The sequence below is a fragment of the Acinetobacter sichuanensis genome (assembly GCF_003024515.2).
GTDB classification, from domain to species: domain Bacteria; phylum Pseudomonadota; class Gammaproteobacteria; order Pseudomonadales; family Moraxellaceae; genus Acinetobacter; species Acinetobacter sichuanensis.
Genome location: NZ_PYIX02000004.1, coordinates 115,343 through 173,013 on the forward strand (window position 1 = coordinate 115,343; position 57,671 = coordinate 173,013).

General features: G+C 37.1%; 48 protein-coding genes, 1 pseudogene and 1 riboswitch (1 of these 50 cut by a window edge). Of the genes and pseudogenes, 23 read left to right on the plus strand and 26 right to left on the minus strand.

The annotated features are described in order from the left end of the window. Window positions 1-123: 123 nt before the first annotated feature. Window positions 124-624: an RcnB family protein gene (locus tag C9E89_RS04435; RefSeq protein WP_228198977.1), complete on the plus strand. Its 501-nt coding sequence runs from the start codon at window positions 124-126 to the stop codon at window positions 622-624. Window positions 625-724: 100 nt separating this feature from the next. On the opposite strand, the gene C9E89_RS04440 is transcribed toward C9E89_RS04435, so the two are convergent. Next, complete coding sequence (locus tag C9E89_RS04440; RefSeq protein WP_107008066.1) at window positions 725-1,219, minus strand: phosphate-starvation-inducible protein PsiE; 495 nt, start codon at window positions 1,217-1,219, stop codon at window positions 725-727. Between the two features lie 397 nt (window positions 1,220-1,616). On the opposite strand from C9E89_RS04440, the gene C9E89_RS04445 reads away from it, so the two are divergent. Then, the gene (locus tag C9E89_RS04445; RefSeq protein WP_107008065.1) at window positions 1,617-2,030 is read left to right on the plus strand and encodes an ADP-ribosylation/crystallin J1; all 414 of its coding nucleotides are present in this window, start codon (window positions 1,617-1,619) and stop codon (window positions 2,028-2,030) included. Window positions 2,031-2,131: 101 nt separating this feature from the next. Here the strand turns inward: C9E89_RS04445 and C9E89_RS04450 are convergent, their stop codons facing one another. The 4 genes from C9E89_RS04450 to C9E89_RS04465 form a co-directional block, all read right to left on the minus strand. Then, a complete protein-coding gene (locus C9E89_RS04450; RefSeq protein WP_107008064.1) occupies window positions 2,132-3,913 on the minus strand; it encodes an acyl-CoA dehydrogenase C-terminal domain-containing protein in 1,782 nt (593 codons plus the stop codon). Between the two features lie 196 nt (window positions 3,914-4,109). Continuing rightward, on the minus strand, window positions 4,110-5,912 hold the full coding sequence (locus C9E89_RS04455; protein ID WP_107008063.1) for an acyl-CoA dehydrogenase C-terminal domain-containing protein: 1,803 nt from the start codon (window positions 5,910-5,912) through the stop codon (window positions 4,110-4,112). Between the two features lie 388 nt (window positions 5,913-6,300). Continuing rightward, on the minus strand, window positions 6,301-8,247 hold the full coding sequence (locus tag C9E89_RS04460) for a hypothetical protein (RefSeq protein WP_107008062.1): 1,947 nt from the start codon (window positions 8,245-8,247) through the stop codon (window positions 6,301-6,303). Between the two features lie 298 nt (window positions 8,248-8,545). Then, the gene (locus C9E89_RS04465; RefSeq protein ID WP_107008061.1) at window positions 8,546-9,178 is read right to left on the minus strand and encodes a hypothetical protein; all 633 of its coding nucleotides are present in this window, start codon (window positions 9,176-9,178) and stop codon (window positions 8,546-8,548) included. A gap of 139 nt (window positions 9,179-9,317) precedes the next feature. On the opposite strand from C9E89_RS04465, the gene baeS reads away from it, so the two are divergent. The 3 genes from baeS (at window position 9,318) to C9E89_RS04480 (ending at window position 12,183) form a co-directional block, all read left to right on the plus strand. Then, on the plus strand, window positions 9,318-10,976 hold the full coding sequence (gene baeS / locus C9E89_RS04470; protein WP_107008087.1) for a sensor histidine kinase efflux regulator BaeS: 1,659 nt from the start codon (window positions 9,318-9,320) through the stop codon (window positions 10,974-10,976). A 16-nt stretch (window positions 10,977-10,992) separates the two neighbouring features. Further along, on the plus strand, window positions 10,993-11,679 hold the full coding sequence (locus C9E89_RS04475; RefSeq protein ID WP_107008060.1) for a response regulator: 687 nt from the start codon (window positions 10,993-10,995) through the stop codon (window positions 11,677-11,679). A 198-nt stretch (window positions 11,680-11,877) separates the two neighbouring features. Then, window positions 11,878-12,183 carry a hypothetical protein gene (locus C9E89_RS04480; protein WP_107008059.1) on the plus strand — a complete coding sequence of 102 codons (306 nt, stop codon included), beginning with the start codon at window positions 11,878-11,880 and terminating at the stop codon, window positions 12,181-12,183. Window positions 12,184-12,191: 8 nt separating this feature from the next. Here C9E89_RS04480 and C9E89_RS04485 read toward each other — a convergent pair whose 3' ends face one another. The 7 genes and pseudogenes from C9E89_RS04485 to C9E89_RS04515 all read right to left on the minus strand — a co-directional run bounded on the left by C9E89_RS04485 (window position 12,192) and on the right by C9E89_RS04515 (window position 19,969). Continuing rightward, entirely contained in the window at window positions 12,192-12,569 is a 378-nt protein-coding gene (locus C9E89_RS04485) for an MmcQ/YjbR family DNA-binding protein (protein ID WP_107008058.1), read from the minus strand. A 29-nt stretch (window positions 12,570-12,598) separates the two neighbouring features. After that, window positions 12,599-13,195: pseudogene (locus tag C9E89_RS04490) on the minus strand (L,D-transpeptidase family protein). A 131-nt stretch (window positions 13,196-13,326) separates the two neighbouring features. After that, a complete protein-coding gene (locus C9E89_RS04495; RefSeq protein WP_107008057.1) occupies window positions 13,327-14,769 on the minus strand; it encodes a protein adenylyltransferase SelO in 1,443 nt (480 codons plus the stop codon). Window positions 14,770-14,942: 173 nt separating this feature from the next. After that, window positions 14,943-16,106, minus strand: a complete 1,164-nt coding sequence (locus C9E89_RS04500; RefSeq protein ID WP_107008056.1) for an acyl-CoA desaturase — start codon at window positions 16,104-16,106, stop codon at window positions 14,943-14,945. Window positions 16,107-16,446: 340 nt separating this feature from the next. Beyond that, a complete protein-coding gene (locus tag C9E89_RS04505; RefSeq protein ID WP_107008055.1) occupies window positions 16,447-17,169 on the minus strand; it encodes a glycerophosphodiester phosphodiesterase in 723 nt (240 codons plus the stop codon). Window positions 17,170-17,369: 200 nt separating this feature from the next. Continuing rightward, complete coding sequence (locus C9E89_RS04510) at window positions 17,370-17,948, minus strand: cob(I)yrinic acid a,c-diamide adenosyltransferase (protein WP_107008054.1); 579 nt, start codon at window positions 17,946-17,948, stop codon at window positions 17,370-17,372. Window positions 17,949-18,046: 98 nt separating this feature from the next. After that, entirely contained in the window at window positions 18,047-19,969 is a 1,923-nt protein-coding gene (locus C9E89_RS04515; protein WP_107008053.1) for a TonB-dependent receptor plug domain-containing protein, read from the minus strand. 24 nt (window positions 19,970-19,993) lie between these two features. After that, window positions 19,994-20,200: riboswitch (cobalamin riboswitch) on the minus strand. A gap of 122 nt (window positions 20,201-20,322) precedes the next feature. Here C9E89_RS04515 and C9E89_RS04520 point away from each other — a divergent pair. The 11 genes from C9E89_RS04520 to C9E89_RS04570 all read left to right on the plus strand — a co-directional run bounded on the left by C9E89_RS04520 (window position 20,323) and on the right by C9E89_RS04570 (window position 29,305). Next, window positions 20,323-20,934, plus strand: coding sequence for a DUF3060 domain-containing protein (locus C9E89_RS04520; protein WP_107008052.1), 612 nt, complete (start codon window positions 20,323-20,325; stop codon window positions 20,932-20,934). Between the two features lie 131 nt (window positions 20,935-21,065). After that, the gene (locus tag C9E89_RS04525) at window positions 21,066-21,716 is read left to right on the plus strand and encodes a phosphoribosylanthranilate isomerase (RefSeq protein WP_107008051.1); all 651 of its coding nucleotides are present in this window, start codon (window positions 21,066-21,068) and stop codon (window positions 21,714-21,716) included. After that, a complete protein-coding gene (gene trpB, locus C9E89_RS04530; RefSeq protein WP_107008050.1) occupies window positions 21,700-22,944 on the plus strand; it encodes a tryptophan synthase subunit beta in 1,245 nt (414 codons plus the stop codon). Before C9E89_RS04525 ends, trpB begins: the two co-directional genes overlap by 17 nt. Window positions 22,945-23,090: 146 nt before the next feature. Beyond that, the gene (locus C9E89_RS04535) at window positions 23,091-23,612 is read left to right on the plus strand and encodes a DUF1543 domain-containing protein (protein WP_107008049.1); all 522 of its coding nucleotides are present in this window, start codon (window positions 23,091-23,093) and stop codon (window positions 23,610-23,612) included. Window positions 23,613-23,812: 200 nt separating this feature from the next. Next, window positions 23,813-24,022, plus strand: a complete 210-nt coding sequence (locus tag C9E89_RS04540; RefSeq protein ID WP_107008048.1) for a hypothetical protein — start codon at window positions 23,813-23,815, stop codon at window positions 24,020-24,022. Between the two features lie 290 nt (window positions 24,023-24,312). Beyond that, a complete protein-coding gene (locus tag C9E89_RS04545) occupies window positions 24,313-25,956 on the plus strand; it encodes a nitrite/sulfite reductase (RefSeq protein WP_107008047.1) in 1,644 nt (547 codons plus the stop codon). Beyond that, window positions 25,949-26,434, plus strand: coding sequence for a DUF934 domain-containing protein (locus C9E89_RS04550; RefSeq protein ID WP_107008046.1), 486 nt, complete (start codon window positions 25,949-25,951; stop codon window positions 26,432-26,434). The genes C9E89_RS04545 and C9E89_RS04550 overlap by 8 nt, the downstream gene beginning before the upstream one ends. 122 nt (window positions 26,435-26,556) lie before the next feature. Continuing rightward, entirely contained in the window at window positions 26,557-27,783 is a 1,227-nt protein-coding gene (locus C9E89_RS04555; RefSeq protein ID WP_107008045.1) for a hypothetical protein, read from the plus strand. Window positions 27,784-27,786: 3 nt separating this feature from the next. After that, window positions 27,787-28,140: a DMT family transporter gene (locus C9E89_RS04560; protein WP_107008044.1), complete on the plus strand. Its 354-nt coding sequence runs from the start codon at window positions 27,787-27,789 to the stop codon at window positions 28,138-28,140. Window positions 28,141-28,198: 58 nt separating this feature from the next. Next, window positions 28,199-28,924: a hypothetical protein gene (locus C9E89_RS04565; RefSeq protein WP_107008043.1), complete on the plus strand. Its 726-nt coding sequence runs from the start codon at window positions 28,199-28,201 to the stop codon at window positions 28,922-28,924. A 60-nt stretch (window positions 28,925-28,984) separates the two neighbouring features. Continuing rightward, window positions 28,985-29,305 carry a hypothetical protein gene (locus C9E89_RS04570; protein WP_107008042.1) on the plus strand — a complete coding sequence of 107 codons (321 nt, stop codon included), beginning with the start codon at window positions 28,985-28,987 and terminating at the stop codon, window positions 29,303-29,305. A 437-nt stretch (window positions 29,306-29,742) separates the two neighbouring features. On the opposite strand, the gene C9E89_RS04575 is transcribed toward C9E89_RS04570, so the two are convergent. Both C9E89_RS04575 and C9E89_RS04580 read right to left on the minus strand, forming a co-directional pair. Beyond that, the gene (locus C9E89_RS04575; RefSeq protein ID WP_107008041.1) at window positions 29,743-30,918 is read right to left on the minus strand and encodes a thiolase family protein; all 1,176 of its coding nucleotides are present in this window, start codon (window positions 30,916-30,918) and stop codon (window positions 29,743-29,745) included. Window positions 30,919-31,035: 117 nt separating this feature from the next. Next, window positions 31,036-31,566 carry a GspH/FimT family protein gene (locus C9E89_RS04580; protein ID WP_107008086.1) on the minus strand — a complete coding sequence of 177 codons (531 nt, stop codon included), beginning with the start codon at window positions 31,564-31,566 and terminating at the stop codon, window positions 31,036-31,038. A 376-nt stretch (window positions 31,567-31,942) separates the two neighbouring features. Here C9E89_RS04580 and omp38 point away from each other — a divergent pair, with 376 nt between their 5' ends. Further along, window positions 31,943-32,971: an outer membrane protein Omp38 gene (omp38, locus tag C9E89_RS04585; RefSeq protein WP_107008040.1), complete on the plus strand. Its 1,029-nt coding sequence runs from the start codon at window positions 31,943-31,945 to the stop codon at window positions 32,969-32,971. A gap of 132 nt (window positions 32,972-33,103) precedes the next feature. On the opposite strand, the gene C9E89_RS04590 is transcribed toward omp38, so the two are convergent. The 4 genes from C9E89_RS04590 to C9E89_RS04605 all read right to left on the minus strand — a co-directional run bounded on the left by C9E89_RS04590 (window position 33,104) and on the right by C9E89_RS04605 (window position 38,662). After that, on the minus strand, window positions 33,104-34,309 hold the full coding sequence (locus C9E89_RS04590) for an RtcB family protein (protein WP_107008039.1): 1,206 nt from the start codon (window positions 34,307-34,309) through the stop codon (window positions 33,104-33,106). 410 nt (window positions 34,310-34,719) lie between these two features. Beyond that, window positions 34,720-36,183, minus strand: coding sequence for an amino acid permease (locus C9E89_RS04595; protein WP_107008038.1), 1,464 nt, complete (start codon window positions 36,181-36,183; stop codon window positions 34,720-34,722). Beyond that, window positions 36,183-37,217, minus strand: a complete 1,035-nt coding sequence (locus tag C9E89_RS04600; protein WP_107008037.1) for a class I SAM-dependent methyltransferase — start codon at window positions 37,215-37,217, stop codon at window positions 36,183-36,185. Before C9E89_RS04600 ends, C9E89_RS04595 begins: the two co-directional genes overlap by 1 nt. A gap of 71 nt (window positions 37,218-37,288) precedes the next feature. Continuing rightward, window positions 37,289-38,662, minus strand: coding sequence for a uracil-xanthine permease family protein (locus C9E89_RS04605; RefSeq protein ID WP_107008036.1), 1,374 nt, complete (start codon window positions 38,660-38,662; stop codon window positions 37,289-37,291). A 173-nt stretch (window positions 38,663-38,835) separates the two neighbouring features. On the opposite strand from C9E89_RS04605, the gene typA reads away from it, so the two are divergent. After that, window positions 38,836-40,671, plus strand: coding sequence for a translational GTPase TypA (gene typA, locus C9E89_RS04610; RefSeq protein ID WP_107008035.1), 1,836 nt, complete (start codon window positions 38,836-38,838; stop codon window positions 40,669-40,671). 177 nt (window positions 40,672-40,848) lie between these two features. Next, on the plus strand, window positions 40,849-41,274 hold the full coding sequence (gene mscL, locus C9E89_RS04615; RefSeq protein WP_107008034.1) for a large conductance mechanosensitive channel protein MscL: 426 nt from the start codon (window positions 40,849-40,851) through the stop codon (window positions 41,272-41,274). 84 nt (window positions 41,275-41,358) lie between these two features. Here mscL and C9E89_RS04620 read toward each other — a convergent pair whose 3' ends face one another. Next, on the minus strand, window positions 41,359-42,621 hold the full coding sequence (locus C9E89_RS04620; protein ID WP_107008033.1) for a hypothetical protein: 1,263 nt from the start codon (window positions 42,619-42,621) through the stop codon (window positions 41,359-41,361). 215 nt (window positions 42,622-42,836) lie between these two features. On the opposite strand from C9E89_RS04620, the gene C9E89_RS04625 reads away from it, so the two are divergent. Further along, complete coding sequence (locus C9E89_RS04625; RefSeq protein WP_107008032.1) at window positions 42,837-43,460, plus strand: hypothetical protein; 624 nt, start codon at window positions 42,837-42,839, stop codon at window positions 43,458-43,460. A gap of 30 nt (window positions 43,461-43,490) precedes the next feature. On the opposite strand, the gene C9E89_RS04630 is transcribed toward C9E89_RS04625, so the two are convergent. Together C9E89_RS04630 and mutM are read right to left on the minus strand one after the other, a co-directional pair. Continuing rightward, on the minus strand, window positions 43,491-43,775 hold the full coding sequence (locus tag C9E89_RS04630) for a peptidylprolyl isomerase (protein ID WP_107008031.1): 285 nt from the start codon (window positions 43,773-43,775) through the stop codon (window positions 43,491-43,493). Continuing rightward, a complete protein-coding gene (gene mutM, locus C9E89_RS04635) occupies window positions 43,772-44,623 on the minus strand; it encodes a bifunctional DNA-formamidopyrimidine glycosylase/DNA-(apurinic or apyrimidinic site) lyase (RefSeq protein WP_107008030.1) in 852 nt (283 codons plus the stop codon). The genes C9E89_RS04630 and mutM overlap by 4 nt, the downstream gene beginning before the upstream one ends. Before the next feature lie 309 nt (window positions 44,624-44,932). Here mutM and C9E89_RS04640 point away from each other — a divergent pair, with 309 nt between their 5' ends. From C9E89_RS04640 to C9E89_RS04650, 3 genes are all read left to right on the plus strand, one after another. Next, on the plus strand, window positions 44,933-46,204 hold the full coding sequence (locus tag C9E89_RS04640; protein WP_107008029.1) for a carbohydrate porin: 1,272 nt from the start codon (window positions 44,933-44,935) through the stop codon (window positions 46,202-46,204). Between the two features lie 185 nt (window positions 46,205-46,389). Further along, a complete protein-coding gene (locus C9E89_RS04645) occupies window positions 46,390-47,502 on the plus strand; it encodes an NADH:flavin oxidoreductase/NADH oxidase (protein ID WP_107008028.1) in 1,113 nt (370 codons plus the stop codon). 93 nt (window positions 47,503-47,595) lie between these two features. After that, a complete protein-coding gene (locus C9E89_RS04650; protein ID WP_107008027.1) occupies window positions 47,596-48,522 on the plus strand; it encodes an AEC family transporter in 927 nt (308 codons plus the stop codon). Window positions 48,523-48,603: 81 nt separating this feature from the next. On the opposite strand, the gene hemJ is transcribed toward C9E89_RS04650, so the two are convergent. The 5 genes from hemJ to C9E89_RS04675 form a co-directional block, all read right to left on the minus strand. Further along, window positions 48,604-49,056: a protoporphyrinogen oxidase HemJ gene (hemJ, locus tag C9E89_RS04655; protein ID WP_107008026.1), complete on the minus strand. Its 453-nt coding sequence runs from the start codon at window positions 49,054-49,056 to the stop codon at window positions 48,604-48,606. A 69-nt stretch (window positions 49,057-49,125) separates the two neighbouring features. Continuing rightward, on the minus strand, window positions 49,126-50,358 hold the full coding sequence (locus C9E89_RS04660) for a beta-ketoacyl synthase N-terminal-like domain-containing protein (RefSeq protein ID WP_107008025.1): 1,233 nt from the start codon (window positions 50,356-50,358) through the stop codon (window positions 49,126-49,128). A gap of 279 nt (window positions 50,359-50,637) precedes the next feature. Beyond that, window positions 50,638-54,489 carry a DUF4132 domain-containing protein gene (locus tag C9E89_RS04665; RefSeq protein WP_107008024.1) on the minus strand — a complete coding sequence of 1,284 codons (3,852 nt, stop codon included), beginning with the start codon at window positions 54,487-54,489 and terminating at the stop codon, window positions 50,638-50,640. A gap of 118 nt (window positions 54,490-54,607) precedes the next feature. Then, window positions 54,608-56,713 carry a hypothetical protein gene (locus tag C9E89_RS04670; RefSeq protein WP_107008023.1) on the minus strand — a complete coding sequence of 702 codons (2,106 nt, stop codon included), beginning with the start codon at window positions 56,711-56,713 and terminating at the stop codon, window positions 54,608-54,610. Continuing rightward, window positions 56,710-57,671, minus strand: partial view of a VWA domain-containing protein gene (locus C9E89_RS04675; protein ID WP_228198981.1) — the 3' portion only. The gene runs 187 nt beyond the window's last position; 962 of the gene's 1,149 nt are visible here — the last part of the coding sequence; its start codon lies beyond the right edge, outside the window; it ends in the stop codon at window positions 56,710-56,712. The genes C9E89_RS04670 and C9E89_RS04675 overlap by 4 nt, the downstream gene beginning before the upstream one ends.

Here is a 57,671-nt window from a genome sequence, read left to right on the forward strand (position 1 = left end):
TAGACCTTATGATGTATTGAAAAGCCATCAATAGCGTTTAAAATTGATTATAAAATATCCATTATTTATCTTTAATTTGGCTTTAAAATATAAAAAACTTTTGAACGTATCCATGAGGTCATGATGAATAGATTAGCTTTAGTACTCTCTCTGATGGTGACCACATTATCAACAATGACGTGGGCAGGAGCACAAGATTGGTCAAACTATCGTATGAAAGAGCGTCATCAACATCAGATTCCAACGCAAACGTATCAATACACTGACCAAAATGGTTTAACTCAAAGCAAACAGATTCCCATTCGACCACCACAAAATTATGGGCAATGGGGAAATTCTTATCCAAATTATCCGCATTACCCACATCAAAGCTATCCAAATCAGCCTTATCCTGTTTACCCACAACAAAATGGTGTAACGATTATTTATCAACAGCAATTTCCAACCCAGACGCAGTATTCGGGCAGCAGTTATGGTTATGTTAATGGTGAGGGTGGGCGAATAGAAAGTTCACAATATATGCTGATCAGTGATTGGCGACGTTATGGTTTGCCTGATCCTCAGGTTGGTATGCATTGGATCTATGAAAATGGGCGTTATATTCAAATCCCTAATGATCGCTAGATCAATAGATATCGACCTCCAACATAATTCCCTCTCCTTGATTTAAGAAGAGGGTGAGGTGGTTTGTCGTAAAATGATAGATTTCTAAAGTGGTTTTTTTCTAAGCCAGTTCATCATCCTCTGGGCGTGGCGTTTTGCCATGCGGTACAGGGTGATCGTGCTGTTTTTCCCGAATCACCGAAGGAAATTTCCATGAAGCAAATCGCACAATTAAAATGGAAATCGCTAAAATTAAAATAGAACCTGTGATAATAATTTGGTCCATATCCGCTTTATGATCATGTTGAATGTCTGAAATCAGTAGCCGAGTCAGTGCTGTAATGGCAATATAAATCAGAAAGCGTACAGGCATATGGTTGGTTTTAAAGTAAATTCCAACCATTGCACCGAGTTCCAGATAAATGAATAATAATAAAATATCATCAATACTGGCGTATTTTTTAACCGTTAAAATTTCTACAATGGTATGTACCGCAGACCATGCAATCATACAGCCAATAATAAAAAGTGCTAAATAATGAAAGGCTTCAACAGCAAGATTGCCAAATTTGTCGAGGATTTTTTCAATTTTCTCTATACGCGGGTCTTTGTTCATGTTGTCCTCCATTTTTGAATTAAAAAAGTTTCTTTCATTAAACTTCTTGGGGAAGTGGGTTTGTGATTAATAATTAGTTCACAAAGGAAGTTCCCTCTCCTTTTAAAGGATGAGCGTAGTTACGCGCAAGAGGGAGAGGATTTATATGAAATTTCCCTCATCCTCTTGCGTAGCTTTGCTACTCATCCCTGAGCCGTATACGGCGCAAGAGAAGGGACTTTTAATACAAATTTCTCTTTCAATTAATGATCATTTTTGACTTTTGCAAGAAGTTATTAAAAACCATGCAAATTTCATACACATGAAAGCCAGTTGAGAAGCAAATAAAATTTTGAAAATATTAATCTGTCATTTAAGATCAATACAAAGATCAATTTTGATAAAAATAAGGACAAATATGTATTTATATCGCCCAGTTGGATTATTTGAATATCGTTTAATTGAAAGTACAAATTTTCGAGCATTTCCACCACGTTTGTATTGGCAACCCATTTTTTATCCTGTACTCAATCAAAAGTATGCTGAAAAGATTGCATTAGATTGGAATACCAAAGATCAAGCGAGTGGTTACATTGGTTATGTCACACGTTTTGAGTTGGCAGATGAGTATTTGGCTCAATTTGAAGTACATACTGTAGGTGATGATTTTTGTCAGGAAATGTGGATACCTGCGGAACGTTTGGATGAGTTTAATCAGCAAATCATGGGTAAAATTGAAGTTGTAAATATTTTTAAAGGTGAGGCTTTTACTGAAAATGCCGAATTACCTGAGATATTTAAAACCAGTCCAGACGGCTCTAAAGAGTATTAATCAAAAATGTACTTACCAACGGACTTTAAATAAAAACACCCCCAATTTTTACAAATTGAGGGTATTTTCAAAGTCTAAAACCTATTTAAAAGGTTTTGAACTTAAGCCTGATTGGTAAAGTAATCTTCGCTAAAGCCCATAATCACTTCTGCACCAGATTTGATTTTAGCAATACGTGAGCTTAGGTCAGGCAGCACACGTTGAATGAAGTAATGTGTCAATGCCAATTTGTCTTGGTAGAATTGACCTTCTTTCGCTGATGCCGCTTTGGCAATACGTGCAAACATATAAGTAAAGCTGAGCAAACCAACTGCATGTAAGTAATCAACCGCTACAGCATTGGAAAAATCAGCATGTTCTTTAGCACGTTCAAGAATACGCTGTGTCACCACTTCAATTTCAGTTGCAACGTCTAAAGTTGCATCTTTAATGAAGTTTAAGTCCGAATCCAAGTCATTGGCAAAATCACGGATTTCAGCAATGTATTCTGCAATAAATGCACCATTGCATTTAATGGTTTTACGACCAATTAAATCCTGAGATTGAACGCCGTTGGTTCCTTCGTAAATTTGTGCAATACGCAAGTCACGAACACATTGTTCCATACCCCATTCACGGATAAAGCCATGACCACCAAAGACCATTTGTGCATCAATGGCAGCATCAAAAGCAGTATCAGTTAAATAGGCTTTAGCAATTGGAGTTAGTAATGCAACACGGTTATTTGCAGCTGCTACAGCTTCTGCATCTGTAGAGAATTTCGTGATGTCGAGCTGTTGACCTACATACACTGCAAATGCACGAGAAGCTTCGTTATTCGCACGAGCATTGAGCAACATACGACGTACATCACCATGAACAAGGATGCTGTCCGCAGGTTTGTTTGGATATTGAACGCCTTGTGCACTACGACCTTGCAAACGATCTGTCGCATATTGCGCAGCATTTTGGTAAGCGTATTCAGAAGCACCTAGACCTTGAATCCCCATTGACAAACGTTCGTAGTTCATCATCACGAACATTGCAGCTAAACCTTCGTTTTCTTTACCTACGAGATAGCCTTTAGCACCATCAAAGTTCATTACGCAAGTAGCAGATGCTTTGATGCCCATTTTGTGTTCAATTGAGCCTGCACCTACAGCATTGCGTTCGCCAAGTGAGCCATCTGCATTGACAATAAATTTCGGTACGATGAATAGCGAAATACCTCGTGAGCCTGCAGGCGCATTTGGTGTTTTTGCTAAAACAAGGTGAATAATATTTTCAGAAAGGTCGTGATCACCACCTGTAATGAAGATTTTTGTACCTGTAATGTTGTATGTACCATCTGTATTTGGTTCAGCTTTGGTTTTGATAATCCCTAAGTCTGTACCTGCATGCGGTTCAGTCAAACACATAGTACCTGACCATTCACCTGCGTACATTTTCGGTAAATAGGTTTCTTTTTGCTCTTGTGATGCATAGCTGTTTAATGCCATACCTGCACCAATAGACAGAAGCGGGTAGAGCATGAATGATGGGTTTGTTGCAAAGAGCATTTCATCAGAAAGTACAGTCAGCATTTTAGGCATTGCCTGACCGCCCCATTCTTCGTCAGCACCTAAACCAATCCAACCGCCTTCAGCATATTGTTGGAATGCTTCTTTAAAACCAGCAGGTGTAGACACAGTGCCATTACTATAGCTTGCACCTTCTTCATCACCTGTACGGTTTAAGGGAAGGGTGACATTTTGTGCAAACTTCGCCATTTCTTCTAAAATTGCTTCAGCTGTTGCAGCATCAACATGAGCAAGTTTTTCATTGGCTTGCCAGAATTGCTCTGCATTAAATACGTCATTTAAAATGAATTTCATATCCGCAAGTGGCGCATTATAAATTGGCATGTTCGTTCACCTGTTTTTTGTTTGAATCTGTTGACCTAAATCAGTATAAGCAACGATTTTCAATGTTGTTAGACGACTTAAGTAAGTTAAATTACGGTCTATTTATAAAGAAAAAGGACGGTTAAAGCTATGACCGTCCTTTCTGTATTTCTGCACTCAAGAGTACAGTTTTTTAATATCTGTTAGATATTTAGCATCAGAATGCGAAGTGTTCAGCATCTAAAGCCATTAATGGGTCTAAGCCACCTGCGATAACGTCAACATGTGAGCGTACACGTGGTAAAATTTTCTTAAAGTAGAACTGTGCAGTGGTAATTTTTGCTTTATAGAAATCAGCATCATTTGTACCTGCTGCCAAAGTTTCTTGTGCAACTAGTGCCATACGCGCCCATAAGAATGCCAGTGTGATATAACCTGAGAAATAGAGGTAATCAACAGCCGAAGCACCCACTTCATCTGGGTTTTGCATCGCTTTCATACCAATTTGCATGGTCAAATCACCCCACTCTTTGTTGAGTGCAGCAAGTGGTTCTAAGAACTCTTTTAACTCAGCATTGTCTTTGTTTGCTTCGATAAATTTATGGATGATCTTAGTGAAGTCTTTCAACATTGCACCTTGAGTACCTAAAACTTTACGACCAAGTAAATCAAGTGCTTGAATTTCAGTTGTACCTTCATATAAGCAAGAGATACGTGTATCACGTACAATTTGCTCCATACCGTGTTCAGAAATAAAGCCGTGACCACCAAATACTTGTACGCCATGTTTTGCAGATTCTGAACCTGTTTCAGTTAAGAATGCTTTTGCAATAGGTGTTAATAAAGACAAGATATTGTCAGCAAATTTACGTTCTTCTTCAGTAACACCTTGCTCAACAACATCAGCGTATTGAGATAAGAAATAAACTAAAGCACGACCACCTTCAGCAAATGCTTTTTGCGTCATGAGCATATTACGTACAGCAGGGTGCACAATGATTGGATCTGCTTCTTTTTCAGGTGCTTTAGGACCAGAAAGTGAACGCATTGCTAAACGATCTTTTGCATAAGCAAGCGCACCTTGGAAAGAAGATTCAGAAGCAGTCAAACCTTGAACAGCAGTACCAATACGCGCAGTGTTCATAAATGTGAACATGCAATGTAAGCCTTTGTTTTCAGGTCCAATCAGGAAGCCTTTTGCATTATCAAAGTTGATCACACACGTTGAGTTACCATGAATCCCCATTTTGTGTTCAATTGAACCACAACGTACACCATTACGATCTGCAATAGAGCCATCTGCATTCACATTGAATTTAGGCACGATAAACAATGAAATACCTTTGGTGCCTTTTGGCGCGCCTGGCAGACGTGCAAGAACAATATGAATAATGTTCTCAGCCATATCATGCTCACCCGCTGAGATAAAGATCTTCTCACCCGAGATTGCGAAGCTGCCATCGGCTTGTGGTTCAGCTTTAGAGCGGATAATACCTAAGTCAGAACCTGCATGAGATTCTGTTAAACACATGGTACCTGTCCATTCACCTGAAACCAGTTTTGGTAAATAAATTTCTTTTTGCTCAGCAGAACCGTGATGCTCGATGGTACGTACTGCACCATGAGAAAGACCAGGATACATACCCCATGCCCAGTTTGCAGAACCCACCATTTCAGAGATAACTGTACCTAATGAGCCAGGTAAACCTTGACCGCCATGTTCTTCTGGTACAGAAAGCGATGGGAAACCAAGTTCAATATATTTTTGATACGCTTCTTTGAAACCTGTTGGTGTTGTTACAACGCCATCATTCCATGTACAACCTTCACGGTCACCCACTTGATTGAGTGGAGAAAGTTCATTTTCACAAAAGTCAGCCGCAGCCTCTAAATATTGATCAACCAACTCACGGCTTACGGTTTCAGAAAATGCAGGGAGTTTAGCGTAGTGTTCTTCGACATTTAATAATTCATGTAAAACGAATTGCATATCACGTAAGGGCGCTTTGTATTGTGGCATATCGGTTTCCTCAATACTGGTTAAACCAGATTTATAATCCTAATAAATACGATGCGTGTCTTCATCGACACATAGTTGTTATGTACATCGTGCAACAACTTATAATAACGTACAAGTATTTCTGTGTGATTTCTCTGTGACTGTAAAGTCAAAGAAAAATAGTGTCAATATTGTAAGTGCTTTGAGTGTAAACAGTTTTATAGTGAAAATAAGGTAACAAATAGTCAAAATCGTAAAAAGATATTTCTAGTCATGATTTTGTCAGGATGACAAATCACACAATATAAAAGTAACGCTATTTGCTCAGAGAAATTTTTAAAATAGAAAAAAGCGAGCCTGTTTTAGTGAAATAAAACCAACTCGCTCACAATCTTTCAATCAAGCAAAATTATTTTTTAATATTTTTCATAATTTGTTGAAGCGCGGAAATATCTTCAAAAATAATGGTCGCTTGAGTGTCTGTCTTTTTGATTGTCACTGCATTTTTAAGTGGAATATATGTGCTTTGATAATATCCTTGCGCATTTTTTGTGTAACCATGTAGACTCGCAGAATACTGCTGATATGAATAAGTCTCGGGTTGTTGAGTCCACCAATTTACAGTGTTGTAGGTGATGGTTTTCGGTGCATTAAAACTGAAGTCTTGCTGAAGTGCGAACAGTGTCATTTTCCCTTGATCATTCACATATGCAGCATGATTATTGTTAAAACTATCCGTTCCAAAGAAATAGCCATTTGCCTGAATTTTGATACTCAATACTGCTTGAATCAAAGCAATTTCTTTAACATCAACACCTAAATCCATAAATTTCTTTAAGGTATTCTGGTTAATGCTAAATTTAGCATTTGGATCAGAGGGATGAGTGAGTTTTAAAATCGCAGTTTTTTCAGCACTTGAGAGTGAGCTAATGTTATCTAAAAGTATAGAAAGTTCAGCTTTGGTAAAGCCTTTTGGCGCAGTAATATAAACTTGCGTTGGAATCTCTCGAGATGTTTGCAGTTGTCCTGTAATATTGATATTCACTGTATTACATGAGTTTGCTGCTTTATAACCTTGTCCCACTACGGTATTGTTTTGTTTGACTTTAAAGGTGATTGCTCGATCTTGAGGTGCATTAGATAAACCTTTAAATTCGTTAGAATTTTTGACATAGAAGGTGTTATAAACACCAATATTGGCAATATCGACTTCGATTTTTAAAGGTTGATGAGTATTAAACTGTTTGTTAAAGGTAATCGGCAGCGCAGGTGAGCACACACGACTATAATGCCAATCTAAATTCCAATACGATAAATGTGAAACTTGGTAGCTCACATCAAAATTACCTTGCGCATTTTGTTTAAACTTGCCCACAAGTTCTTGTTGCCATAGACCTGTTGTTTCACTATGACTCCACACAGGAATCGTATCACCATCTTTGACAGGTAAGTTGGTTTCAGGATTCAGTAGCCCCGCAGGTGTTTGAATGGTCATGGTACCTTGACCATTACTGAGTAAATGAGCTTTACGTCCTTGCGCGTCTGTAATATCGACTGCCATTAAACCTGCTGTGACAAAATAACCCTGTTGTAATTGCCATTGATTATTTTCAAATACTTTGACCTGATCTGGATTTAGACCACCAGGGAAGACGGCTCCAATATTCTCAGTTTTTGGACTAAAGTAACCAATACTGACTTTTAAATCACCTATAAGTGCTTGTCCTTTTTCATCTTTTAAAATGGTGTTAGCAGCTAAGCTAAAACTCGCAGCCGCACCTTTTGAAGCGACATCAGTTGTTTTAGCAGTAAGTTGAATATCTTTGAGTAATTTACCTGAAGTATCTGTTTTAACATCTTTTTGTAATGCAACAGCAATACCCGCAGGTGGGGCAGCCTTGCTGACTAGACTGATTTTTTGTAGGCTGATTGGATGACCTGTATAAATGATATCTGTGCTTGTTGTGAAGTAGCCATCCGCAGAAATGATCACTCTGAGTTTGACAGGTTTATTGCTTGATGCACTTTTTGCCGCATCGGCTGTGAGATAGATGTAAGCATAACCATTTTGACTGTTCTGTTGCGTAGGATCTTCATAGACATTGCTTTGGGCGATATCATCTTCTGCATGAAGCGAGATTTTTTCTTGAACGATTTGACCTGTTTTCGCATCTATAAATTCTAGTGGGATAGCAACACGCCCTTGATTTAAATCTGCTGTGACGATGGTTTCCTCTGGCATTGGAGGTAAAACTTTATCAATAATGGCGTCAATAATATCGTCTGTACCTCCACAGGCAACCAAAGTTGTTGCACATAAAATAGAGCAGGTGACAGTACTGAGTTTAAATTTCATATCTTTTCCCCTAAATTGATATCCATATTTTTAATATGATGAAAAATTAAAAATCATCTTTATTTTTAATGAATTAGAAATGAAACCGATCAAGTAAAATAGATGATGCTCTAAATTGACTTGAGGTGAATGATTTCATTATTCACTTTGAATATTAAGGAAAATATTGATGAATACTATTCCTCAAATGAGGACTAAACTTGTTGAATTTTAAAATATAAGACAGCAATGGCTGAAATATAGATGTAAAAAAATCGCTCCGAAAAGCGATTTTGATGTAGAAAAAATACTTAAAAAATTATGAAACTTTTAGATCATTGGTAGGAACCAAAGGTTGCATCGGTTGAGTTTGTTTTTGTGCTTGGAATTTAACAAGACATGTGCCATTTACAGTCTTATCGCCTAATTTCACTTGAATGGCTTGACCATTGTTTTGACCTACACATGCTTTTTGCATGGTTTCCCATTGCGCTTGTCGTTCAGCACGTTTTTGTTCACGTTGCTGTTGAAGCTGAGCACGTTGTTCTTCGGTCATTTGTTGCATATGGCGTTCACCTCTATGATGCCCATGCATCATACGACCTTGATCATGTCGAGCATCACGCATTTCGTTCATGGCTTTACGATCAATTTTAAAAACCATATTGCATGAGCCATCCAGTGTTTTTTCACCTGCTTTAATCTGTACGGCTTGTCCTAAAGCTTTACCATCGCATGCTTTTTGAATTTGTGCATGCATAGCTTTGCGCTCTTCGCGCATTTGTTTCATTTGTGCGCGTTGTTCAGGTGTCATTTGGCGACCATGCTGATGATGTCCCATCATACGAGCATCATGATCATGTTTAGGAGTATTTGTAGATTGACAAGCAGTCAATGCTGTCATACTCAAAATACTTGCGGTTACAAGTACAATTTTAGAGGTTGCTTTCATTGAGGCTGCTCCAATAACAAGTTTCAAATATTTATCAATGCTTAAAGATTAAATAATAATGATGTAGAAACAATGGAGAGTATTTTGAGTCCCTGTTGGTTACAATACAAAACAGAGAAGAAAATGTGTGAGCCTCATTTTGAATATACGCCGAGTTCCTATTGCGTTACGTCTATTTTTGACCGTTTTGCTCACGACTTTATTGATTACGACGGTCAGTTTAGGTGTACTTCATTGGACGATGCAAAAAAACTTTGCTAAATATGTTGCCGATGTCGAAATGCAAAAACTCGATTATTTAATCGATAACTTAGCTGATGTCTATGGTTTATATCATGATTGGGGCAATGCAGTTCAGGCTCAAATTTTGCAAATTGAGGGTGATGCAGCGCCTGATGATTATGATAAATTGTCACGTTGGTGGTTAAGACGTCAATATGATATTGCGTTGCAACAACGTTATTTTAAAGAGCATACGCTAGTCAATCAGATTGCACACGATACAGCAACTAACCAAAATAAGATTGATCCTGTTGAGTTGCAAATCTTACAAGAAAATTTACCTTCGCAGTTTCAACCTTTTGAGGGTTTAAAATTTCCATTAAGTGCAAATCAAAACTTTTTTAAACCGCCTGAAAAAAATAATAAAAGCCAGACTTCAGTGTCTACATTGAAGCAAGATGGCAAAAAACGTTTTATTTCTATGCCAGATCGTTTGGGTTTAAGTTCACGTTTATCTTTGTATGATGCAAAACATCAATTTATTTTAGGTGAGCCTTCAGAAGATCCAGTGTCATATCGCCCAGTGATTGTAAATAATAAGGTGGTGGGTTATTTGGGTTTAAAACCTGTTTTAGATCAAGATGATGCATTAAGTATTAATTTTTTTAGTAATCAAAAACGTTATTTGGTACTGATTTATATTTTGACTTTAATCAGTAGTTTGGTTGCAGCATTATTATTGGCAACGTATTTTAAAAAGCCAATTCAACGCTTGCTAAATGCAACTCGTGAGTTAACAAAAGGTAATTATCAGCATCAAGTGATTGTAAATCGTAATGATGAATTGGGAGATTTGTCTAATGAAATTAATCAATTAGCGATTATTCTTGATCAGCATGAAACCTCACGTCGCCAATGGGTCGCAGATACTTCACATGAGCTCAAAACGCCATTGGCTGTGTTACAAGCTCAAATTGAGGCAATGCAGGATGGGATTCGTAAACCAACGCCTGAACATTTTGCATCTATGCTACGTCAAGTCACAAGTTTGAAAAAACTGACGCAAGACTTGGCAGATTTGGCACAAGCCGAAGCACAACAATTGAAATGTTATTTTGCTGAAGTTGATCCTTGGTCAATGGTCGTGCAGGAAGTAGAAAATTTTAAACCTAAATTTGAACAGGCAGATCTATCCGTTGAAGTTCAAGGTGATGGTGCGAAATTACAATTAGACATAGACCGCTTTAAACAAATTATGGTCAACTTACTAGGGAATAGTATTCGTTATACTGAAGCAGGTGGTAAAGTCCACATACATACTGTACAAGATGCACAATTTTGGACAATTTATGTTGATGATAGTCCATTTGGTTTAACAGATGAGCAGCTAGAAAAGTTGGGTGAGCGTTTCTATCGAGTGGATGATTCACGTACACGTAGTACAGGTGGCACAGGTTTAGGTTTAGCATTGTCAGGTAAAATTGCACAAGCTTTAGGTGGTGAGCTTACATTTGACCATTCTCCTTTAGGCGGTTTACGTTGTAAGTTGACTTTCCCGAAACAAACAAAGCATTAAGAAGGAAAAAGACAGCATGAAACATATTATGCTTGTAGAAGATGAAGTGGAACTTGCACAGTTAGTGCGAGATTATCTTGAAGCAGCAGGCTTAGAAGTCAGTATGTTTCATGATGGGCAAGAAGCATATGATAGCTTTTTGCAACGTAAGCCAAGTTTGATGATTTTGGACTTGATGGTGCCGCGTATGGACGGCTTAACGATTTGCCGTAAAGTACGTGAACAATCTGACTTGCCCATTATTATGGTCACTGCCCGTACTGAAGAAATTGACCGTGTGTTGGGTCTAAATATGGGCGCAGATGATTATGTATGTAAGCCATTTAGCCCTAAAGAATTGGTGGCACGTGTACAAGCTGTTTTACGTCGTTTAGAGCGTAAAGCTGAGCCTGAGGAAAATAACTTATTCCGTATGGATAAAGCACAACAACGCATTTGGTATCAACAAAAATCGTTGAATTTAACACCAACTGAATTTCGTTTATTAGAGTTATTCTTAGAACATGTCGGACAGGTTTATTCTCGTGCACAACTTTTAGACCATATTAATCCTGATAGTTTTGATGTTGCTGACCGTGTTATTGATAGTCATATCAAAAACTTACGTCGTAAAATATCGGATGCTGCGGAAACAGGAAACCGTCATGAATGGGTGCAAGCAGTTTATGGTGTAGGCTACCGTTTTGAATATCCAGAAGATTAAAAAATTTACAAACTGAAACATATATTGTGGATAGACACAGGTTTATCCACAGTTTTTGGGTATAAAAGTGTATAACTCTTCTTAAAAAATGATCATTTAAAACGAGAGAGAAGATAAAAATATCAGCTAAAAACTTTGTTTATTTTGCGATTATAAAAATTAATTTAACCATTTTTACATTATAAATAAGAGTATTGAATGTTAAATCCATCAGATTATTATCATCTTCGTCGATTTCTTGCAGTACTGTGTTTTCTGTCAGCATTTGGCTGTTTGATTGCATTTTTTAGTACAGGTTCGCAGTATTATATTTTGCTTGTTATTATGGTCATCCTGTTTGTTTTAACCTATTTTATTGCGCCATATTCACAAGAAAGACGAAGTTGGAAATCTGATGTAGCAGAAGAAGTTCTACTTGATCAGTGGTTTATTGAAGGCTTTTTTCATATTTTTGTTTTTTTAATTCGTATAGTGATTTCTTTCGTTCGACACATTGTAAATTAAAAAAATTATTAAATGGTTGAATGTATCGCGAGAGCTTGTTTTTGCTTTTTAGTCAGTTGTTCTGTCACCAACTGATACGATGTTTTGACTAAATCTTCGATCAACTGCGCATCAATTTTTTCACCTGCATAAATTGAAATCCAATGTTTTTTATTCATGTGATAGCCCATTTTTATAGAAGGATAGAGTTCACGTAAAATTTCAGATTGTTCAGGTTGTACTTTTAAATTGACAAAAATTTGTCCCTGTGCGGTAGATGTGAGTAAGAAAATTTTATTCATGACTTTAAAAACATGGATATCTTCACCAAAGGGATAACTTAATTCAGCAAGTACTTGCTGAGTGGCAATTTGCATTGCATATTGTTGAATTTCAGATTCATTCATGCGAAGTTCCTATATTGAGTACATATCATTTATGGATAAATTGTGATGATGGTTCCATCATCCACCAATTTCCAGATTTCATCCATATCCACATTGCGTACTGCCATACAGCCCCATGTCCAGTCATTACGAGGTAAATAATCCATCAATTTCGGTAATTTTTCTACTTGAGCCGTTGTCGCTGAACCATGAATCATAATATCACCGCCTGCGGAAACGCCCAATTGTTTGGCTTTAGCTTGATCCTGTGCATTGGGATAGGACACATGCAGGGATTTATAAAAAGCACTTTTCGGATTACGCTAATCTAAAACGTATTGTCCCTCAGGGGTTTTTCCATCACCTTCTTGGACTTTATGCCCAATCGGTTCAAAACCTAAGCGCATAGGATAGTCACGGATGACTTGCTTGTGATGTAATAATTGAATGTGACGTGCTGATTTATAGGCTTTAACTTCAGTGATGGGCGTTTCTTGGCGAATTTTATTGATTTCAGTTGGCGTTAAATTTTGTACATGAATCGCAGATGTTTCAGTAGGTAGATAGCGGGCATATTTTTGATAAACCAATATTCCGATGATAATGAAAAGCAAAAAGAAAATGAAAAATATAATTTTTTTATTCATTGTTAAAATAACTTATCGATCTAATCAATATTTTACAAAAAATAAAAGCTTATGTTGTGGTGATATTGTTTAAATTTTCTTTTGAATGACAAAGGGTAGAACAAGCTACCCATTGGCAAGTTAACATTTATTTATGATGAACAACTGACCATCACTTCAGGCACATCACTTGGTAATGGTGCTAAATCTTCAGCTTTTTCCAAATCGACTTGTTTGATGAATGGTTGACTGAGTAATTTAAACAGACGATCGACTTCTGAAAAATCACCACGTTCCGCAAGTTCGATTGCTGTTTGTGCCATATGGTTGCGTAAAATATACACAGGATTGGCTTTAAACATTTCTCCATCAAGTTCGTCAGTCTCTTGATTTGTTCGAATACTTTCATATTGTGCCAAAAAGTCTTCAAACTGACGACGATCCAGACAATCATCTTTAATGGCTTCATATTCTTTGCGTTGCAGACGAAGAAAACTGTCGGTGTAATCGAGTTGCTCTGTTTGTAAAATTCTTAAAAATGCCATCCCACAATCAAAGCTGTCTTTATGAAAACTTGGCAGTCCGAGTTTTTGACATAAACCATGCGTGTAATATTCTAAAAATGTTGGCTCAAAATGTTCTAAGCTATCAGCAAGGTCTTGTTTAAATTGTTCTTTATTTTCAGGTGTTGCCAAAGGAATTAAATGATTGAGCCAATTCCATAGATTCCAATGGGCAATACTTGGTTGGTTTTGGTAGGTATAACGACCATTATAATCACTGTGATTATTGATCCAATTCGGGCGGAAACGCTCCATAAAACCATAAGGTCCAAAGTCTAAAGTTGAACCTGTAATGTTTAAATTATCAGTATTCATCACACCGTGAGCAAACCCCACCAATTGCCATTTTGCAATCATGATGGCTGTGTTTTGAATAACTTTAGTGGCAAATGCCAAAATAGGATTTTCAGCTTTTAAGCATTCAGGATAATGCCATTCAATGCATTTTTCGGTAAATTCTTTGAGTAGTTCAGGTTGGTATTGATTGATCCATTCAAAATGACCCAAACGAATATGACAGTCAGACGTGCGGAGCATCATTGCGCCAAGTTCCAGTTTTTCACGCTGTACGCCTTGTTCAGATGTCGTGAATCCGACGGAATTGCTTGAAGGTACACCAAGCGCATTCAGTGCATGACCTGCCAGATATTCACGGATGACAGAGCGCAGTACTGCACGTCCATCACCCATACGAGAGTAAGGCGTTGAGCCTGCACCTTTTAAATGCAAGTCGATGGTTTGATTATTTTTATTTAGAATCTGAGCAATCAGTAAGCCTCGTCCATCACCGAGTTGTCCTGCCCATTGTCCAAATTGATGTCCTGCATAGACCATTGCCAGAGGATGAAACTCAGGAAAAGTTTTTTGTCCGCTACAGATTTCAACCCACTCAGCTTTTTCATCTTCTGACCACTGTAACTCATCTGCCAAAGCTGCATTAAAATGTCCTGCTTTTGCGCCTTTGAGGGGTGAGGGCATTTGTTCATGGTAGAGTTTAGAATTTAAAGATGGATAGCGAGAGTTGAATTGCATAGTCAGTCATCAAAATGGTTTTATCTGACTATAACAAAGTTATAGGATAAGCTGTGCAAAATAGAAAAGAATGACAACATGATTGAACACGTGGAAGTAGAGCAATTGCCAACTTTTGCTAAATATAATAAAGAAAAGCCCCATTTCGGAGCTTTTCAATCATTTAAAAACCATTAAGATACAGTGGTTTTTTTAATATTACGCATTAAGGTTTCTAAGCGTGAACGGTGAAAACTTAATTTTTGTTCAACCAGTTGGAAATCAACTTTTAATTTTCCATCCATTTGATGAAGCTTTTCAGCCATTGACGCTTTTTTCGCTTGAAGCTCTTGCTCTTTTAAAGCCGCCCAGTCATTTAAAGTATGGGTAAATGCTTCATATTCCTGTGCAACTTTTTGTTTCATCGCTAAAATATCAGCATTTACATCATGCCCATAAACGGCTAAATCTTGCTGTGCATATTTAAAACGCATTGCCAATTCAGCTTTTTTAATATTAAAGCTTGGGATACGACGTAAATTTTTTGCTAAGCCGACTTTAGAGCAAGACCAGATGAGCCATTTTGTTGGATCATATTGCCACCATTTCACACCATTACGATAATCGTACTGGAAAATGTGATGATAGTTATGATAACCCTCACCCCATGTTGCAATTGCAAGAATGAAGTTATCACGTGCTGTATTTTCATCTGTATAAGGGCGTTTACCCCACATATGACACAATGAGTTGATGAAGAATGTCACATGATGACTGAAAATCAGACGCAGTAAGCCACCAAGCAGTAAGACACCCCACATATCACCAACAGCCCAACCAATAGGCAATAAGATTGCAGCATGAACTGCAATGACAAGAGGAATATAGTATTTATGTTGGAACATTACTAATTTGTCATTGAGTAAATCGGGTGCATTTTTATAGTTGGGTTCTGCTGCTGGATAATTACGAAGCATCCAGCCAATATGTGCATACCAAAAACCATTGTTAATAGAATATGGGTCTTGATCAACGTCATCAACATGACGGTGATGGGTACGATGTCCTGAAGCCCAGAACAAAATACTATTTTGAATGGCAAATGTTCCCATAATCATTAAAATGATTTTAAGTGGGAGAGTCGCTTCATAAGCACGATGTGCCCACAAACGATGATAACCTGCAGTAATGCCTAAACTGCTTAAACCGAGTAAAACAAATAAACTGATCCAAGCTGCTATACTAAAATCATGGTGCCAAGCATAGAAAGGAATCGCGATCAGTGCAATGATAGGCAAAAAAACTAACGCAAAAACACCGATCCAGTTAATTGGGGCTTTGGGTAGGGGAGCATTCATCTCCAACAGCACTCCTAAAAACCTTAAAATAGTAGGTAGAAAATAAATACAGCCGACTATTTTTTTTGAGGCTGTAGTGTGTGAATATTAACATGCTAAAATAGTTATTCACCAGCATTATTGTACAACTGTATTGTACAAAACAGTAACAGAATAAATCGTATTTTTGGTGGGTTTGATCGAAAAAAATGAATTAAGAATCTTTTGAAAAATTAAGTAATTTTATGTCGGTAAAAGGTGAGTAAATACGACCTTTATCATTGACTTAAACAATAATATCGCATTTATGTTTTTTAAAAAGTTGAAGAAATAAACAAATCTTCAACAAATTTTGAAGCTTTTATTTGATTTGTTGTAATGCGGTTTGCATGAGTTTTGGAAAATCGGTAATTAAACCATGAACGCCAAGTTCACGTAAGTGTTGTGCTCGCTCAATTTCATTCACCGTCCAAATACTGATATTTAAATTTGCTTCTTGGGTTTTTTTGATGATCTGATCGGTTGCGAGCTGATTCATCCAACCCATTTGACAACACTTTAATGAGATTGCCTGTTCAATCGCCTGTTCACCAATATCGTCTTCTATCAGCAAGCCATGTCTAAAACGACTTTTTTGCAGCAGCAGTGCTTGATGAATTTTTAGATCAAAACTGGTAATAATAGCTGTTTGTTCAAAACCCTGTAATTGTTTTTCCAGTTCAATGACCAGCATTTCAGCGTGTTGCTCGGTTTCAACAGCTTTAACTTCGACTTCTAAGTGTTCAAAGTCGTGCATAACTTTTAAGCTTTGTTTGAGCGTTGGCGTGATTTGTTTTTCCCAATCCATCCAAATATGCGCTTGGTTATAGCTTTCAAGCTCTGTACTCTTTAATGCGTATAAAGGTTGATCTGTGCCTGTAGTACGCAGAAAATTGTCATCATGCATGACAATCAATTCATGGTCTTTGAGTTGTCGAACATCAAACTCAACAGCACGAATACCTAAGTCATGAATGTATTGGAAACCTGCTAATGTATTTTCAGGTGCTTCGCCACGTGCGCCACGATGTCCGATGATTTTCATAATGAGCTCTGTTTGGTTAATCTAACGAGAAAGATGATTGTTGTTCTGCCTAGAATATTCAATAGAGATGATTAAATTTCTTGTATGTCGAGTTGTCATTAATATTTAATTTATAATGGAAGTTCCCTCTCCTTTTAAACGGAGAGGGCTAGGGAGAGGATTGCTATAAAGCATCCCACCTAATTTATATCAATTTTCGATCAAATCGTCTCGTTAATATTTTTTTGCCACAGCACTTCACTGCCACCTTCAGCACGTTGCAGGGTACGTGATGCCACAAAGAACCAGTCAGACAAACGGTTGAGCAGTTGTAAAGCTGTTGCTTGAATGTTTTGGTCGCGTGTATGTACTGTCATTAAACTGCGCTCTGCACGACGACAAACAGATCGTGCCTGGTGCGTATAACTACATACGATTGTGCCTGATGGCAGAATAAAATCTTTGAGCATTGGCAAATCTTCATTCATACGGTCAATTTCTTTTTCTAAAAACTCAACACAAATCGGTTGAAGCATGGTGTAGTTTGGAATACAGACTTCACCACCTAAATCAAACAACCAGTGTTGAATCAGGCTTAATGATTTGTCCCAATGTGCTTTATTTTCAATCGTACTGAGTGCGATTTGCGAGCGTAATACACCAACAATGGAGTTCAGTTCGTCGACATCACCCAATGCAGCAATACGTAAGTCATCTTTAGCGACACGAGAGCCATCACCTAGACCTGTAGTGCCTGAATCACCTGTACGAGTATAAATTTTACTTAAACGATGTCCCATGTGAGTTCCTTGAAAGTTTAAAATTTAAGGCTGAAATTAAAAAAGGATAATGCCATAGTCATGACATTATCCTCAAAGTTTTGTTGCTTTAAATGCTCTTAGTATTTAAATGTAACACCGACTGAAGCTTGACGCCCTGTATTGATATACCAATCATTTGCAGGGTATGTGTTTAATACTTCACGATATTCAACATCACCGATATTTTGGATGTTAGTGAAAAGTTTCACATTTTTTGTCGCATTCCAGTAAGCATTTAGGTCTACAGTGGCATAGCCCGGAACACGCAAGGTATTTTTAGTGTCCGCATAAGCTTTAGTACGCGCGATGAGAGATGCACTGATCCCATATGTTGCATTTTCCAAACCTGTGCTTAGGGTTAGCGTTTGGCGAGGACGATAGACAAGCTCTTTACCGTTCTCTTTATTTTCAGAGTCTACAAAAGCATAGGCAGTTGATAAAAATAAATCATCTTGATGCCATTTAACTTCTACTTCACCGCCAGTAAATTTAGCTTTGTTAATATTCATGTTTTGACTGACAGGGAATGTATTTACATAGTCGCCATCGCATGTTGCAACACAAGTATAGGTAATTAAGTTTTTAACTTCAGTGTGATAAGCAGAAAGGCTCGTGCTGATATTTGCATTGATGTCATAATCAAAACCAAGTTCATAAGAAATACTTTCTTCAGGTTTTAATTGATCATTGCCACCCCATTGTGAATACATTTCATTTAATGTTGGCGCACGGAAAGCACTGCCAATGTTGGCATATACACTAGCATTAGGTAAGAAGTGATAGCGAATAGCACCTTGCCCTACAGTATGAGTACCAAAGCGTTCATTATCTTCGACACGCGCACCAATTTGAGTATCAAAACGATCATTTTTAAACTGATGCTGTACATAATAACCTGTGCTTTCAACACTTTGGTCATTGTTGACAATCGTATTGCTTTGGTAGTTTGCATCATTATAAGTTGCACCAACCAAAATATTTTGGTTTGGCGTAAATTTCCACTTAAGGTTTAAATCACCTTCATTATTTTCAGTATTATAATGTGAGGCATACGCAGGTACATTTTGTTTGTCTTGAACATTGGCATAATGTGCATTTAAGATCAAATTTGGCAGAATGTTATAAGCAACTTTGGCATTAATCACGCGGTTCTCAAACTCACGCGCTGCTGTGTTGACAATATAGTCATTACTAAAAATATTTGTGCCTTTATTTTCACTGATCGAAGCTGAAGCATCTACAACATTATCTTGGCTATAACCAAATTTTGCATTATAACCTTTTTGGTCATAACTGGCTTTTTCGCTTTTAGGTTGGCTTTCAAAAATACGAGTACCATCACTTTCAAGACGTTGTCCACCGACTTGCGCATAGAAACCTTGATCGTTGACCAAGCTTGCTTTTGCAATGGTTTTGTAAGTCTGGTTTTCGCCATAAATTCCTGTAAGTTCCGCACCTGATTGTGTTGGTTTCTTAGAAATTAATTGAACGACACCGCCAATAGCATCACTGCCATATTGTACAGAAGCAGGACCTTTTAAGATTTCAATTTGTTGTACGTCGGAAGTATCTAAAAATGCAGGATATAAAGGACCTAACTCATTTTGACTATTGAGACGCGCACCATCTTTTAAAACTAAAGTATGGACAGATTTCATTCCACGTAAACCAATTTCAGAAATTTGCCCCATGCCACCACTTTGCTTGATGTAAACAGCAGGGTCACGTTGAATAACATCTGAAACATTCAGAATAGGGTTTTTCTGAATGGTTTTTTCATCAATCACAGTAATACGTGCAGGAACATCTTTAATATTTTCTGCTGAACGTGTTGCTGTAAAAACAATTGTATCTAAAGTTGAAACTGGAGTTGACTCAGATGAAAGAGAGTCAGTTGCGAAAGCGGTAGAAGAAATCCCCATCGCAACAGCGACAGCACCTACAAGCGTCGTAGGTTTAAAAGTTGTAAGTTTAGCAACAACAGACATGATATGCTCCATACATTCACTCCCCGTGAATGATTGAGTTAAAGGGCACAACAAGCAGGTATCCGGACTTAAATATAGGGTGGCAGACCCGTATTATTCCACCTTCCCACAATGATCTATTGCAGTGGCGTAAACCTAAGGATTTATAAAGAATAATATTTCATTTTACCGTTGCGGGGGCAGTGTTGGATTTGCACCAACTTCCCTGAGCCTAAGCTATAGACTTGTTGCATTTGCGCGCAGTATAGTTGTGGTGAAAATAACTTACAAGATCAACATAAATACACTACAGCATTACATTTGAAAATTATGAATATATTCAGACTGAGTGAGATTATCAGTATTCACGTGATGGCAGGAAAACGATGAAAGCAGCAATCGTGCATCTTGTTTGGTTGGTGCTGATTTATGCTGTGGCATATTCACAAAGAACAGTTGTGTCTGAACGCCCTCAATCTCCTCCTCTACACAGTACAGCGCCAAAAACTCATACAGAACCATCAAAGCCACATGTTGAGCTTCGGAAACATCCACATTCTACAGAAGCATTATCCTCTGATGTAAATACAAATGAACATCCGCAAGCTGCGGTGACTGCGGTAAATCATTTGCCTACCATAGAGCCAGAATTTCCTCCAGAGCCTGAACAGAAAGTTGAGATTTTACATCTTGAAAATAATATGAGGACTTATGATTGTCAGGGGCAAGCGGTGCGATTATTTGCACCAGATGCTCAACTTCAATTTACAGGATATTGCCCATATTTAGTGATCAGTGGTCCAAATTCAAAAATTCAAGCAGATCGTGTACAGGTGCTCAAAGTCTATGGACCTGATACCGTTGTTTCGGTGAATGCTGTTGATTTTATTGATGTGGTCGCACCGAATTCAACAGTGTATTATGGACGTGAATTGAATAACAGTGCGCGAGTTAAAAGCAAAGTTTCTGGTCCAAACTCAGTTGTACAAAGGCGCTAGTATCAATGTTAAACATAGATTGTTTTTTGTATGGTCATAGTTTTCAGCAAACAGTTGAAAATTGCATTACAATGATTGCGCTAAAATAGAGATAACATCTATTTTATAAAATCGAATTAGAGTCAAAATCTATGCGTACCCGTGCCAAAATCTGCGGAATTACCCGCATTCAGGATATTCAGTCTGCTGTACAGGCAGGCGCAGATGCGATTGGCTTTGTATTTTTTGAACCCAGTCCTCGTTATGTATCTGCTCTGCAAGCGCAGCCATTGGCACAGGCGATCCCACCTTATGTCAATATTGTCGGACTTTTTGTCAATGCAAGCGCAGAAGAAATTGCACAAGTACTGAAACAAGTACCACTTGATATCATTCAATTTCATGGTGATGAAACGCCTGAACAATGCCAGCAGATTGCTCAATTCAATCAACGCCGTTGGTATAAAGCGATTCAAATCAAACCTGACATGGAAAATTCTGAGATTATTGCGACAATTTGGCAATATCAACAGGCAGGCGCAAGTGCTATGCTCCTCGATGCATGGCACCCCGAATTAAAAGGGGGAACAGGACACAGTTTTGACTGGTCACAGTTCCCTAAACTCGATATCCCTTTGATTTTGGCAGGTGGCTTAAACCCTGACAATGTTGAAGATGCAATACACACGACACAGGCGTATGCTGTAGATGTCAGTGGCGGCATCGAAGCCGCAAAAGGTATTAAAGACCAGCAACTCATTGAAAAATTTATGCAAGGAGTCCAACGTGGATCAGCAAAATGATAAGCAAAATAGCCAGGTGATCGACTATACCCAGTTCCCTGATGAACGTGGGCATTTCGGTATTCATGGCGGACGTTTTGTGTCAGAAACGCTGATGGCAGCATTAGAAGATTTAGAAAAACTTTATTTTCGTATGAAAGATGATGCCCAGTTTTTGGCAGAGTTTGATCGTGACTTGGCTTACTATGTCGGTCGCCCAAGCCCTTTATATTATGCTGAACGATGGTCAAAAGAGTTGGGTGGTGCACAAATTTATTTAAAGCGTGAAGACTTAAACCATACGGGTTCTCACAAAGTAAATAACACCATTGGTCAGGCACTGCTTGCTAAACTTTCTGGTAAAAAACGTATTATTGCTGAAACAGGTGCAGGTCAGCATGGTGTTGCAACTGCAACCATCGCAGCACGTTTGGGACTTGAATGTGTCGTGTTTATGGGTGCAGAAGATGTAAAACGTCAAGCGATGAATGTCTATCGTATGCGTTTACTCGGTGCAACCGTTGTTCCTGTAGAAAGTGGTTCAAAAACATTAAAAGATGCCATGAACGAAGCAATGCGTGACTGGGTGACCAATGTTGATTCAACTTATTATGTGATTGGCACAGTGGCAGGTCCACATCCATATCCACAATTGGTACGTGATTTCCAGTCAATTATTGGTCGTGAAGCCCGTAAGCAAATCCAAGAACAAGCAGGGCGTTTACCTGATGCACTTGTGGCTTGTGTGGGTGGTGGTTCAAATGCGATGGGCTTGTTCTATCCATTCTTAAACGATCAAGATGTGAAAATGTACGGTGTTGAAGCCGCAGGTTACGGCATTGAAACAGGCAAGCATTCTGCACCATTAAATGCAGGTCATGTGGGTGTGTTACATGGTAACCGTACTTACCTCATGTCAGATGAGCAAGGTCAAATCATTGAAACACATTCAATCTCTGCGGGTCTGGACTATCCGGGTGTAGGTCCTGAACATAGTTTCCTCAAAGATATGCACCGTGTGGAATATGTGCCAATCAATGACACTGAAGCACTTCAAGGCTTCCGTGATTTAACCCATATTGAAGGGATCATTCCGGCGCTTGAAAGTTCACATGCGATGGCTTATGTCACTAAACTTGCACCGACCATGGACAAAGATCAAATCATCATTGCGACTGTTTCTGGTCGTGGTGATAAAGATTTGATGACTGTTGCGCGTATTGATGGCGTGGAAATGGTTGAGATGTAAAACTCCTTCTAAGCCCTCTCCTTAGGGAGAGGGTTGGGAGAGGGGGAGTTTTAAAGTTTCTCATTTTAATCCCCCCTTGCGGAGCATGCTCCTCACCTTTTTCAAAGGGGGACTTTTTTTTGCAGAAGCTTTCATAGAGATTGAAAATGTCAAATTTATTTATCGTCATGCTCGGTGGTCGTCATGCACGTGCCAATACCGAAGTGCATGATGTAGTACTTGCGGTAGGTCATACGTTGGAAGAAGTATATCCACAACTAAAAAGTGCATGGTTTGGTGAGCAAAAAGGCTTACATATCGACGCTTGGATGAAAGTTTCAGGTCTTGAGTTTGAAAATAAAAAATATCAAATTCAGTGGAGTAATGCGCAGCCCAATGCATCTGAGCAAAAGCTATGGCTGATCAATCTTGGTGGTTACGATGCACATGAATTTGGTGAGTTGCATCGTTATGTTTTGGTGATTGCTCAAGATTCCGCAACTGCAAAAGAAAAAGGTAAACAGTATTTTGCAAGCCATTGGCAAAAACAACATACAGACCGTGTGTTGGATGTTGATGATTGTATTGCGATTGATCATGTGCATGGGCGTTATGTGCAATTGCGTGAAGTGGATATAAATACAGTCCTTCAAGACACGGTTTGGGAAAATACGTATATTACGATTTAGCTTTGTTCATCATGTCACATTTTTGATATTCAGCCTCAAAGCAACCTTAAAATATTAACACCCACTTAAGTTTAAACATTCCACACGAATCCTTGCAAAGTCAACGAATAAAGACTGAATTTACACAACAAATTCTCCGCAATGTTTACAGCATTTATGAATACACTGAAGACTCAAACAAAATGCTTTGGAGTAAAAACATGAGTGGCTTATTCGATGAATTAGGTGAAATTGCAGGTGCTATTGTTGCTGAACAAGCTGTCGATAAACTGGATCCAAATGCAGGTTTTTTAGAAAAGGCGGCAGGAGCATTTGCAGGTTATGAAGCTGCAAAAGTGGCAGAACAGAAATTAGAAAGTCATTCAGATGATGGCGCTCAAGAACAAGCACAAGATGATCAAAGCGAATAATGTGATCTTGAATTTGATCTCAAGTAAATTTTATCAAAAGTAAGTCACCGAAACAAAAAGGAACATTTTGATGATGTTTCTTTTTTGTTATCACAAATATAGATAAGCAATGAAGAAAAATATCAATACTGTAAATAAATTAGTGAAATGTTTTCAAAGCATTGCTGCTTATGTCTTTGCAATATGCTTATCAATAAAACCGCTATGAAATATGTAAAAAAAGCATTTCGCTGATAGATCAAATCTCGCTATATTGTGCATCGTTATAATGAAACTACTAGCTGTACGCCATGTATTTATATACTGATTTCGATCAACAATTGATCAATGAACGTGTTGCACAATTCCGTGATCAAACGGAACGTTATTTAGCGGGTAAACTCACTGAAGATGAGTATCGTCCATTACGTCTACAAAATGGTTTATACGTACAACGCTATGCGCCGATGTTACGTATCGCTGTGCCATACGGTTTGATGAACTCCAACCAATTACGCAAAGTTGCTGAATTGGCTCAGGAATTTGACCGTGGTTATGCACACGTTTCAACTCGTCAGAATATTCAGTTTAACTGGCCTGCATTGGAAAATGTACCTGATATGCTTGCTGAACTTGCGACAGTTCAAATGCATGCGATTCAGACTTCAGGGAACTGTATCCGTAACACCACCACTGACCAATATGCAGGTGTGGTTGCAGGTGAAGTTGCAGATCCACGTCCAACGTGTGAATTGATCCGTCAATGGTCAACATTCCATCCTGAGTTTGCATTCTTGCCACGTAAGTTCAAAATTGCGGTATCGGCTTTGGCTGAGATTGACCGTGCAGCAGTATCTTTCCATGATATTGGCGTGTACTTAACGCGCAACGAAGCTGGCGAATTAGGCTACAAAATTAAAGTAGGCGGTGGTTTAGGACGTACGCCAATCATCGGTTCAATGATCCGTGAATGGTTGCCACGTGAAGATTTAATCGCTTATCTGGAAGCGGTACTTCGTGTATATAACTTACATGGTCGCCGTGACAATAAATATAAAGCACGTATTAAGATTTTGGTTAAAGCATTAACACCTGCGGTATTTGCTGAAAAAGTCGAAGCAGAATTTGCTGAAACCATTAAAACCTTGAAAATTGATGCTGAAACTTTGAAGAAAATGGATGAAGAATTCACACCATTTAACTATCAAAACTATGTAGATGAAGATTTCACAGCACAATTTGCAGAACATCCAAAATTCAAACAATGGTTCAATATCAACACCAATGCCCATAAAGTGACAGGTTATCGTATCGTGACGATTTCACTGAAACGTGCTGGCGTTGCACCGGGTGATATGACTACTGAAGAAATGAATTTGATTGCTGATCTTGCAGACAAATATACTTTTGGTGAATTGCGTACCACACACGAACAAAACATTTCATTGGTCGACGTACCACAAAAAGATTTGTTTGAATTGTGGCAAGTACTTGAAAATAATAACCTTGCTCGTGCACATATTGGCTTCATTACCGATATTATCTGCTGTCCGGGTGGTGATTTCTGTTCATTGGCAAATGCAAAATCGATTCCAATTTCAGAAGCGATTTCACGTCGTTTTGATGACTTAGATACGGTATACAATTTGGGTCATATTGACTTAAATATCTCAGGTTGTATGAATGCCTGTGGTCATCACCATGTCGGTAATATCGGGATTTTGGGTGTAGACAAAAAAGGTGCTGAATTTTACCAAATTACACTTGGCGGAAATGCAGATCATGATGCTTCAATTGGTGACATCTTAGGACCATCATTTGCAGCTGAAGTGGTGCCTGATATTGTTGATGAAATTTTAAATACTTATCTTGACTTGCGTAACGAAGGTGAAGAGTTTATCGAAACTTATCGCCGTGTTGGCATTCAACCATTTAAGGAGCGCGCATATGCTTAATACAGCACTTCAAGTCCTCTCTAAAGATGGCACGATTGCAGACAACACTTACCAAGTGATTGGTGAAGAGGGTGTATTACCACAGGGTGATGTACTTTTAACTGTAGAACAGTTAGATCAGATTGCCAATGTAACAGGTAAAAAAGCCTTGTTCATTACGGTGGATGCGTCGCCTGAAGTGAATCAATTTCCACTTGAGCAACTTGATGCAATTTTTATCGAATTTGCGGGCTTTAATGATGGACGTGGCTATTCATTTGCTGCGTTGTTACGTCGTCAGGGCTATCAGGGTGAATTGCGTGCGACAGGTGATATTTTCAAAGATGTTTTAAACTATTTAAAACGTTCAGGTTTTGACACTTTCGTGATTAAGGAAGGCAAAGATATTGCTGAAGCGGCTGCGGGTTTAAATGACTTTAAAAATCCGTACCAGGCCTCTACAGCAGTGGCTCAGGCCAGTTATCAAACGGGCGCTTGATTTGTTTTGAAAGATTTAAACTACTGATTTGAAAATAAAAACCGAACAATAGTTCGGTTTTTTTATGCTAATATTATAATTTAATGGTGGCAAATTAATAATATTTTAATGGAATTTGAATTATGAATGAGGTAAGTGCTAATCAATTGATTATTGAAACTATAGGGGAAGAGCTTGGACACCTCTCTATTGATCAATTGGTAGTGCTCATTAATAGGTATAAGAACGGAGCTTTAGTAGAAACATTATTAGAAGAATTTGATCTTAATATTAAATCTACAATGCTTGTTAGATCATTTCCCTTAGTTCGAGTAGATAAATGTCCTAATTGTCCAGCTGACTTAGGTTGTCCTATTGCTAGTAAATCATCAAAAGTTTTTTTATCTTCTCATAAAGAAGAATGTTGGAATTGTGGGCATAAGCCTTATGTACTGAATTGTCAGTGTTCAGTATGTATTTCATTGAAAAAACAGCAAGAAATAGAAGCTGAAATTAAGGTTCAAGATAAGTTAAAAATTAAAAAAGAAACTATTAAAAATGAATATGGTTCGGAAAATTATAAAAAAGTTAAAGAAAGCAGTTTAGGATTAAAAGAGAAAATTTTTCTTAGTATTGTAGTGCGAAACTGTTTATCAGAAGATGGAAAATATATTAAGCCAATTAAATATAGTTTGGAGCCTTTGACTCCAAGTCAAGAATTGACAACAATGCTTATCAGACATTTAACGTCAAGAAAAATTCTTATCCCATCGATAGATTCTGATGTGGATTCTTTTGTATTTGATGAGGATTATAATACAAGTAGCTACTATACATATGAGGTCAAGTATTTATTAAATATTGAAACTGAGGATAAGTATAGTTTTTTAATTGAAAGACTACTTTATCCTGATATCGATATTGATGTTTTTTATGAAGATTTTTTAATGGTTTGGAATGAGGTAGCATTGCACGAATGCCTCAGTTATTTATTATTTCAAATGAATGATGTTGGCTATAATTTTTCTATCGGTGAGACAACAAAAACAACATTTGAAAAATTATTAGAAATTTTTTCAGTGGGACAAATTTACAATTTAATTTTTAGGGCTGTTTCAAATAGTACTAGAGCTTATCAGTCTAGAAATTATACAAAAACGCATGCGATGAATATGGTTATAGCTTCTTGTCGTAATCAAGGTGAAAAAGCTATAGCCGAAAAGTGGGACTTAAAACCTTATAGTAGAATTAAACAATTACCTGAGAGTGAATTATCGCGATTGTTATTTACAACCATACTTAAAGTGCCTTATGCAGGTTTTAGCGTAGCACCTACATTAACTAATTTATCAATGTTATTAGAGCAATAAGATGTGATTGATTTACTCGCAAAAATAAACCCAGGGGTAATTTGGTTACTCATTGCCATTGCAACAGACGTTTTATCGACTTTTTATTCGGCAAAGGGCAATGGTTTAGTCAATAAGCTTGACCAAGGTATTGCTTTGATTTTGTATATTATTTCTTTTGCATGTGCTGCTTATGCATTGAAATTTATGCAAGCAGGCATTCTATATGTGTTGTGGTCAGGGATTGGTGTGATTGCGACAGCACTTTTGGCAAAAGCTTTTTTAGGACAAAATATTGATTTGGCGGGTTGGCTGGGCATTGCTTTTATTACGATTGGCTTAACGATTATTGCTCAGTTTTCAAATATTAATGTGTGATATCGCTTTTCATTTATAACTATGCTAAGAATAGAAAAAGCCGATATAAAATTAGAATATGTTAAAATTTTTAAAAAACCTTTTACAGATAAATAAAGCAGATCCTATCGTCATACCTCAGACTAGCGTAAAAAATGATGCCAAATCTGAGATAAAACATGAGCTTGAGGAAGAAATGTCAGAGAATCATGAAGATAATTATTTATATGGTTTTGCTCAGAATAAACTTTCAGATTTTGAAATTAAGCTATATAAGCTAAGATCTTATGATGGTTTTACCAGACAAAGAATGCTTGAGCATCTAAAGCATTGTTTTGATGCGGAACTTTTTCCACATTTGCTTGAACGTTTAAGTGATTATGTTGAAATTAATCGACAATTAGCTGCTCAACATGTGTTGAAATGGAGGGAGCATGCAGAGTTTTCTCAATTATGTATACACCATTTTCTCCTCATTGCGACTTTACAAAATCGGGATCGTACAGAGCCAGAAGCATTTAAGCTTTTATTATCAGAAGTTTCTAAGCAAACACATTTTTTTTCAGAGATATTTAGCAAACAACAAGGCGTGTTGCCACGAACTTTATTAAAATTTATTTTACAATATCAATGGGTTGATAAGGAAAAGCTATTTGAGTTATGTCGTTTGGCAAAAGATCAACAGGTACGTAAATACTGGCTTGATGAGATTATTCAGAATCAAACAGAGGCTGAGCTTTTACAAGAACTAAAACAGAGTAAATTGAAAGATGTGCAATATCAATTATTTGATCATTTATATTAAAATAATGCTTTAGCTTTAGAGGATCTAATCCTATTTTGGAAGAGTAAATTTCCTAGCATGATGGATTATGCGTATTTTGCACTTCGACAAAAAGCTTTTAATTTTGATCAATATTTTATTGAAAATCCTATTAAAAGCTTAACTCGTTCTGATGCAATTATTCAGGCAAAACAATGGATATTACTCAAAGGAGATGATCAGACTTTCTTTGAAATTTTGAAGAAAATAGATTCAAAAGATATTATAAACGCTTATATTTTTAAAGCGCTGAAACAACAATATTTGAATATTGAACAGTGTTTAAAATATTATCAAAACACACAACAAAAGATTGAGTTTTGGTACTTGATAAAACTCAAAAAATCACACAACAGCAAATGACTATTGATGAAATTCAGAAACTTATATATTTAATTGAGTCTGAAATTTTGTTTACACAAAGATTAAGTCTTATTGAACATCATGGTATTTGGGATCAATTGTATTGGCTTGTATTACAAAAACAACATATAAAAAATTCACAGGATCAGGCGTTTTTTTGATCAGTTTATTGAGTGCCATTTACGTGATTTGCATTATGCAATTTATGGTGCGTAATGGACAGCTTCACAAAGACAGGAAATGGCATTGCTTTTGCCAACTTTTGTGCAGTCTTATCCTCAAATTTTTGCTAAACCTGAAGTGGAAAAAATTTTAAAACCTTATCTATGTAATGAAATTTAAAAATATTCAAATAAGATTTCACAAAAAGAAAGCAAGATAAAAAATCCCTGATGAACAGGGATTTTTTATTAAAAGCAGACTGATTTATTCAGAAATTATAAAATCTCGATCGCAACTGCAGTTGCTTCACCACCACCGATACACAGTGCTGCAATACCTTTTTTACCGCCAGTACGTTTTAATGCATGAATCAATGTCAAAATAATACGTGAACCTGTAGAGCCGACGGGATGTCCTAGCGCACAAGCACCACCATTGATATTGACTTTTTCAGCATCTAATTTGAAGTCATCAATTGGGCACATAGTGACCATAGCAAATGCTTCATTGATTTCCCATAAATCAACATCTTGAGCAGTCCAGCCTGCTTTGTCTAAAACTTTTTGAATCGCACCTACAGGCGCAATAGTAAATTCAGACGGATGCTGTGAATTTGAAGCATAAGCAACAATTTTAGCAAGAGGCTGTAAGCCTTTTTCTGCTGCAAGTTCAGCAGAAGCTAAAACTAAAGCTGAAGCACCATCTGAAATTGAGCTGGCATTTGCAGCAGTGATCGTACCATCTTTAGCAAAAGCAGGGCGCAGACTTGGGATTTTTTCAATATTGGCATTGAAAGGTTGTTCATCTTTATCAATGACCACATCGCCTTTACGACCAGAAACAGTGACAGGAACGATTTCGTCAGCGAAATAACCTTCAGTAATGGCTTTTTGCGCACGTTGTAAAGAACGGATTGCAAACTCATCCATTTGCTCACGGGTATAACCACGTGTATTTGCCATGTCTTGTGCAAAAGAACCCATTAGGCGACCTGTTTCAGCATCTTCTAGACCATCAAAGAACATATGATCTTTGACTTCGCCATGACCCATACGAAAACCACCACGTGCTTTTGGTAGTAAGTACGGTGCATTGGTCATAGATTCCATACCGCCCGCAACGATAACATCAGCAGAGCCAGCTTTGATCGCATCAGCAGCTTGCATGACTGCTTTCATGCCAGAACCACAAAGTTTATTGATGGTTACAGCGCCAGTTGAATCAGGAAGACCTGCTTTACGCATCGCTTGACGTGCAGGACCTTGTTTTAAACCTGCTGGAAGTACACAGCCCATAATGACTTCTTGTACATCGTTTGCTTCTAAGCCTGCACGAGCAATGGCTTCTTTAATGGTTACAGCACCTAAATCTGGCGCTGTAACACTTGCTAGACTTCCTTGAAATCCGCCCATTGCGGTACGTGCACCATTGACAATTACGATGTCAGTCATTGTTGTATTCTCCAATTCACTTGTTGTTGATTATTTCCAAAGCCTAAGCAGTATATAAAAAAAAGATATAGAATAAAGAAGAAAGTCTATAGAACTCTAGACGCTAGAGACTAGTTTTTAGCATGTTATGGTTGGAATCTGATTTAAAATTGCCATTTTGCCTAATTTAAAACGTAAATGTTGGTTAGGATTATCTAAACTACAATAATAAAAACTTCCTAAAGCACCTCGATTTAAGCCAGTATCACCCTGAAAAGAAATAATTTTTTGATGGGTAATGTTGCCATTCCACTTTAAACGACCAAATTTTAGATTTGTGGTGGTCTGTTGAAGTAAAAGTTCATTTGTGTCACGTATCTTATTATTATTTCGATCAATAAAAACTAAAATACCCCTATTCCACTGATCATCTTGACAAAATTGTAAGTCTTGAGATGAGCAAATCGCAACATGACTGTGATGTAAAATTGCATTATTTCTTGCAAATTTAATATGTTGGTCAAGTAAAGGAAATATATTGCGTCTTTCTTGGTCACGACGATTTTGAAGGAAGTGTGGAGCGGCTAAAGAGGCGATTATTGCTAAGATACAGATGCAAATAATCAGTTCGAACAAAGTCAAACCTTGTTGTTTACAATATAAATACATGATTAAATCTACTTTTTAATTATTTATGTTTATGAATTTAAATATTTTTCTATTTTTTTACACAGTTAAGAGCAACTTTGTAAAATATGTATTACTATCGTATTGTTTTGCTGTTAAAATATAGAAAGTGAAAAGAGTAAGGTATTCACAAATATAATCGAGTAAAAAATTACCGAATTACAACGGAAATTGTAAGTAATTTTGTCAATAATAAGCTTGATTAAAGTTATCAAGCACTTGGAAAAACTCTCAAGTGTTTGTATGATTCAACGTGAGTAGCTTAAAAATAATACTGGGGTATATAGAAGCTTATCTCAGGAAGCCAAAAAATTTTAGGCTGAGTTTGAACAACAATTGTTATCTCTGGAGGATATCCATGAAATTGAGTCGTATCGCACTTGCTATGCTTGTTGCTGCGCCATTAGCTGCTGCTAACGCTGGTGTAACTGTAACTCCTTTATTAGTCGGTTATACATTCCAAGACACAGAGCACAACAACCGTAACTTAACAAATAGCCATGAATTACAAGATGACTTATTTGTTGGTGCGGCTCTTGGTGTTGAATTAACTCCATGGTTAAGTGCAGAAGTTGAATATAACCAAGTTAAAGGTGATGTAGAGCCAAACGCTGGTGAATACAAACAACAACAAATCAACGGTAACTTATTAGTTACTTCTGATTTAATCACTAAAGACTATGACAGCAAAATCAAACCTTACGTATTAGTAGGTGCTGGTCACTATAAATACGATTTTGATGCGCCTGCATTGAAATATCGTGATGGTGAAGAAGGTACTTTAGGTAATGCTGGTGCGGGTGTATTCTGGCGCTTAAACGATGCTTTGTCTCTTCGTACAGAAGCTCGTGCTACTTATAACATCGATGAAGATTTCTGGAACTATACAGCTCTAGCTGGTCTTAACGTTGTTCTTGGTGGTCACTTGAAACCTGCTGCTCCTGTAGTAGAAATTGCTCCTGTTGAGCCAGTTGCTCCAACTCCAGTTCCACCTGCTCCACAAGAAATCACTGAGCCGCTTAACCTAGAGCTTCGTGTATTCTTTGATACAAACAAATCTAACATCAAGCCGCAATACAAAGGTGAAATCGCTAAAGTAGCAACTGCTTTAAATGAATTCCCGAATGCGACTGCACGTATCGAAGGTCACACAGATAACACTGGTCCACGTAAGTTGAACGAACGTTTATCTTTAGCTCGTGCTAACTCTGTTAAATCTGCTCTTGTAAGCGAATTCAACATTGATGCATCTCGTTTGTCTACTCAAGGTTTCGCTTGGGATCAACCGATTGCTGACAACAAAACTAAAGAAGGTCGTGCTATGAACCGTCGCGTATTCGCTGCGATCACTGGTAGCCGTACTGTTCTTGCTCAACCAGCTCAATAATATTGAGTAACTGAGTGATAAAAAAACGACTCTTCGGAGTCGTTTTTTATTGCATAGATTAAAGTAAAATTTAAAACCCCAATAAATCAGCATTTATTGGGGTTTTTTAGAGCTAAAAATACCTGTTTTAACTTAGCCTTTGATACACATCACTTGTTTTAAGGTATGTACAACTTCAATTAAATCTGTTTGGTTTGCCATAACTTCATCAATATCTTTATAGGCACTTGGAATTTCATCAACCACGCCTTTATCTTTACGGCATTCGATTCCTTCAGTTTGTGCAATTAAATCTTGTTGATTAAACAAATTCTTGGCTTTACTTCGGCTCATTTTTCGTCCTGCACCATGAGAGCAAGAGCAGAAAGAATCAGGATTACCTTTACCTTTAACAATAAAAGATTTTGCTCCCATTGAGCCAGGAATAATGCCATATTCATCTATACCTGCACGAATTGCACCTTTACGTGTTACAAAAACTTCCTCACCAAAATGTACTTCTTTCTGTACATAATTATGATGGCAGTTAATCGCTTCTTTAGTCATTTGAAAGCTTGGTAAAAGAGGGCGAATTGCTTCTAAAATGAGTCGCATCATTTCACGTCGGTTTTCATAAGCATATTCTTGTGCCCATTCTACAGCTTCAAAATAGTCATCAAAACTATTTGAACCTTCAGCAAAATAAGATAAGTCTTTATCAGGTACATGCCCAAAACGACTTTGTGCTTCTTTCTTAGCACGTTCAATAAAGTATGTGCCAATGACATTACCCAGTCCTCGACTACCTGAATGTAACATCACCCAAACATCATCATTTTCGTCTAAACAGAGTTCAATAAAATGATTACCACCACCTAAAGTGCCAATCTGTTTTTGCCATGTTGAATCAAAATGACGCAACATACGTTTTAAAGCAGGATGCTTGTCTGTAATCAGTTTTAAGCGTTTTTCTAAAGGTGTTAATGTGGATGCTTTGGCTTTGATTTGCTTATGCATTTCAAAACCAACAGGAACTTTACGTTCAATTGCATTGCGTAACGCACTTAAATTATCAGGCAATTGAGCTGCTTTTAAGCTTAAGCGCATCGCATTCATACCACAGCCTATATCGACACCTACTGCTGCAGGGATAATCGCATTTTTAGTTGGAATAACACTGCCAACAGTTGCACCTTTGCCTACATGAACATCTGGCATGACAGCAATATGAGAGTGAATAAATTGCAATTGTGCCATTTTGCGCAATTGAGTCATGCTTTCTTCATCAATATCTGTGGTATAAATTTTTACAGGAACGCCATAATCTGCTCTAGCGTTCAAAATTTTTTGTATGCCCATTTTAATTTCTCTAAGCAATTTTATCATTTGTCCGAATATTCTAAACACTTGATTTTTCAAGCATAAAAAAACCTAGCGAATGCTAGGTTTAGAATCTTGGCATTCGGACACTTTTTGGCAACAAGTGTCCGTGAGCGACATCTTGCTGTATTAGTTTGTTGTATTTTCCAATGTCAGCATGATGATGTCCTCCTATAAAATCTTTTGGAAAAAGATGAATCGAATTTTGCGCCATTTTAGAACTTAAATTAAATCTGTCAAGAATATTTTATTTAATATTTTTTTGTTGATGATAACTTAATGTTTTTATTTGATTTTAAAATAATAATGAATACAACATTTTATATTGTAAATAAATATAATGACAAAAAAACCTCATTAAAAAATGAGGTTCTTATGTTTAATTTAAATTATTCTTTATCTAAATCAAATGGTTTTACGTCCATTTCTTGATAAGAAATCAACTTAGTTTTGTGCTTCCATTTATAACCTAACCAAATAACCAAAAATAATGGAATACTGATATAAGTCGATAAAACTGATCCCCATTCTCCTGCTAAAAAGGCTTGATAGTTTTGCCCTAAAACCACAATAGTACAAAGAATGAAGGCAAACCACGGTGCAAATGGGAAAAATTTTGCTGTATAGGCTAACTCTTTTAATTGATAGCCTTGTGCTAAATAACCTTTACGAAAGCGATAATGCGAAATTGCGATACCTAACCAGACAATGAAACCACACATTCCAGACATGTTAAGTAGCCAAGTAAAAACTTGATTTTCACCAATAAATGTAGTTAAAAAACAAAAAGCTGCAATGAAAGTTGTCGCATAAAGAGCATTCATTGGTACGCCACGCATATCTAATTGAGCAAACCATTTTGGTGCGCGACCTTGGCGAGCCATATCAAATAACATTCGTGTTGATGAATACATCCCTGAATTACCAGCGGACATAATTGCTGTTAAAATCACAGCGTTCATCAAACCTGCGGCAAACGCTAAACCTGCTTTTTCATATAAAAGTGTGAAGGGTGAAAGGGTAATATTACCGTCACCTTCAGCAGCAAGTGCTAAGTTTGGATCCGTATAAGCAACTAATGTTCCAATAATGAAAATACATAAAATATAGAACAATAAGATACGCCAAAAGATTTGTTTAATGGCAACTGGAATTGTTTTTTTCGGATCTTTGGACTCTCCAGCCGCAACACCGACCATTTCAGTCCCTTGGAATGAAAACCCTGCAATCATGGCAACACCAACTAGTGCTTGGAATCCTCCAACAAATGGTGCTTCGCCTATTGTCCAATTTTTAGTAATTGACTGTGTTGGGTCTAACATGATTTTACCAATCATAAATAAACCAATCACAATGAAAAATACAATCGCAATGACTTTAACTAGAGAGAATAAAAACTCGCTTTCACCAAAACCTTTTACTGTTAAGGCATTGATAAAAAAGATAATGGCAAGAAAGAGTGCACTCCACCAAACCCCGGGGATTTCGGGAAACCAAAATTTCATAATGAATTGGACAGCAACCAATTCAAATGCAACCGTAATCGCCCAGTTGTACCAATAGTTCCAGCCTAGTGCAAAGCCGAAACCTTCTTCGACATATTTACTGCCATAAGTAAAAAAAGCACCTGATGTTGGATTATGGGTTGCAAGCTCGCCTAAGCTGGTCATGAGGAAATAGATCATCACTCCGATCAACGCGTAGGCAAGTAATGCTCCTCCGGGACCAGCAGTTGCAATCGTTTGACCTGATGCAAGAAATAAACCTGTACCAATAGAACCGCCAATAGCGATCATATTTAAGTGTCGAGCGCTGAGCTTACGCTGAAGTTGAGGATGATCTTTTCCGCTCATTATTCTTCCTTAAGATTTTTTTTAGTGTTGGCAAATAACACTTTAAAACCTTGTTGATCTGCTTTGGTTGTACATTGACCAAAACTTTGTTCAATAAGTAATGGGTAATTTAGAAAGCGATTTGCCACAATCCATAATTCACCACCTGATTTTAAATGTCGTTTTGAACTTTTGCACAGGTTTTCGCTGGCATTGTAATCAGTCTGAATACCTTGGTGAAATGGTGGATTACTCACGATAGCATGTAAAAAGAGTGGAGCATCATCAATGCCAGTCACTGCTTTAATTTCAAGCTGTTCTAAAGGTAATTGGTTTTTTTCAAAAGTCATTTGCGTAGAGGCTAAAGCAAAAGCATCAGCATCTAGTGCAAAAATACGATTTTTAGGGTTGATTTTAGATAGGTATGCACTGATTACGCCAGAACCGCAACCGAAGTCTGCAATTTTCCCAGAAGTCGCTTTTGACAAATGCGGCAATAAAACAGCAGTCCCAACATCTAAGCGATTTTGGCTAAAAACACCTGGGAGTGCACAAATGGTGAGCTCTCCAGCAGGCGTGGCAACTTGATAGGTTTGCGCCCATGCTTCAAGTGTTTTTGCAACAACAGTTTTATCTGTGGTGAGTTGCCACATTTGACAATGCCGAGCACTGTCTAATTTAATCGCTTGACCATAAGGTTGTAACTGTTTGGCTGCACGTTCAACGCCTCCTTTTTTTTCACCAACTAAAAAAATTGATGAAGCAATTGGAAGACGGCTGACAACCTGGTGTAAAACGTAATTCAGTAATTCTTTAGATTTTGGAACAAAAATCACTGCCTGATCAAAACCAGATTCGGGCAGATCTGTACCAAAATGTACTTCTGTATTTTGCTTTAGAAAATATTGAAACTCATTAAAGTTCCATGTCCAAAACGTTGCTTGGATATCAGCAGCTAAATGCGAATGTAAGTCATCCGTTGGTGCATTGATGAACAATACACGTCCAGAGAGATAGTCATGTTGTCGAATAACAACTTCACTTCTAGGCTCCATATTCACCACCCATTTTAAAAATTAGAACAATAATGCCCAGACAAAACTGGGCATTATAATGAATTACGGCATTACTTTTTAGTTTCAGGAAGAACAATATTTAAAATTAATGCTGCAATACCACCTGTTGCAACGCCTGAACTAAAAATATTACGTGGTAATTCAGGAAGATGTTCCAAAATTTGAGGAACTTGTGCTACCCCTAAACCAAGTGCTAAAGAAATTGCAATGATCAGTAATGCACGACGATCAAGGATTACACCTGACAAAATATTGATACCTGAAGCTGCAACTGCACCAAACATCACCATGACAGCACCACCAAGAACCGCTTGTGGTACAGCTTGGATTACACCAGCAACAGCAGGGAATAGCCCTAGAATGACCAACATGATGGCAATCCAAATCCCGACATAACGACTTGCAACACCAGTTAATTGGATAACACCATTATTTTGTGCAAAAACAGAACTTGGGAATGTATTGAAAATACCAGCAAGGAATGAATTTGCTCCATTTACCAATACACCACCTTTAATGCGTTGCATCCAAACAGGACCATCAACAGGTTGATTTGATATCTTAGATGTCGCAGTCACATCACCAATTGCTTCTAATGAAGTGACCAGATAAATAAATGCCATTGGAATAAATAAACTCCAAGAGAAGCTAATACCAAAATGCATTGGGGTTGGCACTTGAATTAAAGGCGCATCTTTTAAACCTGAAAAGTTTAAATAACCCATATAACCTGCTAAAGCATAACCAATGACTAAAGCAATTAAGATCGCTGAACTTTTGATCCAAACAATTTTAAAGCGATTTAATAAAATAATAATCGCTAAAACGGTACATGACATGATGAGATTATCTGTACTAGCAAAGGTTTTACTTTCCATCGCTTGATAACCACCACCCATACTAATTAAGCCTTCTTTGATTAAAGTTAGACCAATAAGTAGTACAACAATACCTGTGACCAAAGGCGTAATGAGTTTTTTGACCCAAGGTAAAATACGTGAAACACCCATTTCAATAAATGAGCCAGCAATGACTACACCGAAAATAGATGCCATCACTGCTTCCACAGGTGTGCCAGCAGCAACCATAGCAGAACCAATCCCAATAATAGGACCGATAAAGTTAAAGCTAGTTCCTTGAACGATCAGTAAACCTGCGCCAAAAGGACCTACTTTTTTGCATTGTAAGAAGGTTGCAATTCCTGAAATTACCAAAGACATAGATAAAATCATATTGGTGTCATGTGCAGAAACACCTAAAGCTAAGCAAATCAGTAGACCCGGCGTTACGATAGGAACAATAATCGCAAGTAAATGTTGCAGAGCTGCAAAAAATGCAATGAGTGGTTTTGGACGATCATTGAGTCCATAAACAAGGTCAATTTGCCCTTGTCGTTGTTCGTTGGGAGTATTTAAATCAGACATGGTCACAGCAGGAGAGACAGCAAGATGGCGCTATTCTAATCGGTTTACACACTATTACAAAATAAAAAGCGATTGTTGTAAAAAAAACTTGTAACTGTCAATGAACTGTCACTACTAAAATTTATATTTTTTCTGTATAATTTGCCCTCAAACTTTAGGCGTATCGAATTTACATGTCAGATATTAAAACTCTCCGCAACATTGCGATCATTGCGCACGTTGACCATGGTAAAACAACTCTAGTAGATAAACTTTTACAACAATCAGGTGCCCTCGGTGACCGAGCGGGCGAGATTGAGCGTGTCATGGATTCAGGCGCTATCGAAAGTGAACGTGGTATTACTATTCTTGCAAAAAACACTGCAATCAAATGGTTAGATAAACGTACAGATACTGAATATCGTATTAACATCGTCGACACACCGGGACACGCGGACTTCGGTGGTGAAGTTGAACGTGTAATGTCGATGGTTGACTGTGTATTACTTCTTGTTGACTCACAAGAAGGTCCAATGCCACAAACTCGTTTCGTAACGCAAAAAGCGTTCGCAAGTGGTTTAAAACCAATTGTCATTATTAACAAAGTAGATAAGCCAAGTGCACGTCCAGATTGGGTAATCGATCAAGTATTCGACTTGTTTGATAATCTTGGTGGTACTGATGAACAATTAGATTTCCCAGTTGTTTATGCATCAGGTCTTCGTGGTGTGGCTGGTCCATCTCCAGAAGAACTTGCTGAAGATATGACACCATTGTTCCAAACCATCGTTGATATCGTTGAACCACCAGCAGTTGATGTTGATGGTCCATTCCAAATGCAAATCTCATCACTTGATTACAACAGCTTCATGGGTGTAATTGGTGTAGGTCGTATTCAACGTGGTTCAGTGAAAACCAATACCCCTGTAACTGTAGTCGATAAAGACGGCAAAACACGTAACGGTCGTATCTTAAAAATCATGGGTTACCACGGTTTAGATCGTGTTGATGTTGATTCAGCACAAGCGGGTGATATTGTATGTATTACTGGTTTAGATGCCTTAAACATTTCTGACACGATTTGTGATCCAAAAAATGTTGAAGCTTTAGCACCGTTATCTGTAGATGAACCTACAGTTTCGATGACTTTCCAAGTGAACAACTCTCCGTTTGCTGGTAAAGAAGGTAAATTTGTTACTTCACGTAACATTCGTGAACGTTTAGACCGTGAGTTAATTCACAACGTTGCATTACGTGTTGAAGATACTGACAGTCCAGATAAATTCAAAGTTTCAGGTCGTGGTGAATTACATCTTTCAGTATTGATTGAAAACATGCGCCGTGAAGGCTTCGAGATGGGTGTTTCTCGTCCTCAAGTGATCATGAAAGAAATTGATGGCGAAACTCAAGAACCATATGAGAACGTAACTTTTGATGTTGATGAACAACATCAGGGTTCAGTTATGGAGCAAATGGGTAACCGTAAAGGTGAGTTGACAAATATGGAAGTAGACGGCAAAGGTCGTATCCGTATTGAAGCAACTGTTCCATCACGTGGTTTGATTGGTTTCCGTTCTGAATTCTTAACCATTACTTCTGGTACTGGTATCATGACTTCAAGCTTCTCGCATTATGGTCCTGCTAAAGCTGGTCAAGTTGCGAAACGTCAAAACGGTGTGTTGATCTCTATGGTTAACGGTACTTGTTTGGCATTTGCTTTATTCACATTACAAGACCGTGGTCGTCTATTTGCTGAGCCACAGTTAGAAGTGTATGAGGGCATGATCGTGGGTATGAACTCACGTTCAGACGACATGACTGTAAACCCAACTAAAGCAAAACAGTTAACCAACATGCGTGCTTCTGGTACAGATGAAGCATTAACGTTAACACCTGCAATCAAATTCACGCTTGAACAAGCTTTAGAATTTATTGAAGATGACGAATTAGTTGAAGTTACACCTAAATCAGTTCGTATTCGTAAGAAATGGTTAACTGAAAATGATCGTAAACGTAATCGTGCAAAATAATTTGTAATCGAATTATGTAAGTTCAGAGACCGCGATGTTGTTTACAACATCGCGGTTTTTTATACAAAAAATAATTTGGTTTTTTAAGAAAACCAAGTAAATTAAGCGGAAATGTACATAGAAAAATAATGTATACTTTGTCACAAAAATAGGGTATTCCTGAGCAGGAGTTGTAATATGAGTATTGTCCAAGAATTTAAAGAGTTTGCTGTTAAAGGCAATATGATGGATATGGCGATCGGTGTGATCATCGGTGGTGCATTTGGTAAAATTATTGATTCATTAGTTAAAGATATTATTATGCCTTTAATTACTGTAATCACTGGTGGTGGAGTTGATTTTACACAGAAGTTTTTTGTGTTAGGTGATAATCCAAATAATTTACAATCTTTAGATGAGTTAACTAAAGCGGGTATTAACGTTTTAACTTATGGTAATTTTATTACAATATTTTTAAACTTCCTGATCTTGGCTTGGGTTGTTTTTTTATTGGTTAAATTTTTAAATCGTATCCGTAAACCTGTTGAAGAAGCGCCTGCTGCAACACCAGAAGATATTGAATTATTACGTGAAATTCGTGATGAATTGAAAAAACGTCAATAAGAGAAGTTGAGTGGGAAACGACTTTATTAAAAAGCCGTTTCCTGTTATACAATTTTATGACACATATGTTGAATATCTAAAACATTATTTTATTTCTAAAAATATATTATTTTCTTGTGAGAATATTTCATAATGACCATCTGGGCTGATGATGGGTTGATGGATATTTCTCTTACATCTCATTTTAGAATGTTCACCTGAGTGCATTATAATTTCTATAGAGATTTTATATTGACCCAATGGAATATTTGCTAAGGAAAGCCCCGCATAACCTTTTGTACAAAAGTAAGATTTATCATAATTTACAAAGGCATCAGCATAATAATCTTTTGTTATAGATGGGCAATTACCTTTCGCTAAGTGTATTTTGATGTTTTGATGTGTGGATTCTAAATATAAAATATAATCTAAGTCAGAATAATGCGCACATGCAATTCCTCTTAAAAAGAATATTCCTTCAATATGAAATTTTGATGCATGATCAAATTCAAGTTTTTTAATCTCAAAAATAGGTTCTTTGGTGATTTTAGCTTTCTTATTTAAATCATCCCCAAGCGTTATACTATTGAGAAAAGCGGGTGTCATATTAAATGCTAAACAATTAATAATACTTAAAATAAGAGGGGCATTAAAAAAAGTCACATCTGGGTGGGTACGAACTAAGGGTGATTTGGCTTCAATATAATTGAAATTACTATATTTATTAAAAATGCCAATGAATGGTTTAATCTGATCTGCATGTAAATAATCTGATTCTGATGAAATTAGAAAAATATTTTTATCATAATTTTGGTCACTTAATAATTCATTTAAAATTTTATGATCAAATGTCTTTAAATTGGCATCATTGACGACACCATTACACATAAACTTAGCACATGGTTTAACAAGATCTTGGGGAGCAAGTCCCCCCACAAAAGAGCCTGCTAAAAGTGTGGGCGCTGACATCACAATATTTTTAATATTATTTTTTATTCCATAATATAAAGCACTGGCTCCACCTTTAGAGCATCCCAGAAAAGTACAATGGTTTTTATCTATACCTAAAAAAGCTTGAACTTCTTGGATAAATAGGTTGACTGCATTTTCTAAACTATTATTTCCTAAAGGGTTTAGGTAGTAAGTAGCACAGTTGTTATGAAAAAAATCATCTTTAATCCATAAAATTGCGGCTCGACAAGATTTTTTTAAAGCATTTTGGAAATCATAGTTAAAATCAGTGGTAGATCCAAAACCACTTAATACAATGATCAAGTGATTTGTATCATAAGATCGTGGTTTTAAAATATACTTAAATTCATAACCTGAAAAATAAATTTTTTCTTCTTTGCCTGAACTGATGAACATAGAGTGAGACATTCTATAAATTTTTTGATCATAGCAAAATTTATATCAAAGATGTATTGTTAACTAAGATATTAAAACCAAAGAATAAATTGACTATTTTTATCTTCGTTCAATAGTTTTATTGAGTTGTGGATTACAATAATTGCCATGAAAAGTCCCAATATTACTTAAATTCTGTGTACCATAAAATTTGCAGTTATTTTTAGGGAAAAAAGATGCAAAGAAAACTGATTTTAAGTGTAATGATCTTAAGTTTATTTGCATGTAGCAAACCTGAAAAAAATACAGTTGATCCTGAACTTGAGAAAATTCAACTACCTGAGCAAATTGAAAATACTAAAACGATGAGTCAAGGACTCACTTTTGATGATATTCCCAATGAGAAAACGGTATATGAAACGATAGAAGCAAATAATATTGATGAAAATGAAGTTTTAATGAATATATTGCAAACACAATTATTAAAAGACCAATTTGAATTATTTGAAAAGGAAAGTGGCAACGCATGGTCAGAAAATGATTGTCATCTGAATAAAATTATTCAAGTAAAAGGTCAAGGATTACGAACATATACCGCTAAAAGTAAGATTGGAATAGGAGATAAGAACAATATCTTCCCTGATTTTACTTTATTAGTCTTTGATTTTGATCATGAGCAACAGGCAATTCAGCATTTTGCAACCTTAGCATCAGCCGTGAGTTCAAATGGTTTTTGTAATGGCAAGGCACCTGAAAAAATTGTTAGACATCAAAATGAAATTTTTTATTTTACGACACGTGCTGAAATGTTTAGAACCTATATTAATCGTTATGCAGACTTTATTGAGCAGCAAAAATAAAAGAGTGCATCGTTGTATGAGGAATGGATTTTAAAAATCCATTCGAAATTTTATTTCTAATAAATGAAAACCAAATTGGCTTTTGATTGGACCATGAAGTTCACGTTCAGCCAAACTAAAAACAGCTTTGTCGATAGGTGCAACTAAATCACCTTTTTTAACTTCACCTAATTCACCGCCTTTTTTGGCTGATGGGCAGGTTGAATGCTGTTTAGCAATTTTTGCAAAGTCAGCACCATCTTGAATTTTTTGTTTTAATTGTTGGGCTAAATCTTTATCTTTGACCAAAATATGTCGAGCAATTGCAGTTTTCATTGGGATTTACCTTTTAAGGATGGCTTGGTCACAGAAGTTTTCTTTAATGGCTGGCACTGTGGACAGAATACACTGGCACGTTGTCCAAGTTTTAAATTTTCTAAAGTTGTTTCACAGTTTACGCACATTTCGCCTGCACGACCATATGCTAATAGGGTTTGTTGAAAATAGCCATTTTCTCCCATCGCATTACTATAATCACGTAAGGTCGAACCACCTAACTCAATCGCTTGCTTTAAAATACGTTTAATTTCAATGACTAAATTTTCAATTTGTACTGCTGAAAGATCTTTGGCTGCTTGTGCTGGATGAATGCCTAAGTTAAATAAACTTTCAGTTGCATAAATATTACCGACACCAACAACAACATGATTATCCATGATTGCGACTTTGATTGCTGTTTGTTTGTTTGTTAATTTTTTTATCAAATAATCTGCATTAAATTCGTTACTTAATGGTTCAGGTCCTAAAGGATCAATTAATTTATTTTGAGAATGTTCATCTAACCAAAGAATACAACCAAAACGACGTGGGTCATGATAACGCAATTGAATATCTTCAAATTGGATAATTAAATGGTCATGTTTACGTAATTCTTCATGTGATTCACATAAGCGAAAACTACCTGACATTCCTAAATGCCATAGCATGGTGTCGTGTTCAAACTGAGCAAAAATATATTTAGATCTGCGTGTCAGTTGAACAAGTTTTTGTCCAACTAATTTGTCCAGATCATTTGGTATAGCCCAACGGAGGCGAGATTCGCGAACCTGTACTGACATTACTTTTTGATCTAGTAATGGAAAAAGACTGCTTTTAGTGGTCTCGACTTCAGGTAATTCAGGCATTTTTCTCTCAAATGTAGCGTAAGCATCCTGATGAATATGGTAGTGAAATTCGATTTTTCAAGCACTTTGTAAATGTTGTGGCAAAGATAAAATGTTTATTGATAAAAAAAAGTTGGTTGACTAATAAAAATTATCATCTAGTAAAGTTTTAAAAAAATATGTAATTTTCACGTAATTAAATTGTAAATAAATATGTTGAGCTCTTTTGTTACATAAAGATTAAGTTAAATTTAAATGAGAAATTTCACATATTTAAATTGAGTTGATGATCTTATTTGTATAGAGCACCTTTAACATTTAGGCTCTACTATGAAAAATTTTGTATTTCCACTTTTGACAATTTCCATAACAACATGGTTCTCAGCCGCTCATGCTGATACTGCGTTTGATCTTCATGGGAAAACCTTAACAGGGGATTGGGGTGGTCAACGAACTGAATGGGCAGAACAAGGCATTAAATTTGATGCCAATATTGCATTAGATAGTTCCTACTTGGCTGATGGTGGCTATGATGCACATCAATCTCCTACATTTGCGAGTCAGTATTGGCTAGGTACAACTTTAGATTTGGATAAATTGGCAGGTTGGTCAAACACTACAGTGCGAGCAGTTGTAACTGCACGCCAAGGTCAAGGTACAACAGTCGAAGGTATTCAAGATGCGAGTGCGCCGCAATGGGCAAACTCACAAGCCAATTGGGGGAGAGGAAATTCAGGTAGCCGTTTAAGTGAATTATCCATTGAAAAGAATTTTCCTGAACAAGGCATTAATGTCAAAGTTGGACGTATGGGCTTAGGTTCAGACTTCAATGTTATGGCGTGTGACTTTCAAGGCAATGCATTTTGTGCAGCACAAATGGGTAAATGGCAAGGTAAGCTTTGGTATAACACACCTGTATCACAATGGGGTGGACGAGTGAAATATCAGGTTCAACCTGACCTGTTTGCTCAAGTTGGGGTGTATGAATATAACCCTGAAAATGCTTTGGAGCGTCAAGGTTGGAATCTGGATACCAAAAATGCAGATGGCGTCAATATCCTTACGGAAGTTGTCTGGTCACCTAAACACGCAATTCATGATTTAGCAGGAAGTTATCGAGCAGGTTTATTATATAACACAGCGGATGATGCAAAAAATCAATATGATGTTGCATATTCGGCAGGCTCAAGAGAGCAAGATCGTAGTTATGGTGCATGGTTGAGCTTCGATCAGCAACTGACTTCAGCAGGCGAAGGACGCCGTGGCTTACATAGTTTTGGTAACTTTACTTTTCACGATAAAACAACGACACAAGTTGATAATTCACAACAATTAGGCTTGAAATATATTGGCTTATTTGAGGGGCAACCTAATGATATTTTAGGTTTAGGAGTGAATCGTGTACATGTCAATGATCGTTTTCGTGATACCAAAGCGGTGTTAAATAAAAGTACAGAATATAATATTGAATTGAACTATTCTTACTATCCAACAGCATGGTTTATGTTACGCCCTTTAGTGCAATATGTCGTGTATCCCGGTGCTACGGATCAGGTAGATAATGCTTTGGTACTCGGATTATCAAGTAAAGTCATTTTTTAAAAATAGATGATGATTTGAAATAGAATATATTTCATTCTATTTCAAATCTTCTTTTTGTAAAAATTAATCGATAAAAATATGATGTTCTTAGGTCATGTATTTATTGTTTTTCTATTTATTTGAGCAGTGCAGTTAGTGAAATTAAAGTGTAAAAAGATAGCTTAAAACTAAAACAGGAGTTTAATGTGTCCTTATTATTTCAACCAATTCAGTTTGGGCAACTACAACTGAGTAATAAAATCGTGATTGCTCCAATGTGTCAATATTCGGCAACAGATCAAGGTAATGTGACCTATTGGCATGAACAACAATGGGCAAATTATGCTTTATCGGGTGCTGGACTCTGTATTGTTGAAGCGACTGCTGTACAGGCGGAAGGGCGTATTAGCTATGCTGATTTAGGGTTATGGAATGATAAACAACGAGATCAAATTCAGACACTTTTACAGAAAGTAAAACAGTTATCACCGATGCCCTTTGCAGTACAGTTAGCACATGCAGGGCGTAAAGCCTCTACTGATAAGCCTTGGCAGGGTAAAGGGCAGTTAGCCCCAGCAGATCCGCAAGGGTGGCAAACTGTTTCTGCAAGTGAGCTTGCTTTTAATGAGCGAGATGTAAAACCTCATGCTTTAACATCAGATGAAATTCAACGCATTATTATCGATTTTGCTGAAGCGGCAAAACGTGCTGTAGATGCAGGATTTGAATTAATTGAAATTCATGCAGCACATGGTTACTTGTTACATCAATTTATGTCGCCATTATCAAACGTACGTACAGATGAATACGGAGGCAGTTTTGAAAATCGTATTCGCTTAACTTTAGAAGTATTGAGTGCAATAAAAGCTGCTTTACCGCATGATTTTCCTGTGGGAGTCCGTATTTCAGCGACAGATTGGATGGATGAAGAGGGTGGTTGGAATCTTGAGTCTAGTATAGGGCTTGCAAAAGCTTTGCAACAACTAGGTGCAGTTTATATACATGTTTCATCAGGTGGCTTACATGTGCAGCAAAAAATTAAAATCGGCGTCAATTACCAAGTGCCTTTTGCAGCCGAAATTAAAAAACATGTCACTATTCCTGTAATTGCTGTCGGTTTGATTACTGAGCCAGAACAAGCAGAAGAGATATTAGCCAAAAATGAAGCAGATGCGATCGGATTGGCACGAGCAATTTTATATGAACCACGTTGGCCATGGCATGCAGCAGCAGCTTTGGGTGAACAAATTGAAATAGCGCCACAGTATTTACGTTGTCAGCCGCATACACTGAAAAATTTATTGATTCAATTTAAGTAAAATATTATGCCATATCGGTATTTAAGTTTTTGAGAGATATATTTTAGGATATATTTCTCTTTTATTTACCATGCGGAAAAAGGACTTGCCATAATGGTATTTAATGTACTCTTGCCTATTTTTATTTTGCTTTTTTTAGGATATTTGAGTGTAAAAATTAGTTTAATTAATAAAGAGCAGATTTCAGCTTTAAGTGCTTTTGTTATTCGTATTTCATTACCAGCATTGCTGTTGGTTGCGTTGGCATCTAAGGATTTGCATGAAATTTGGTATCCTTCATATTTTTTTGTTTATGCTGGGGTGTCTTTTGTTTTATATCTACTTGTTTTTTTAGTTTTTTATTATGTTTTTAAACATAAATTTAGTCATTCAGCCGTCTTTGCAATGGGTGGCGCAATGTCTAATACAGGTTTTATTGGTACCGCAATCTTAACTTTGTTGATGGGAAATCAGGCAACGATCTATATTTCTTTAACGTTAATTGTGGAAAATGTCATTATTGTTACGATGGTTTTAGCTTTAGCTGAGGCAGGTTTACAACAACAGAAAAATATTGCACTGCTCTTGCGACAAACGTTACTAAAGTTATTGAAAAATCCTGTGATTTTGTCTGTTTTATTAGGTTTAAGTTTGGCATTTTTACAGGTTAAATTACCCACCCAATTACATCAAGCCCTAGATTTACTTGGTAAGACCGCATCACCTATTGCACTTTTTGTGATTGGTGGTGGTTTGGTTGGCTTATCCATTGAAAAAATTGATATGGAAAGTATGTTCTTGGTTTTTGCAAAAATGATTATGATGCCTGTAGCAGTATTTACAGGATTATCCTTGCTGCCAAATGTCAGTAAAGAAATGCTCTATGCAGGAACAATTATTGCTGCTCTACCTATGCCTGCTGCATTTGCTATTTTTTCCCAAGCTTATCATTTAGATGATCGAAAAACGCTAACGCCGTTGATGATCAGTACATTTTTAGGTTTTGCAATCATTAGTATGTTGATTGCATTATGGTGGTGAGAGCGTAGTACGCTATACACATTTAGATATGAGATTTGAAAAAATAAAAAACCTCACAGGAGAGGTTTTTTTATCATGAATTTAAAAGCTCGGCTTGACGACAACTAAAATAACAACAGCCAATAAAATCACCGTTGGTAATTCATTAAAGAAGCGCCAAAATTTATGTGATTTATAATGTGGATGATCTATCAACTTTTTACGATAATAACCACAAACCAGATGGTAAATAACCAAGAGTCCAACTAAGCCAACTTTGAGATAAAACCATAAAGCTTCATGATAATGTCGCGTTGCATCACCCCAATCCACTAAAAAGTGAGCGGTGACAAGCGTTGCAATCATTGCAGGCCACATAATGCCACGATATAACTTGCGCTCCATCACTTGAAAGTGTTGATGGCTCGTTGCATCGTCACTCATCGCATGATAAACATATAAACGTGGTAGATAGAACAATGCTGCAAACCAGCATACGACTGCAATAATATGTAGTGCTTTGACCCAAAGGAAAGCCTCTGAAGGAGCATCCATCAATTTACCCTTTTTAGGGCAGTGTGGAAGTGGTTGACTTGTGTTTAAAACAAATCAACCATTTTCAAATTAGCCTTCCCATTTTTTGAAAATGAGGCAGGCATTTACACCGCCAAAACCGAAACTGTTACTCATTACAGTATTCAATTTTGCGTCACGTTTTTCAAGTACGATATCAAAACCTTTTGCACCTTCGTCTAACTCAGTGACGTTGATATTTGGTGCAATAAAGTCATTTTGCATCATGAGTACTGAATAAATCGCCTCTTGTACACCTGCAGCACCTAAGCTATGACCTGTCATTGACTTCGTTGAGCTAAGAGCAGGTACTTTACCTTCACCAAAAGCACGTTCCATTGCTTTAAGTTCAGTGACATCACCAGCAGGTGTAGAAGTACCATGCGTATTTACATAGTCAATGCTGTCTACGCCATGTTGTTTTGCTTCTTCTAAAGCCATCAAGATACAACGTGTTGCACCTTCACCAGATGGTGCAACCATGTCAGCACCGTCAGAGTTTGCAGCATAACCAACAACTTCAGCTAAGATATTTGCACCACGTGCTTGCGCATGTTCTAGTGACTCAAGTACCACGAAACCACCACCGCCTGCAATCACGAAGCCGTCACGGTCTGCTGAATAAGGGCGTGAAGCTTTTTCTGGTGTGTCATTATATTTAGAGCACAATGCACCCATTGCATCAAACAACAAGCTTTGTGACCAATGATCTTCTTCACCACCACCTGCAAGCATTAAGTCTTGTTTACCTAATTGAATCAGGTTGTAAGCATAACCAATGGCATCAGCAGAGGTTGCACAAGCACTGGTAATTGAGTGTGCAACACCTTGTAATTTAAATGCCACACCGACGTTTGCTGTAATGGTGTTTGACATATTACGTGGAACGAAAAAAGGACCAATTTTACGTGCGCCTTTAGTGTCCAATAATTCTTTCATTTCAACAACAGATGCTGTAGAACCGCCACCTGAACCGCCAGCGATGCCATAACGAGGATTACCACCAAGTTGTTCAGCTGTTAAGCCTGCATTTTCTACCGCAGCAACCGCAGCGTTATAAGCATACATTGCACAAACGCCCATAAAGCGTTTTAACTTACGGTCAATGCCATCAAAGTCTTGTTCAGCAGCAGCACTGACATGACTTTTAAAATTGAGTTCTTCGTAAGTTGGATTATGACGTGTTCCTGAAATCCCATTTTGCAAAGAATGTGTGACATCTTCTAACGAGTTCCCTATACAAGAGTTAATACCCATGCCCGTAATCACAACACGACGATTCATACAAAGTCCTTTATTTTAAAATAAGAGATACAATGGGCTCATTTAAGCGTTTTTAGTTTTACGCTGCAATGGCGAAAGATATAGATTCTACAAAGATTGACTTTAGTAACACTGTCATCTTATTTTTTGGTCAATTACGGTGTTTACGTTGCTTTGCTTGAGTTTGCAAAGGCATGTGAATCATAAAGTATTTGCAAAATAAAATGTAATTGCCCAATTCATCACATTAGAAATGGGCAATTGTGTATTGGTTGAGGAGAATGACTTGGTTTAGGCAAATTACCAAGGTGTTTTCTTTTCCCATTCTGGGTCAAAACCTGTACAAGCATCTGCCACTTTTAAATAATCAGCATAGCTTTCTGCTAATAAAATTGGCGGAACATCACTGAGCGGAAGGCTATTTGAACTCCAAGAGCGGCTGCCTAATTTGTCAAATTCCAACTCAAATAAGACTGCTGGAATATTTTCCTCAGGCACATAACTACCGCTAAAGACAATTTGTACATGAATACCCAATTGCTTAAATGGCTTGGTATAACGATCAAAAGAACCTGCATCTTCAATGCTTGCACGTTGATACCCCAGTTTGTTGACGACACCACGTAAGGTGAATGTGTCTGTGATCCAACCTTTACGATCCGAAATATCTTTGCTGTTAAGGTCAGTAATTTCAGGTAAATGATGGCTCATTTGCTCAAATAAAAATTTAACTTTATAGTCTTTAAAATGGTCAATCCATGCTTGAGCATCTTCTTTCCCGACTAGAACAGCATGCGCAATTTGAATTTTACTATTACTTTGAATCTCAATTTCATCATCCTCTAAATTGAGTAAACAGCCATCATCACTTGGACGGAAAGCGATTTTTTCACCAGATTCGGTGACTTCTAACCACACCAAACGTTGGATCAGGCGGCGTACAATTGGATGAGCGTGTAAGTATTCAAACCATTCATTTTGTAACCATTGACGTTCACTACACATCGCTTCGTATAGGCGTTGTGTTTGTAAATCAATCACTTGTTTTAGTTCTTTCTTGCTGCTGCTGAAAAGAGCTTTTGCTTCTTTGATTAAATCAGCATCATCATTTTGACGTGCCGCAGGTAAAGTTTTGACTTCTTTACCTTCTTCATTTTTAAGCACAAATTTATCTTTATCATCGACAATGGCTGTAAATAAACGTGAACCATATTCTAAATTGAGTACACCTTTTTCATCCAAACCAGCCGTTGGAATCGTTCGATCCGCCAATTCATCACTGCTCCATTGATTACGTTCTGCAATTTCAGTGACCAATTCTGTCGCTAAATTTTGTACTGAGGTTGTACGGTAACGACGCGATAAAGACAATAAAAGTTGAATAATTAAAGGATCATTACTGATTGAGAGTGCTGAGATCATCGCTTCAATTTGTGAGCGACGTTGATAATGTTGTTTCATATAGTCTTGCAAGGTTTTGACTGCAAAACTCCCTTGTGCAGGATAGGTCAGTGCTAAGATACCTTTGCTTTTAATCGCAGAACCTAAATAAATCGCAAGTTGCTGACGTTTAATTTCTTCAATCACTTCTTCAAGCGTAATGGTTGCATAATGTGCATAATATTCAGGATATTTATGACCATAATTTTGATAACTATCACGATATGATTGTAAGTTTTGAGGTGCTTGTTTGACAGCAACTTCAGTTGCTTGTTCTAAAGTTGGCGATAAAGTATCTTGTTGAATAAAACTATGCAGTAAATGGTTGGCAAGTTTTTGCTGACTTTTTTCATCAAGTAAACCAAGATAACGTTGAAACAAAGCATTGGCTTTAGGGTCTTTGAGTTTTTCAGCCAAAACAACCCACCAGTGAATAATATCAGGATTAACTTTTTTACCATTTTTCCAAGTAATCTCAGGTAAAGTTTTAGCATCAAACCAAGTGAAACTACTGGAAATTTTAGCTTTTAAGCCTTGTTCAGCTTCTTTTAATAACACTTTCTCAGACAAGTATGGGCTAATATCTTGTCCTAGTTTTTCTAGTGAGGTTAATAGGGCAGCACGTACGACTTCCTTTTTCTCTTTTTTCAGTAAAGCATATAAAGGTTCTACAGCATCTTGATTTTGTAAACGAGCAAGCCATTCAATGGCAGTGACACGAATTTCTTGTTTTCCTGACTCTAAAGCTTCAATGGCACGTAAATGGATTTCAGGTAAACGTTGTAAAGCTTGCTGTGCGTCAAAACGCAGACGTTTATTTTCACCTAAAGCAAATTCAAGCAAACGTGGAATGAATTGTTGTGGAATAGTAGGAAATGACTCTAAAATTTTAATCGCTTTGATGGGTTCAAATTGACTATAAGAGCTTTCTTCCAAAGAAGGGCTAAGTCCTAATGCTTCACTGATAAACTCAGGATGTTCGGCAAAGAAAGGCCAAATTTTTTCGCTTTGTACAATATACTGGTGTAAATCATGCCAATAGCTTGAAATGAGCATACCTTGTGCAATTTGACGAATTGAATTTTCATACCCTGTGTCATTAAGTGCTTGTGAAATTTGGCGTAGGTCTAAATTGTCATATTGGGCTGGTGGTAAATCGGCAAAAATACTATTCCAGTGAACAATATGATTTGCATGACGGGTGGCATGAATCCGCAAAGCATGTAATAACGAATACTCAGGATAATTATAAAGTTTAGATTGGTGAGTAATGATATCAACATCACTTTCAAAAGGGCTGCGTTTGGTATGACCATTAATTTGTGCTAAAAGTTGATCAATACTCGTTGCTTTGATATTTCTAAGACGGCGAAATCTTTTTTGTGCCCAGTCTGAACGGTAACTATTGGTTTTATTGTCTTCAATTTCAGCATTTGCTGCGATTTCTGCTTTGCTTACAAGTTGTTGATGATTTTGATGCAAGATTTCAGTGAAATTTGCAGGAATATCTCGAATTGCAAGTGGTGTAAATTCAGGTATTTCAAAGCTTTCATGATGACTGGATTGATTGACTGCTTTTAGGCGTTGAATTGCCATTAAAATAAGTTGTTGAACAGCTTTTTGTTTTTCATTTTCATAGGCTTGTTCTAAAACTACTAAGTTTTGTTCGCCTAAACGGGCAAGTAATTCAGCAGCAAAACCACGTTCTTTACTTGAACCTTGGAGCAAATATTGTTGTAGATAATGCTGACTATCTTCATCATTTAACTGGCTTAATAAACTTACAGCAAGGTCACGAATGGTTTTTGAACGCCCAATGGTGAGCTTAACAATCAACTCGGGGAGTTGTTGTAAAATTTCAGGTTTGCGTTTGAGATATTCTAAAAAGACAGTTTGACCATCAACACTTAAGTTTGGGATTTCTTTTTTTAAGGAATCTAAATGGGCAGCAATATAAGCATCGGTATCGGACAGTTCAAAAATTAAATCTAAACGATCTGCATAATAACTACTACAGCCTGCACGTTCAAAAATAAACACCACCAAATGCTGGGCTAATGTTGGTTCATCATCGGCTAAAAGTTGATGTAGTTTTTCTAATGTCCAAGACTGTTTAATGAGTTTTTTTGCACCAATTTCACTAAAGTTATGGTGCTGTTGTAAGGTAATGAGAGCATCGATGACAATATAATGAAACCATACAGGAACGGGTGAGTAGAGCTCTTTATAATTTTTTTGTTGGGTGATACTTTCATAGACTTTGCCCAAACGTCTGATTTGTTCATTACTGAGTGTGTCAAACAAATGATCACTGAGTTGTTTACGGGATTTAATGGATTGTTTTTTTAGTTTTTCTTGGGTTTTAGTGAGTTGGATTTGTGTCCAATACCATTCATAAGTCCCCGGATAGCCAAGTAAATCAGCTGCTTTTTCATCAGGAAGTTGGCTGAGTTGAAGTAAAAATTGTGGATTTGTCCCTTCAATAATAAACGGAATAATATTCTTCATCAGACTATCATCCACTTCATTCAGCACCTTAAAAATCTCATATAAAGGCTTAATGGTGTCTACAAGTTTTTGATTATATTCTTGTGGTTTTGTTGCTTGTTGTTCGATGTTTACTTCTTGTGTTGATTGTTGGTTTTGGTTGTTCTGCTTATGATCTGGACTGGAAAATAAGGATTCAATTTTAGACATCAATTGATTGAGCATGGTTAAAATTCCTATTCCATTAAAGGAGTATTTGTTATTTAAAAAAAGTGCAAAAATAAATACGTTGTCGATCTATCATAAAAAATAAAACAAAAAATTAAATAGCATTTTTGCAACTTCACGACATAACTTGTCTTTCTATCGGCAAGTGATAAGACAGGCGTTGTATTTGTAAAAATAAATGTCGCCATTTGAGTAAAGCTGCAGCAAGCGAAGACATTTCTAAACCTGAAATAAGACTTCGCTGTACAACTTCTAGTCCTAAATCTGCATAAAGTTGTGCAAGCTGTTTCAGTTTGGTTTTATCTTCAGGATCAAGCACTTCACGCCCTGTATTGGCATAAAACTCAAGTACAGACTGTGTTTGTTGTACCGCAATGTCTAAGGTGGATTGTTGAGGAGGTGTTTGCCATTGTTTTTTCTGTTGCAATAATTTTTCAATACGTCCTGTGATCAGTTCAGTCAAACTACTTTTTTTATAGCGAGGAGAGTGATAATCCAAGCTAAAAATTTCTAGCTGTTGTTTCTTTTCTAAAATTAAGCTACATGGAATCAGTTGAATATTTTGCTGACTGAGATCTAGACGAACTAAAGTTGCAACAATTTTTTCATTTTGATTGAACAATGTCGTGAGGCTTTTAATGCGAGCTTGATATTGAACCTCAATAGGTAAACTGAGTTTTAAAGCAGTACCATGAAGGTCTTGAATACGACATTCAAAACATTGTTCATGTTCGTTTAACTCAGGCGCAAAAATCTGCTGATGACGGAGTAAAAGATAGCGGTAAGGATTTTGCTCTAAACTTGACTTTGGCTGGATCCACTGATGCAGCATTGACCAATCATTTAAGCCGATGTTCATCTGTTCAACGTCTTCGAGGCTGAGTTTTTTAAAAGGATCAATTTGAATAAAACGTGTATCTGTACTTGGGCTAAGATTGACCTCAGAACTTACTTTTGCTTGAGTAAGTTGAATTTGATGTTGTAATAAATAATCTAAAGAACTTCCCCAAATCCCTGATTGTGCAGCACTCTCTTTAGAAAAAGTGCTATCCAAACGATGACCACGTGCTTGAGTGACTTCACGACTATGCTGCTGTTGTTCATCCCAAAAAGTGACTGTTAAACCTTGCGCACCGCTGTCTGTTTGCCACCATTCACATCCTAAGGGAATTAAACGTTGTGTACTTTGGGCTTGATAATCACGTTGAACAGCACCTTTTAGACGAGTAAATATTTCAGTTTGCTGTTGGCTCTGTTCTAAAGCAAATAGATAGGCATTTAAATATGCCAATTGTGAGAAAATTTGTTGTTCATCAGTTTGTATATCATGTTCGAGTAGTTGTTGCATCATGCCATGCAACTGTCTGAGCAGCGCTGCGAGTCGTGGTAAGTTTTGTGCTCGTGCTTGCATATTTAAAATATGTAAAGACAATACCGACTCTTTGGCTAAATGAGATAAACCTTGTTGGATAAATTGTTGGCACAGATTTTTTATTTCTGAAATAAAATCAATATCTTCTTTGTTCAAGGCATGTTGTGAATTTTGATGATACTGCTGTTGTAAATCTTCAGACCATTGCCATAATTCGGCAGATTGTTGCTGAAATAAATATGCAATACACGCCAAATGTACCGCATTTTTTTTATTGTCATCCATATCTGACAACATACCTTCAAAGCCTGTTTGAGGGTAAAACAGAATTGGATTTTCACTGAATTCTGTTTTGAAAATAATTTTTTCAGCCAATATTTCAATGTTGCAAGCAGGGTTGACTTGTTGCCAGTTTTGCCAAATTTCAAAAGCCAAACGTAAATTCGCTTTGCCCACTTTTTTAAATAGGACGCTATCTTTGAGTTGTAGTGCTTGATCTAAGGCAGAAGCTTGCACTGTCAAGGTTTGAGTAGGTTCTAATTGACTTTCATGAGTTGATGGGGAAGCTGAGTTCTGATCATTGCTTGTTGTTGCTTGATTTTTTTGTAACCAAAAAATACTACTTAAAATATGTTTACAGCAATTTTGAGCAGAGCAGTTACATTGTGCTTCAGTGATCCCTTGTTCAGGTAAATAGACATCAAACTCTTCAACTTTAAAGTGTAACGGTGCTGTATTTTCAATATATTGAACTTCTTCGATTGATTTTTTAGCACGTCGAATTAAACCTGTATTACTATGTAAAGTAAGGCTTTCTTCATCATATTGTAAATAAATTTGCCCAATCATTGCATGACCTCCGCAAACCAATTGGCTAAATGATCAGGTGTCATAGCAGCAATTTGCATCCCTCGTTCTTGTAGTTTTTGTGCAATATTGCTGTCATATACAGGATTTGCTTGACTGTCTAAAGCTGCTAAACCAAGTAATTTACAACCTTGTTCATTTAATTTTGCTGTGGTATTGAGTAAATGTTGTAAAGATGCGCCTTCTTCAAAGTCACTGATGAGTATCAAAATACTACGATTGGGTTGAGTGATTTTTTTGGCACAATACTCCATTGCCATACCAATATTGGTACCGCCACCCAGTTGCACAGTTAATAAAACTTCTACGGGGTCATGCGCTAAATGACTCAAATCAACGACTTGGGTATCGAACAAAACCAAACTAATTTTGACCGCAGGGAGTGCTGCTAAAATACTGGCACAAATGGCTGCATACATCACTGAATCTAACATTGACCCACTTTGATCCACGCATAAAACAATTTCCCACGACAAGTGTTTTTGTACTCGTGCATTGAAAATAGGATTTTGAATAATAATTTTTTTACGATCAGGTTGATAATTTTTTAAGTTATTTTCAATGGTACGTTTCCAGTCAAAATTTTGTGCTTGTTGAATATGCGAACGACGAAAACGGTTACGACGACCTTGTAAAGATTGTAAAAATTGGGTGCGGATTTTTTGTAAAAGTTCTTCAACGACTTTGCGAATCACTTCACGCACAGCTTCTTTAGCTTCGCTACTCAAACGACCACGCATACTCAATAAGGCTTTGGCAGTTGCAGGGTTTGGTTCAAGTTCTCGAATACTTGCAGGATCGTTCAGTAAGCCTTGTAATTGATATCGTTCCAAAGCATGCTTTTGCATACGTTCAAACGTTGATTTTGGAAAAAGCTTACGGCTTTGATTGAGCCAATTAATCGCAGTAAGTTGGGAACCTTCTAAACCCCCATGTCGAT

Excerpts from the sequence above, each read along its gene's own strand:
- C9E89_RS04625 (WP_107008032.1), top strand. The coding sequence starts at position 42,837 with ATGCAAAGAAAACTGATTTTAAGTGTAATGATCTTAAGTTTATTTGCA.
- C9E89_RS04595 (WP_107008038.1), bottom strand. The coding sequence starts at position 36,183 with ATGAGCGGAAAAGATCATCCTCAACTTCAGCGTAAGCTCAGCGCTCGA.
- C9E89_RS04475 (WP_107008060.1), top strand. The coding sequence starts at position 10,993 with ATGAAACATATTATGCTTGTAGAAGATGAAGTGGAACTTGCACAGTTA.
- C9E89_RS04450 (WP_107008064.1), bottom strand. The coding sequence starts at position 3,913 with ATGCCAATTTATAATGCGCCACTTGCGGATATGAAATTCATTTTAAAT.
- mscL (WP_107008034.1), top strand. The coding sequence starts at position 40,849 with ATGAGTATTGTCCAAGAATTTAAAGAGTTTGCTGTTAAAGGCAATATG.
- C9E89_RS04575 (WP_107008041.1), bottom strand. The coding sequence starts at position 30,918 with ATGACTGACATCGTAATTGTCAATGGTGCACGTACCGCAATGGGCGGA.
- C9E89_RS04540 (WP_107008048.1), top strand. The coding sequence starts at position 23,813 with ATGAGTGGCTTATTCGATGAATTAGGTGAAATTGCAGGTGCTATTGTT.
- C9E89_RS04605 (WP_107008036.1), bottom strand. The coding sequence starts at position 38,662 with ATGTCTGATTTAAATACTCCCAACGAACAACGACAAGGGCAAATTGAC.
- C9E89_RS04590 (WP_107008039.1), bottom strand. The coding sequence starts at position 34,309 with ATGGGCATACAAAAAATTTTGAACGCTAGAGCAGATTATGGCGTTCCT.
- C9E89_RS04455 (WP_107008063.1), bottom strand. The coding sequence starts at position 5,912 with ATGCCACAATACAAAGCGCCCTTACGTGATATGCAATTCGTTTTACAT.
- C9E89_RS04580 (WP_107008086.1), bottom strand. The coding sequence starts at position 31,566 with ATGTATTTATATTGTAAACAACAAGGTTTGACTTTGTTCGAACTGATT.
- C9E89_RS04525 (WP_107008051.1), top strand. The coding sequence starts at position 21,066 with ATGCGTACCCGTGCCAAAATCTGCGGAATTACCCGCATTCAGGATATT.
- C9E89_RS04660 (WP_107008025.1), bottom strand. The coding sequence starts at position 50,358 with ATGAATCGTCGTGTTGTGATTACGGGCATGGGTATTAACTCTTGTATA.
- C9E89_RS04500 (WP_107008056.1), bottom strand. The coding sequence starts at position 16,106 with ATGAATGCTCCCCTACCCAAAGCCCCAATTAACTGGATCGGTGTTTTT.
- C9E89_RS04565 (WP_107008043.1), top strand. The coding sequence starts at position 28,199 with ATGTTAAAATTTTTAAAAAACCTTTTACAGATAAATAAAGCAGATCCT.
- mutM (WP_107008030.1), bottom strand. The coding sequence starts at position 44,623 with ATGCCTGAATTACCTGAAGTCGAGACCACTAAAAGCAGTCTTTTTCCA.
- C9E89_RS04670 (WP_107008023.1), bottom strand. The coding sequence starts at position 56,713 with ATGATTGGGCAAATTTATTTACAATATGATGAAGAAAGCCTTACTTTA.
- C9E89_RS04465 (WP_107008061.1), bottom strand. The coding sequence starts at position 9,178 with ATGAAAGCAACCTCTAAAATTGTACTTGTAACCGCAAGTATTTTGAGT.
- C9E89_RS04665 (WP_107008024.1), bottom strand. The coding sequence starts at position 54,489 with ATGCTCAATCAATTGATGTCTAAAATTGAATCCTTATTTTCCAGTCCA.
- C9E89_RS04640 (WP_107008029.1), top strand. The coding sequence starts at position 44,933 with ATGAAAAATTTTGTATTTCCACTTTTGACAATTTCCATAACAACATGG.
- C9E89_RS04515 (WP_107008053.1), bottom strand. The coding sequence starts at position 19,969 with ATGGAGCATATCATGTCTGTTGTTGCTAAACTTACAACTTTTAAACCT.
- C9E89_RS04445 (WP_107008065.1), top strand. The coding sequence starts at position 1,617 with ATGTATTTATATCGCCCAGTTGGATTATTTGAATATCGTTTAATTGAA.
- typA (WP_107008035.1), top strand. The coding sequence starts at position 38,836 with ATGTCAGATATTAAAACTCTCCGCAACATTGCGATCATTGCGCACGTT.
- C9E89_RS04435 (WP_228198977.1), top strand. The coding sequence starts at position 124 with ATGAATAGATTAGCTTTAGTACTCTCTCTGATGGTGACCACATTATCA.
- C9E89_RS04600 (WP_107008037.1), bottom strand. The coding sequence starts at position 37,217 with ATGGAGCCTAGAAGTGAAGTTGTTATTCGACAACATGACTATCTCTCT.
- hemJ (WP_107008026.1), bottom strand. The coding sequence starts at position 49,056 with ATGGATGCTCCTTCAGAGGCTTTCCTTTGGGTCAAAGCACTACATATT.
- C9E89_RS04535 (WP_107008049.1), top strand. The coding sequence starts at position 23,091 with ATGTCAAATTTATTTATCGTCATGCTCGGTGGTCGTCATGCACGTGCC.
- C9E89_RS04485 (WP_107008058.1), bottom strand. The coding sequence starts at position 12,569 with ATGAATGAATCTGAAATTCAACAATATGCAATGCAAATTGCCACTCAG.
- C9E89_RS04620 (WP_107008033.1), bottom strand. The coding sequence starts at position 42,621 with ATGTTCATCAGTTCAGGCAAAGAAGAAAAAATTTATTTTTCAGGTTAT.
- C9E89_RS04650 (WP_107008027.1), top strand. The coding sequence starts at position 47,596 with ATGGTATTTAATGTACTCTTGCCTATTTTTATTTTGCTTTTTTTAGGA.
- C9E89_RS04545 (WP_107008047.1), top strand. The coding sequence starts at position 24,313 with ATGTATTTATATACTGATTTCGATCAACAATTGATCAATGAACGTGTT.
- C9E89_RS04630 (WP_107008031.1), bottom strand. The coding sequence starts at position 43,775 with ATGAAAACTGCAATTGCTCGACATATTTTGGTCAAAGATAAAGATTTA.
- C9E89_RS04505 (WP_107008055.1), bottom strand. The coding sequence starts at position 17,169 with ATGAAAATCATCGGACATCGTGGCGCACGTGGCGAAGCACCTGAAAAT.
- C9E89_RS04520 (WP_107008052.1), top strand. The coding sequence starts at position 20,323 with ATGAAAGCAGCAATCGTGCATCTTGTTTGGTTGGTGCTGATTTATGCT.
- C9E89_RS04570 (WP_107008042.1), top strand. The coding sequence starts at position 28,985 with ATGGATTATGCGTATTTTGCACTTCGACAAAAAGCTTTTAATTTTGAT.
- C9E89_RS04440 (WP_107008066.1), bottom strand. The coding sequence starts at position 1,219 with ATGAACAAAGACCCGCGTATAGAGAAAATTGAAAAAATCCTCGACAAA.
- C9E89_RS04550 (WP_107008046.1), top strand. The coding sequence starts at position 25,949 with ATGCTTAATACAGCACTTCAAGTCCTCTCTAAAGATGGCACGATTGCA.
- C9E89_RS04460 (WP_107008062.1), bottom strand. The coding sequence starts at position 8,247 with ATGAAATTTAAACTCAGTACTGTCACCTGCTCTATTTTATGTGCAACA.
- C9E89_RS04510 (WP_107008054.1), bottom strand. The coding sequence starts at position 17,948 with ATGGGACATCGTTTAAGTAAAATTTATACTCGTACAGGTGATTCAGGC.
- C9E89_RS04555 (WP_107008045.1), top strand. The coding sequence starts at position 26,557 with ATGAATGAGGTAAGTGCTAATCAATTGATTATTGAAACTATAGGGGAA.
- C9E89_RS04495 (WP_107008057.1), bottom strand. The coding sequence starts at position 14,769 with ATGCAATTCAACTCTCGCTATCCATCTTTAAATTCTAAACTCTACCAT.
- omp38 (WP_107008040.1), top strand. The coding sequence starts at position 31,943 with ATGAAATTGAGTCGTATCGCACTTGCTATGCTTGTTGCTGCGCCATTA.
- C9E89_RS04480 (WP_107008059.1), top strand. The coding sequence starts at position 11,878 with ATGTTAAATCCATCAGATTATTATCATCTTCGTCGATTTCTTGCAGTA.